The following is a 56,049-nucleotide window of genomic DNA, read 5'->3' as shown; positions in this document are numbered from 1 at the left end:
GCCGGGCTGATGGCGAAGGACGGCGCGGCAGAACGACGGAACGTCCTGGCGGAGCTGGTCGAGGATGCGCCTTGCGGCATCGTCGTCACCGACCCCGACGGGCGGCTGCAATACGTCAACGAGACGCTTTCGGGCTGGCTGGGCTGGCGCGCGATGCCGGGCGACCGGCCGCAGCGGCTGCCCGATCTCATGACGATGCCGGGCCGGCTCTATTACGAGACGCATCTGGCGCCGATGATGCGGCTTCAGGGCTTCGCGCGCGAGATCTCCTGCGCGCTGGTGGTCGAAGGCGGCGCGAAGCTGCCGGTGCTGCTGAGCGGCGTCGCGCGCCGCGACGAGGACGGCATCCCCTATCGCTTCGACTACACGATCTTCGATGCCCGCGAGCGGCACCTCTACGAGGAGGAGCTGCGCGTCGCCCGACGCCAGGCGGACGAGCTGGCCGCCATCGTGCGCAGCTCGCCCAACGCGATACTCCGCGTCGAGCGGGACGGGCGCATCACCGGCTGGAACGGCGGCGCGGAGCGGATGTTCGGCCGCAGGGCCGAGGCGGCGCTGGGCGAGCTGGTGCAGGATCTCGTCCGGTTCGAGGGGCGACCGGACTGGTTCGGGCGCGCCGTCGCCGCCTGCGAAGAGGCCGAGGAGCACGTGTTCGAGGCCAGCTGGCAGGACGGCCGCGACGCCGAGGTAACGGTGGCCCCGATCCGCGAACGCGGCCCGGCCGGCCCGTCGCGGTGCCACTCGGTCATCCTGCGCGACATCTCGCTGCGCAAGCAGGCGGAGCGTCACCTGCAGATCGCGATGGGCGAGATGAAGCACCGCGTGAAGAACACCCTGGCCGTGGTGGCCGGCATCGCCCGGCAGACCCTGCCGCCAGAGGCGCGCGATCACTTCAGCGCCCGGCTGCGCGCGCTTGCGATGGCGCAGGACGCGCTGGCCCGCCCCGAGCATGAGGGCGCCGACCTGCGCGACCTGCTCGAGTTCACCGCGCAGGAAGCCGGTGGCGCGGATCGGCTCCGCGTCCAGGGCCCGCCCCTGATGCTGAGCCCGCGGCAGGCGACCTGCTTCTCGATGGCGCTGCACGAACTGGTGACCAACGCGCTGAAATACGGGGCGCTCTCCGACCCGAACGGGCATGTGCTGGTGACGTACGGGCTCGCCGGCGACGCCGATGACGGGTCTGTGCGCTTCGTCTGGCAGGAACGCGACGGCCCGGTGGTGACGCCGCCGGCGCATCGCGGCTTCGGCAGCAAGATGATCGGCGCGGTGGTCGAGGCCGAGCTGCGCGCCGAGGTGAGGCTCGAATACCCGCCCGAGGGGGGCCTGTGCGAGATCGTGTTCCGCCCGGACGCGGCTGGCCCGCCCTGAGCCGATCCCTTTGCCGGGCGGCCGAGTCGCGCTATGAATGGAATATGCGAGATGCCGCGCTGTCGGGTCGTGGGCGCCCGTGATCCGGGCCGGCGCAGCGGGAGGGTCGAACACCATGCACCCCGACACAGCGACGGCGAGACGTGCCCTGCTCAGGGCCTATCTCGCCTACATCAAGGCCGACGAGGACTGGCGCCGCGGCGTCGAGGAGGCGGCGCGGCTCTGGCCCGACGTCCGGCGCCGCAGCGTGCGAGAGATCGGCGCCCCCGGATCGCGGCTCCGCCGGCTGGTGGAGATACGGCAGCACAGCGTCGAGGTGCTCACGGTCATGCAGGCCAAGCACCACAGGGCCGTGCTGCGGCTGGGCGGCGGCCGGCTGCGCCCGGCCGAACTGCCGCCGCCGACCGCCTGACCCGGCCCCATCGGCAGATATCCGCCCCCCTGCGCGGCGGTTGCATTGATGCCGCATCGCCCGACGCATAACTCCTGCCCCGACCGGACGGAGACTGTTTCTTGGCATTCGCTGGTGCAGGATGCCGTGGGACCGACGGGGATGTGAGAGGACGGGCGCAGTTGGGATATCATGATCGCGACATGCCGGGCCGGCCCGGTGAGGCGGCCTGTGCCTACTCGGATTGCCCCGAGGAGGTGGAGATGGTCTGCCACGCCGTGCAGGACATGCTCTATGCCGACACGCCGGCCCGGCCCGTGCGGCCGTCAGCTCCGTCGCGCCGCCCGGACGCCCGGCTCAAGGTGCGGGACGAGCGCGAGGCGGCCCCTAGAACGCCGGTCGACGTCTTCGTCTTCGCCTGAGGCGTTCACTCCGCCCCGAGATAGACGGTCCGCGTGAACAGCGTGTAGTCCGACTCCGCCATCATGATCGCCATGAAGACCAGCGCGGCCAGCGGCGGCAGCAGGATCGCGTAGGTCAGCGCCAGCCGCTCCCAGGCCATGTGCATGAACACCGCGACGATCAGCCCGGCCTTGAGAAACATGAAGATCAGGATCAGGCTCCAGCGCAGCAGCCCCTGCAGCTGCGCGTAATCGACCCAGTAGGAGCCGGCGCTCAGCACGAAGAGAAAGCCCCAGCAGGTCAGGTAGAGCTTGATCGGATGCGCCTGGTGGCTCTGCTCGGGAACGCCGTCGGACGGGTCGGTGATCTGCGCCATGACTTGCCTCACCAAAGGTAGAAGAACGCGAAGATGAAGACCCAGACGAGGTCCACGAAGTGCCAGTAGAGCCCCATGATCTCGACCGCCTCGTAATCGCCCTTGCCGCGGCTGAGCCATGAGCGCTCGTCGCGGTCGAAGGCGCCGGATCGGACCTTGCGCGCCACGATCAGCAGGAAGATCACGCCGAAGGTGACATGGGTGCCGTGAAAGCCGGTGATCATGAAGAAGGTCGCGCCGAACTGCTCGGCCCCCCAGGGGTTGCCCCAGGGCCGGACGCCTTCCTCGATCAGCTTCGACCATTCGAAGGCCTGCATGCCCACGAAGGTCGCGCCCAGCGCGGCGGTGAGGAACATCAGCGCGGCGGTGCGGCGGCGGTCGCGGGCATAGGCGCAGTTCACCGCCATCGCCATGGTGCCCGAGGACGAGATCAGCACGAAGGTCATGATCGCAATCAGCAGAAGCGGCAGGTCCGCGCCGCCGACATGCAGGGCAAAGACCTCGCTGGCATTGGGCCACTCGGTCGCGGTGGAGCTGCGCGCCGACATGTAGGCGATCAGGAAGATCGAGAAGACGAAGGTGTCCGAGAGCAGGAAGATCCACATCATCGCCTTGCCCCATGACACGCCCTTGAAGGCGGTCTGGTCGGCGCTCCAGTCGGCGGCAAGGCCCTCGACCCCGTCGGGGCGGTCGGGCACGTAGCCGTGGGTCGTGCTCATGGCGTCCTCCTCATGTCAGCACCGCGCGGCAGAAGGCGGCGATCCCGGCGGCGGCCCCGCCCAGAAGCGCCAGCATGACCAGCCACAGCGCGCCCAGCGCGTGCCAGTAGAGCGCGCAGAGCCGGGCGCCGGCGGGGCGGAGCGCCGCGCGCGCCAGCGCCACGAGACCGCCCGCGAGATGCAGCGCGTGCAGCCCGCCGATCAGCAGGAAGAAGCTCGCGCCCAGCCGCTCGGCCAGCGGGCCGGTGGCGGCGAGATCGCGCCAGACGGACAGCTGCGCCGCGAGGAACGCCGCCGTCGCCAGCGCGCCGAGGCCGAGTGCTGCGCCGCGCAGCCGCGCCTCGCCGCGCCGCTCGGCCCGCGCGGCGATCTCCAGCGCCGCCGAGGCCAGCGCCAGCGGCGCCAGCGCCCCCCATGCGAGGCCGGGCAGGCGCAGCGCCATCCAGTCGCCCGGACCCATCCGCATCACCAGCGCGCTGCCCATCAGCGCAAAGAGCCCGCCCACGACCACGAGGAAGGTGCCGAGCCCGACGCCCGAGGGCGCGGCTGCGGGGCCGGGGGCGCGCGGGCTCTCGCCGGTCTCGAGCCAGGGCTTCTCGAAGATGCCCTGCCGCGACAGCCACCACAGCCCCGCGGCGATCATCGCCGCGATGAAGCCCAGAACGACGGTCACGCGATGTCCTCCCCGTGCCGCCGGCTCGGGTCGGTCTGGGCGAGGTAGTCGGCGCCGGCGCCGGGCACGCCGTAGTCGTAGGCCCAGCGATGCACCACGGGCAGCGCAGCGCCCCAGTTGCCGTGATGCGGCGGCATGTCGGGCGTCTGCCATTCGAGCGAAGCCGCGCGCCACGGGTTGGGCTGCGCCCTCTCGCCGCGCAGCGCGCTCCAGAACAGGTTGAACAGGAACAGCACCTGCGCCGCGCCGACGATCAGCGCCATGGCCGAGATGAAGGCGTTCAGCGTCATCACGCTGTCGGGCACGAAGCTCGCGCTGATGTCGGGGTAGCGGCGCGGCACGCCGGTCAGGCCGACGTAATGCATCGGGAAGAAGATCAGGTAGGCGCCGAGGAAGGTGACCCAGAAATGGATCCTGCCCATCGTCTCGTTCAGCATCCGGCCCGAGGCCAGCGGGAACCAGTGATAGATCGCGCCGTAGATCACCAGGATCGGCGCCACCCCCATCACCATGTGGAAATGCGCCACCACGAACATCGTGTCCGAAAGCGGTACGTCGACCACCACGTTGCCGAGGAACAGCCCCGTCAGCCCGCCATTGACGAAGGTTACCACGAAGCCCAGCGCGAAGAGCATCGGCAGGCTCAGATGGATGTCGCCGCGCCACAGCGTCAGCACCCAGTTGTAGACCTTGATCGCGGTCGGCACGGCGATGATCAGCGTGGTGGTGGCGAAGAAGAAGCCGAACCAGGGATGCATGCCCGAGACGTACATGTGATGCGCCCAGACGATGAAGGACAGCGCGCCGATGATGACGATCGCCCAGACCATCATCCGGTAGCCGAAGATCGCCTTCCTCGCATGCACCGCGATCAGGTCCGACACGATGCCGAAGGCGGGCAGGGCGACGATGTAGACCTCCGGATGGCCGAAGAACCAGAACAGGTGCTGGAACACGATCGGGCTGCCGCCGCCATAGGAGAGCTGCTCGCCCATCTCGACCAGCGTCGGCATGAAGAAGGAGGTGCCGAGCAGCCGGTCGAACAGCATCATCACGCAGGCCACGAACAGCGCCGGAAAGGCCAGGAGCGCCATGACCGTGGCGGTGAAGATGCCCCAGACCGTGAGCGGCATCCGCATCAGCGTCATGCCGCGCGTGCGCGCCTGCAGCACGGTGACGGCGTAGTTCAGCCCGCCCATGGTGAAGCCGATGATGAACAGGATCAGCGACACGAGCATCAGCAGGATGCCCCAGCTGGTGCCGCCCGGCGTACCCGACAGGATCGCCTGCGGCGGGTAGAGCGTCCAGCCCGCGCCCGTGGGCCCGCCCGGCACGAAGAAGCTCGCCGCGAGCACCAGGACGGCGAGCAGGTAGACCCAGAAGCTCAGCATGTTGACGAAGGGAAACACCATGTCCCGCGCGCCGACCATCAGCGGGATCAGGTAGTTGCCGAAGCCGCCGAGGAACACGGCCGTCAGCAGGTACACCACCATGATCATGCCGTGCATGGTGATGAACTGGTAATAGGCCTCGGCCGAGATGAAGTCGAACACGCCCGGAAAGCCGAGCTGCATCCGGATCAGCCAGGACAGCACCAGCGCCACGAAGCCGATGGCCAGCGCCGTGCCGGCATACTGGATCGCGATGTACTTGGCATCCTGGCTGAACACCCAGCGGGACCACCATCCGGTGGCGTGGGGCGGCGGCAGGTCCTCGACCTCGGCCGGGGGCGGGGCGTGGGCGCCCTCGTCGATATTGACCATGCGCGTCCTCCCGGTGGTGCCTCTCTAGGGTGTGCCTCCCGTCGGTCCGGCGAAGCGGACCGGTGCGTCCTGCTGCGTCTGCGCGAAGGTGAGCTGTTCGCCGAGCCAGGCGTTGAACTGCGTCTCGGTCTCGACCAGCACGTAGCCGCGCATGAAGCCGTGCCCGGTGCCGCAGAGCTCGGCGCAGAGCACCTCGAACTCGCCCTCGCGGGTGGGGGTGAGCCAGAAATAGGTGACCGAGCCGGGCACCATGTCCATCTTGGCGCGGAACTCCGGCACGTAGAAGTTATGCAGCACGTCGATCGAGCGCAGCAGCACCTTCACGGGGCGGTCGAGCGGCAGGTGCATGTCGCCGCCATCGACGATCACGTCGTCGGCGCCGAAGCGGTCATGCGGGCTGACGCCGAGCGGGTTGTCGGCCGAGATCCACGTCGCGTCGGCCCGGCCGAGACGGCCGTCCTCACCCGGATAGCGGTAGCTCCAGAACCATTGCTGCGCCACCACCTCGACCTCGTCGGCCTCCTCGGGCACGGTCACGAAGCTGGCCCAGACCCACAGCCCCGGCGCCAGCATCGCGGCGACGCCGAGCGCGGTCGCGCCGGTCAGCCACAGCTCGAGCCTGCGGTTCTCGGGGGTCCAGTCGGCGCGGCGGCCGGGGCGGTGGCGGTAGCGCCAGACGCACCACGCCATGAACAGCACCACCGCTGCGAAGACGAAACCGGTAATCCAGAAGGTTATGACCAAAGTGGTGTCGATGTAGCCCCAGTTCGAGGCGATGGGCGTCCACCACCACGGGCTGAACAGGTGGAAGCCAATCGAACCCAGAACCACGAGCACCAACACGGCCGCGACGACCATGACCTGTACCTCCCCGCGCGGCTTGCGCGCCTCTCCAGAAGGACGGTCGGACGGATTGCCGACGAGCGCAGCCTAGCCGATCCCGGCCGAATTTCATAGATGCCACCGGCGCTTTCGCCGGCAGGCGTGGCGAGGGGGCGGCAAGTGAGGGCCGGGCGGGGGTCCCTTGGCCGGGGTATGGCGGGGGCGCGCGACCGGCCCGGAGGCCCGTGCTCACAGGGGTTTGCCGCAGGGCGAGTTGCAACCGCAGGCGGGTCGCGCGGCGTTCACGCTGCGTTCATCGAAACATGAAGTTTCTTGCGTCGGTGCGACAGTGGTTTGTCAGATCGAACACACCACATAGTATGTAAGAAAAGAAAAGAGATTCGCCTATGGAGGGACGGTGCCAGCGCGACGGGGGGTCGCGCCAACCGGAGAGGTAGGCCGATGGACGTCTTTACCCACTTCGCCGAGGGCTATGCCAGCTCCCGAACCGAGGAGATGAGCCTTCAGGAGTATCTGTTGCTCTGCCGGGAGGATCCCTCGGCCAGGGCCACGGCGGCGGAGCGGATGATCCGGGCGATCGGGGAGCCCGAGCTTGTCGACACCAGCCACGACCAACGGCTAGGTCGGATCTTTCTCAACCGCACCGTGAAGATCTACACCGCCTTCGCGAGCCTTTACGGCAACGAGGAGGTGGTCGAGCGGATCGTCAACTTCTTCCGCCATGCGAGCCAGGGTCTCGAGGAGCGCAAGCAGATCCTCTACCTTCTGGGGCCGGTCGGCGGCGGCAAGTCGACCATCGCCGAGATCCTCAAGGCGCTGATGGAGAAGGAGCCGATCTACGTGCTCAAGGCCGGCGACCAGATCAGCCCGGTCTTCGAAAGCCCGCTCGGCCTGTTCGACCGCGAACGCTTCGGCGACCTTCTGGAGGACAAGTACAACATCCCGCGGCGGCTGCTGACCGGCCTCATCTCGCCCTGGGCGGTGAAGCGGCTCGAGGAGTTCGAGGGCGACATCTCGAAGTTCACCGTCGCCAGGATGCACCCGTCTCGGCTGCGCCAGGTCGGCGTCACCAAGACCGAGCCGGGCGACGAGAACAACCAGGACGTCTCGACGCTGGTGGGCAAGCTCGACATCCGCAAGCTCGAGCATCTGGGCCAGAACGACCCGGACGCCTACAGCTATTCGGGCGGGCTGAACCGCACCACGCAGGGCCTTCTCGAATTCGTCGAGATGTTCAAGGCGCCGATCAAGGTTCTGCACCCGCTGCTCACCGCGACGCAGGAGGGCAGTTACACCGGCACCGAGAACATCGGCGCGATGCCCTATCAGGGCCTGATCATCGCCCATTCGAACGAGGCCGAGTGGCGGCAGTTCAAGGGCAACCGCAACAACGAGGCCTTCCTCGACCGGATCTCGGTGGTGAAGATCCCCTATTGCCTGCGCTCGACCGAGGAGGCGATGATCTACCAAAAGCTCCTGCGCGAGAGCTCGCTCGCCGAGGCGCCCTGCGCGCCGGAGACGCTGCCGATCCTCGCCCGCTTCTCGGTGCTGTCGCGGCTGCACGAGCACGAGAATTCGACGCTCTACTCCAAGATGCGCACCTATGACGGCGAGACATTGAAGCACACCGACCCCAAGGCGCGCTCGATGCAGGAATACCGGGACGCCGCCGGCGTCGACGAGGGCATGACCGGCGTCTCGACCCGCTTCGCCTTCAAGGTGCTGGCCGAGACCATCAACCACGACGTCGAGGAGGTCGCGGCCGACCCGGTGCACCTGATGTACGTGCTCGAGCAGACGGTGCGGCGCGAGCAGTTCGCCGAGGAGGTCGAGACCAAGTATCTCGACTTCATCAAGACCGAGCTGGCGCCGCGCTATGCCGAGTTCATCGGCGAGGAGATCCAGAAGGCCTATCTCGAAAGCTACGGCGATTACGGCCAGAACCTGTTCGACCGCTACATCGCCTATGCCGACGCCTGGATCGAGGACCAGGACTTCAAGGATCCCGACACCGGGCAGATGTTCGACCGCGACGTGCTCGAACAGGAGCTGGCCAAGATCGAGAAGCCCGCGGGCGTGGCCAATCCCAAGGACTTCCGCAACGAGGTGGTGAAGTTCGTGCTGCGCGCGCGCGCCGAGAACGAGGGCCGCAATCCCGACTGGCGCGGCTACGAGAAGCTGCGCCGGGTGATCGAGAAGCGGATGTTCTCGAAGGTCGAGGACCTGCTGCCGGTGGTGAGCTTCGGCGCCAAGCGCGACAAGGAGACCGACGCAAAACATGCCGAGTTCGTCGATCGGATGGGCCGGCGCGGCTATACGCCGCGGCAGGTCCGGCGGCTGGTCGAATGGTATATGAGGGTGAACAAGGCGAGCTGAGAAGGGGGCGGGCCGGATGAGCCATTTCATCGACAGGCGGCTGAACCCCAAGGGGCGCAACCTCGGCAACCGGCGGCGCTTCATCGGGCGGGTCAAGCAGCATGTGAAGGAGGCGGTGGATGCCAGCGTGCGCCGCCGCGCCATCGCCGACATCGAGGGCGGCGACAAGGTCGCGGTGCCGCGCGACAGCCTGCTCGAGCCCTCGTTCCGCCATGCCTCCGAAGGCGGGAAGCGCGAGGGCGTGCTGCCGGGCAACCGCGCCTACCGCGCCGGCGACGAGATCCCCAAGCCCCCCGCCGGGGCGGGCGGCGCCGGGCGGCAGGGGGCGCCGGACGGCGAGGGCGAGGACGATTTCGTCTTCGCGATCTCGCGCGACGAGTTCCTCGACATCTTCTTCGAGGATCTCGAGCTGCCGGACCTCGTGAAGCGCACGCTCGAAGGGGCGGCGGTGCAGAAGAACCGCCGCGCCGGGATCTCGGTCACCGGCTCGCCCTCCAATCTCGACCTGTCGCGCACCATGCGCAACGCGCTGGGCCGGCGGATCGCGCTGAAGCGGCCGCGCGACGCCGATGTCGAGGCGCTGCGCGCGCGGCTGTTCGAGCTGGAGATGCGCCACGCCCCCGACGAGGCCGACCGCGCCGAGCGGCGCCGCATCGAGGCCGAGTTGGCCGAGGCGCTGCGCCGGCAGAAGCGGGTGCCCTATCTCGACCCGCTCGACGTGCGCTACCGCCATTTCGAGCCGCATCCCGAGCCGCGGGCGCGCGCCGTGATGTTCTGCCTGATGGATGTCTCGGCCTCGATGGGCGCGCGCGAGAAGGATCTCGCCAAGCGCTTCTTCGTGCTGCTGCACCTGTTCCTTACCCGGCGCTACGACACGGTCGATCTCGTGTTCATCCGCCACACGCACCAGGCCTCCGAGGTGGACGAGGACACCTTCTTCCATGCTCGCGAGACCGGCGGCACCGTGGTCTCGACCGCGCTGGTCGAGATGCTGAAGGTGGTCGAGGACCGCTACCCGCCCTCGGAGTGGAACATCTACGCCGCCCAGGCCTCCGACGGCGACAACTACCAGGGCGACAGCCTGCGCTGCGCCGAGCTTCTGGACGGCGCGATCATGAAGCTCTGCCAGTATTTCGCCTATGTCGAGATCATCGGCGAGGCCGAGGCGCAGATCCTGCGCGACCAGACCCGCGGCACCGAGCTGTGGATGGGCTATCGAGGCGTGGCGAACCGCTGGCCCAACTTCGCGATGCGCCGCATCGCCGCCCCGGGCGAGATCTACCCGGTGTTCCGCGACCTGTTCTCGCGGCGGGAGAAGGAGGCGCAGGATGGCTAGGGTCGCCGACCGGGGCCTGCTGTTCAGCGGGCCGGACTGGAGCTTCGACACGCTGCGGCGCACCACCGACGCGATCGAGGCGATCGCGCGCACCGATCTCGGCCTCGACTGCTACCCCAACCAGATCGAGATCATCTCCACCGAGCAGATGCTCGACGCCTATTCCTCGACCGGCATGCCGCTGATGTACAAGCACTGGTCCTTCGGAAAGGCCTTCATCCACCACGAGCGGCTCTACCGGAAGGGCGCGCGCGGGCTGGCCTACGAGATCGTCATCAACTCCAACCCCTGCATCAGCTACTGCCTCGAAGAGAACACCATGCCGATGCAGGCGCTGGTGATCGCCCACGCCGCCTTCGGCCACAACCACTTCTTCAAGAACAACCACCTGTTCCGGCAGTGGACCGACCCCGACGGCATCCTCGACTACCTCGAATACGCGCGCGGCTTTCTCAAGGACTGCGAGGACCGGCACGGCGCCCGCGCCGTCGAGCGCACGCTCGACGCGGCGCATTCGCTGATGTCGGCCAGCGTGTTCCGCCACCGCCGCCCGCCGCAGCCGTCGCTGCGCGAGGAGCGGCTGCGCGAGGAGCGCCGCCTGCGCGAGGAGGAGGCGGCGCAGCATTATCTCTGGAGCCGGATCGAGCCGGCCCGCGCGCCCGGCCTGCCCGAGACCGACGCCGCCGAGCGGCGCCGCGCGCTGGGTCTGCCCGAGGAGAACATCCTCTATTTCCTCGAGCGTCACAGCCCGTCGCTGGCGCCATGGCAGCGGCAGGCGCTGCGCATCGTGCGCAACATCTCGCAGTATTTCTACCCGCAGCGCCAGACGCAGGTGATGAACGAGGGATGCGCCTGCTTCACGCATTTCCACATCCTCAACCGGCTGCACGCCGAGGGGCGGATCGAGGACGGGGCGATGCTGGAGATCCTGCACAGCCACACCAGCGTGCTCACCCAGCCCGATTTTGACAGCCCGTTCTACGGCGGCATCAACCCCTACACGCTGGGCTTCGCGATGATGCAGGACATCCGCCGCATCTGCGAGCAGCCCACCGCCGAGGACCGCGACTGGTTCCCGGCCTTCGCGGGCTCGGGCGACTGGCGCGCGCTGCTCGGCGAGGCCTGGGCGAATTTTAGGGACGAGAGCTTCATCCAGCAGTTCCTCAGCCCCAAGGTGATGCGCGACCTGCGGCTCTTCGCGGTGACCGACACCGAGGGCGAGGACGTGGTGCGGGTCTCGGCGATCCATGACGAGGGCGGCTACCACGCGGTTCGCGACGCGCTGGCGCGCAGCTACGACCTGTCGACCCGCTCGCCAGACATCGAGGTGATCGACGCCGACCTCGCCGGCGACCGGCTGCTGCGGCTGCGCCACCGGATGCGCAACGGCATCCCGCTCGACGCGCGCGACCGCGAGGCGACGCTGGGCTGCCTGCGGCATCTGTGGGGCTACGACGTCGCGCTCGAGGAGGTCACGGGCTGACCGGATGATCGGCTGCCGTGCCGGGTGCGGGAATGCGATACTCTCCCATCTTCGATGATGGGAGGACGGAGCGATGCGCAAGGAGATCAGAACCGCGATCGCGGCGGCGGCCCTGCTGGCCGGCGCGCCGGCGCAGGCCGAGACGATGGATGCGGGCGGGGTGATGACCGGCACCACCGCGGTCGAGCAGATGGAGGTGACCGAGGGCATGGTGATTTCCCGGCTCTCCACGACCTATGACGGCGTCGAGGCCGACGACCCGGCCAACCCGCTGGTCGGCATGACCGGCGACTGTTCCGGCTCGACCCTGATGGGCGCCGAAAGCGCCGAGGGCAGCGGGCACTGCCTGTTCACCGGTGACGGCGGCAAGGTCGCCTTCGCCTGGACCGCGACGGGGCGCGACGCCGAGGGCCGGATGACCGGAACATGGGAGATCGCGGGCGGCAGCGGCGACTGGGACGGCGCCAGCGGCAGCGGCGAGTTTGCCTCTCTGGTCAATCCCGACGGCGGCGCGACCGAGAACCGGGTCTCCGGCGAGATCACCTTGCCCTAACCGGCGGAAATGGATGCTTCAAGCAAAGATATTTTATGCTTGAAATAAATCCGGGCCGTGCCTAGCCTGCTTCTCGACGTTCGGGGAGGGGCTCATGAAGATCGCATGCATCGGTGGCGGGCCGGCGGGGCTCTACTTCGCCATCTCCATGAAGCTCAGGGACGCCGCGCACGAGGTGACGGTGATCGAGCGCAACCGCCCCGACGACACCTTCGGCTGGGGCGTGGTGCTCTCGGACGAGACGCTCGACAACCTCGCGGCCAACGACGCCGCCTCCGCCGCCGCGATCCGCGAGCATTTCGCCTACTGGGACGACGTCGCGGTGGTGAAGGAGGGGACGCGCATCACCTCGACCGGGCACGGCTTCTGCGGCATCGGCCGCAAGCGCCTGCTGATCCTGCTGCAGGAGCGGGCGCGCGAGCTGGGCGTCGAGATGCGCTTCGAGACCGAGGTGGAGAGCGCCTCGGCCTATGCCGGCGACTACGACCTCGTGGTCGCCGCAGATGGCCTGAACTCCAAGACCCGCACCGAGTTCGAGGAGGTGTTCCGCCCCGAGATCGACCGGCGGCGCTGCAAGTTCGTCTGGCTCGGCACGACCCAGACCTTCGCCGACGCCTTCACCTTCATCTTCGAGAAGACCGAGCATGGCTGGGTCTGGGCCCATGCCTACCAGTTCGAGCCGGGCACCGCGACCTTCATCGTCGAATGCACCCCCGAGACATGGGAGAAGTTCGGCTTCGGCGAGATGAGCCAGGAGGATTCCATCGCCGTCTGCGAGGAGATCTTCCGCGACCATCTCGGCGGTCATCCCCTGATGACCAACGCCAAGCACATCCGCGGCTCGGCCTGGATCAACTTCCCCCGCGTGCTCTGCGAGCGCTGGTACACCGACAACATCGTGCTTCTGGGCGACGCCGCCGCCACCGCGCATTTCTCGATCGGCTCGGGCACCAAGCTGGCGCTGGAATCCGCGATCGCGCTGGCCGACGAGGTGACGCGCGAGCCCGATCTCGCCACCGCCTTCGCCAATTACGAGGAGGCGCGCCGGGTCGAGGTGCTGCGGCTGCAATCGGCGGCGCGCAACTCGATGGAATGGTTCGAGGAGGTCGAGCGCTACCTGCATCTCGACCCCGTTCAGTTCAACTACTCGCTGCTGACCCGCAGCCAGCGCATCAGCCACGAGAACCTGCGGCTGCGCGACGCCGAATGGCTGAAGGACGCGGAGGGCTGGTTCCAGACCCGCGCCGGGGTGCCCGAGGATGCGCCGGTGCGCGCCCCGATGTTCGCGCCCTACCGGCTGCGGAACATGGAGCTGAAGAACCGCATCGTCGTTTCGCCCATGGCGCAGTACAAGGCCGTGGACGGCGCCCCGACCGACTGGCACCTCGTGCATCTGGGCGAGCGCGCCAAGGGCGGGGCCGGGCTGGTCTACACCGAGATGACCTGCGTCAGCGCGCCGGGCCGGATCACGCCGGGCTGCCCCGGCCTCTACGCGCCAGAGCATGAAACGGCATGGACCCGCATCGTCGACTTCGTCCATGCCGAGACCGACGCCAGGATCTGCTGCCAGATCGGCCATTCGGGGCGCAAGGGCTCGACCCAGCTGGGCTGGGAGGAGATGGACGCGCCGCTGAAATCGGACAACTGGGAGACCATTTCCGCCAGCCCGATCCCGTGGTCGGACAACAACCCGGCGCCGCGCGAGATGACGCGCGCCGACATGGAGGAGGTGACGGCGCAGTTCGTGGCCTCGACCGAGATGGCGGCGCGGGCGGGCTTCGACATGATCGAGCTGCACGCCGCGCATGGCTATCTCGTCTCCTCCTTCATCTCGCCCACCTCGAACCGCCGCTCGGACGAATATGGCGGGTCGCTGGAGAACCGGCTGCGCTGGCCGCTAGAGGTCTTCCGCGCGATGCGCGCGGCCTGGCCCGAGGACAAGCCGATGTCGGTGCGCATCTCGGCCAATGACTGGGTCGGCGAGGCCGGCGTGACGCCGGACGAGGCGGTCGAGATCGCGCGCGCCTTCTCCGAGGCCGGGGCCGACCTGATCGACGTCTCGGCCGGCCAGACCAGCGTCGAGGCCAAGCCCGTCTACGGCCGGATGTTCCAGACGCCGTTCTCGGACCGCATCCGCAACGAGGCGGGGCTCGCGACCATGGCGGTCGGCAACATCTACGAGGCCGACCACGTGAACTCGATCCTGATGGCGGGACGCGCCGATCTCGTGGCGTTGGCGCGTCCGCATCTCGCCGACCCCTACTGGACGCTGCACGCCGCGACCGGGATCGGCGACCGCGCCGAGCGCTGGCCCGACCCCTATCTCGCCGGCCGCGACCAGGCCTGGCGGCTGGCCGACCGGGCCGAGCAGATGGTGGAGAAGGTCTGATGCGGCTCGACGGCCATCACGCGCTGGTCACCGGCGGCGGCACCGGGGTGGGGCGCGCCATCGCGCTGGCGCTCGCGGCCCAGGGCGCGCAGGTCACGATTTCCGGGCGGCGGGAGGAGCCGCTTCGGGAAACCGCCCGGGAGGGGCAGGGGGCGGTCGGCTGGGTCACGGGCGATGTCACGCAGGCCGCCGACATGGCGCGCGTCGTGGCGCAGGCGGCGCAAGATCGCGGCCCCGTGACCCTCGCCATCGCCAATGCCGGCGCTGCCGAGAGCAAGCCCTTCGGCAAGACCACGCCCGAGGATCTCGACGCGATGCTGGCGGTGAACCTGCATGGCGTCTTCAACCTCTGGCAGGCCGTCCTGCCGGGGATGCGCGACATGGGGCGCGGCCGCCTCATCGCCATCGCCTCGACCGCCGGTCTCAAGGGTTATGGCTACGTCTCGGCCTATGTCGCGGCCAAGCACGCGGTGGTCGGTCTGACCCGCTCGCTGGCGCTGGAGCTGGCCAAGACGCCGATCACCGTGAACGCGATCTGCCCCGGCTTCGCCGAGACGCCGATGCTGGAGGAGAGCATCGACAACATCGTCGCCAAGACCGGGCGGAGCCGCGAGGAGGCCGCGAAGGCCTTGGCCTCCGGCAACCCGCAGGGCCGTTTCGTGCAGCCCGCCGAGGTGGCCGACGCGGTGCTCTGGCTTTCGGGCGACGGCGCGAGCGCGGTGACCGGGCAGGCCATTTCCGTCTCGGGGGGCGAGACATGAGCGTCGAGGCGCAGCTTAGGGCGGGCAAGACGCGGCTCAGGCTCTGGCTGAAGCTGCTCAAGACCTCGAACGCGATCGAGGCGGCGCTGCGCGACCGGCTCAGGACCGAGTTCGGCACCACGCTGCCGCGCTTCGACGTGATGGCGGCGCTGGCGCGCACGCCCGAAGGGCTGAAGATGTCCGAGCTGTCGCGCCGGCTGCGCGTCTCGAACGGCAACGTCACCGGCATCGTCGACCGGCTCGAGGCCGAGGGCCATGCCGAGCGTCGCGCCGTGGCCGGCGACCGCCGCGCCATGGAGGTGCGGCTGACCGCGGCGGGCCGCGCGCATTTCGCGACGCTGGCCGAGGCGCATGAGGATTGGGTGAACGCGCTGATGGGCGCGATCACCGAGGAAGAGGCACAGCGGATCATGAGCGATCTCGACGCGGTCGCCCGCGATCTGGAGGAGAAGAGATGACCGAGCATTTCCGGCTGGAGCGCGAAGGCGCGGTGGCGGTGGTCCGGCTCGACCGGCCCGAGCGCAAGAACCCGTTCACCTTCCAGAGCTACGCCGCGCTGCGCGACTGGTTCCGGGGCCTCGCTGCGGACGAGGAGACGCACGCCGTCGTCATCGCGCCGAACGGCGGCAACTTCAGCTCCGGCGGCGATGTCGAGGACATCATCGGCCCGCTCACCGACATGGACATGAAGGGGCTATTGAACTTCACCCACATGACCGGCGATCTGGTCAAGGCGATGCTGACCTGCGGCAAGCCGGTGGTGGCGGCGGTGGACGGCGTGGCGGTGGGCGCGGGCGCGATCCTCGCCATGGCCTCCGACATCCGGCTCGCCACGCCCGAGGCCAAGACCGCCTTCCTGTTCAACCGTGTCGGGCTGGCGGGCTGCGACATGGGCGCCTGCGCCATGCTGCCCCGGATCATCGGCCAGGGCCGCGCGGCCGAGCTGCTCTACACCGGCCGGGTGATGAGCGCCGAGGAAGGCGAGCGCTGGGGCTTCTACAACCGCCTCGTCGGCGCGGGCGATCTGGAGGCCGAGGCCATGAAGCTCGCGCAGAAGATCGCCGCCGGGCCGCGCTTCGCCAACATGATGACCAAGACCATGCTGCTGCAGGAATGGGACATGGGGCTCGAGCGCGCGATCGAGGCCGAGGCGCAGGCGCAGGCGATCTGCATGCAAACCGAGGATTTCCGCCGCGCCTACCGGGCCTTCATGGCCAAGGACAAACCCGTCTTCGAGGGGAATTGACATGGCCGACCGCACCTATCTCGACTGGCCGTTCTTCGAGGACCGGCACCGCGAACTGGCCGCCGCGCTCGATGGCTGGGCCGCGCGCGAGCTGGGCTCGGTCGACCACTCAGACACCGACGCCGCCTGCCGCGACCTCGTCGCGCGGCTGGGGCGCGACGGCTGGCTGCGCCACGCCGCGATCGACCCTGAAGGCGGCACGCTCGACGTGCGCAGCCTCTGCCTGATCCGCGAGACGCTGGCCCGCCATGACGGGCTCGCCGACTTCGCCTTCGCGATGCAGGGTCTGGGCTCGGGCGCGATCTCGCTCTTCGGCTCTGACGCGCAGAAACGCGAATGGCTGCCCAAGGTCCGCGAGGGCCGCGCCATATCGGCCTTCGCGCTGACCGAGCCGCAATCGGGCTCCGACGTCGCCAACATCGCCCTCGCGGCAAGGCGCGACGGCAACGAATGGGTGCTCGACGGCGAGAAGACCTGGATCTCGAACGGCGGCATCGCCGATCTCTACGTGGTCTTCGCCCGCACGGGTGAGGCGCCCGGCGCCAAGGGGCTCTCGGCCTTCCTCGTGCCCGCCGACACGCCCGGCCTGAAGATCGCCGAGCGGCTCGACACCATCGCGCCGCACCCGCTGGCGCGGCTGTCCTTCGAAGGCGCGCGGCTGCCGGCCGACGCGGTGATCGGCCAGCCGGGCGAGGGCTTCCGCATCGCCATGTCGGTGCTCGACGTGTTCCGCTCGACCGTGGCGGCCGCGGCGCTGGGCTTCGCCCGCCGCGCGCTCGACGCGAGCCTCGACCGGGCCGCCTCGCGCGAGCTGTTCGGCGCGCCGCTCTTCGAGATGCAGATGGTGCAGGGCCACATCGCCGACATGGCGCTCGACGTCGATGCCTCGGCGCTGCTGGTCTACCGCGCCGCATGGCTCAAGGACACGGGCGCGCCGCGTGTCAGCCGCGAGGCGGCGATGGCCAAGCTCTACTCGACCGACCAGGCGCAGAAGGTGATCGACGCGACGGTGCAGCTCTTCGGCGGCGAGGGCGTGCGCTCGGGCTCGGTGCCCGAGACGCTCTACCGCGAGATCCGCGCGCTAAGGATCTACGAGGGCGCGAGCGACGTGCAGAAGATCATCATCGCCCGCGCCGCGATGGCCGCGCACGGGGCATAGTGGGAACAGGCCGCGCGCCCGGGGAAGGAGGAGCCCCGGGCGGCGCGGAACAGGGGAGGAGACGGGACAATGCTGGGACCGACGGCGCATGAGGACAGCTTCGCGCGGGACAACCTGCCGCCGAGGGACCAGTGGCCCGAGCTGCTGCTCGAGGGCTTCGACTACCCCGAGCGGCTGAACGCCGGGGTCGAGCTCTGCGACCGGCTGGTCGAGCGGGGCCTCGGCGACCACACCGCGCTGATCGGCAATGGCCGCCGCCGCAGCTACAAGGAGCTGATGGACTGGACCAACCGGCTGGCGCGCACGCTGGTCGAGGATTACGGCGTCCGCCCCGGCCATCGCGTGCTGATCCGCTCGGCCAACAACCCGGCCATGGTCGCCTGCTGGCTCGCCGCCACCAAGGCCGGCGCGGTGGTGGTCAACACCATGCCGATGCTGCGCGCGGGCGAACTCACGAAGATCGTCGACAAGGCCGAGGTCGCGATCGCGCTGTGCGACACGCGGCTGATGGACGAGATGGTCGCCTGCGCCAAGGGCAGTCGCTTCCTGAAGAAGGTCGTGGGCTTCGACGGCACCGCCAACCACGACGCCGAGCTGGACCGCGCCGCGCTGAACAAGGACGTCACCTTCGAGGCGGTGGCCACGGGGCGCGACGACGTGGCGCTTCTGGGCTTCACCTCCGGCTCGACCGGCGTGCCCAAGGCCACGATGCATTTCCATCGCGACCTGCTGATCATCGCCGACGGCTACGCCAAGGAGGTGCTCGGCGTCACCCCCGACGACGTCTTCGTCGGCTCGCCGCCGCTGGCCTTCACCTTCGGCCTTGGCGGGCTCGCGGTGTTCCCGCTGCGCTTCGGGGCGGCGGCGACGCTGCTGGAGTCGGCCTCGCCGCCGAACATGATCGAGATCATCGAGACCTATAAGGCGACGGTCTGCTTCACCGCGCCCACCGCCTACCGCGCCATGCTGCGCGCGATGGAGGAGGGGGCGGACCTGTCGAGCCTGCGCTGCGCCGTCTCGGCCGGCGAGACGCTGCCCGCGCCGGTCTACGAGGAATGGATGCAGAAGACCGGCAAGCCGATGCTCGACGGCATCGGCGCGACCGAGCTTCTGCACATCTTCATCACCAACCGGCTCGACGACAGCCATCCGGGCTGCACCGGGCGGCCGGTCACGGGCTACGTCGCCCGGGTCGTCGACGAGGACATGAACGAGGTGCCGCGCGGCGAGGTGGGCCAGCTCGCCGTGAAGGGCCCCACGGGCTGCCGCTACCTCGCCGACGACCGGCAGGCGGACTATGTCCGCGACGGCTGGAACCTGACCGGCGACGCCTTCGTGCAGGACGAGGAGGGCCGCTTCCACTTCGCCGCGCGCTCGGACGACATCATCCTTTCGGCCGGCTACAACATCGCCGCGCCGGAGGTCGAGGCGGCGCTCCTGTCGCATGACGCGGTGCTCGAATGCGCGGTGATCGGCTGCCCGGACCCCGATCGCGGGCAGGTGGTGCAGGCGCATGTGGTGCTGGCCGAGGGCGTTGCACGCTCCGAAGAGACGGTCAAGCAGCTGCAGGACCACGTGAAGGCGCAGATCGCGCCCTACAAGTACCCCCGCTCGGTCGTCTTCACCGACGCGCTGCCCAAGACCGAGAGCGGCAAGATCCAGCGCTTCCGTCTGCGGGGGGCGGCGAAGTGAGCGACGATCCGGTCATGCGCTTCGAAGGCAAGATGTCCTACACGGACTATCTCGGCCTCGACGCCGTGCTCACGGCGCAGCATCCGCGCACGGCCGAGCATGACGAGATGCTGTTCATCGTGCAGCACCAGGTCACCGAGCTGTGGATGCGTCTGGCGCTGCATGAGCTCGACGCCGCGCGCGAGGCGATCGCCGCCGACCGGCTGCGCCCGGCCTTCAAGATGCTGACCCGCGTGGCGCGGATCTTCGAGCAGATGAACGCCGCCTGGGACGTGCTCAGGACCATGACGCCCAGCGAGTACACCCGCTACCGCGACGCGCTGGGGCAGTCCTCGGGCTTCCAGTCTTGGCAGTACCGGCTGATCGAGTTCACCGTCGGCAACCGCAACGAGAAGATGATCGGCCCGCACGAGCATCGCCCCGACATCGTCGAGAAGCTGCGCGCCGAGCTTGCGCGCCCGAGCCTCTACGACACCGCCATCGGCTGCCTCGCGCGGGCGGGCTTCGACGTGCCCGAGACGGCCGCGCATCCCGACGACCGCGTCATGGCCGCCTGGACCGAGGTCTACCGCGACCCCGAGACGCATTGGCCGCTCTACGAGCTGGCCGAGAAGCTCGTCGATTTCGAGGATTACTTCCGCCGCTGGCGCTTCAACCACGTGACCACGGTGGAGCGGGTGATCGGCTTCAAGCGCGGCACCGGCGGCACCGGAGGCGTCAGCTATCTCAAGCGGATGCTCGAAACCGAGCTCTTTCCAGAGCTCTGGCACTTGCGTACCAATCTATGACCGGCACCAAGACCGGCATCCACAGGGAGACGAGAATGACCAAATATCTGACGACGACCGCGCTGGCGCTGTCGATGCTCGGCGGGGCCGCCATGGCCGAGCCGGTGAAGGTGGGCATGATCACCACGCTCTCGGGCGGTGGCGCCAGCCTCGGCATCGACACGCGCGACGGCTTCATGCTGGCGGTCGAGGAGGCGGGCAACCCCGATCTCGAGGTCCATATCGAGGACGACCAGCGCAAGCCCGAGGTGGCGGTGCAGCTCTCCGACGAGATGATCCAGTCCGAGGACGTGGACGTGCTGACCGGTATCGTCTGGTCGAACCTCGCCATGGCGGTGGTGCCGGGCGCGGTGCGTCAGGGCAAGTTCTACCTCTCGACCAATGCCGCGCCCTCGCAGCTGGCCGGCAAGGGCTGCCACGAGAACTACTTCTCGGTCTCCTACCAGAACGACAACCTGCACGAGGCGGCGGGGCAGTACGCCACCGACGAGGGCTTCGGCCGCATGTTCATCATGGCGCCGAACTACCCGGCCGGTCAGGACAGCCTCTCGGGCTTCAAGCGCTTCTACGAGGGCGAGGTCGCGAACGAGGTCTACACCCAGCTGGGCCAGACCGACTACGCCGCCGAGATCGCGCAGATCCGCGACAGCGGCGCCGACGCGCTGTTCTTCTTCCTGCCGGGCGGCATGGGGATCTCCTTCATGAAGCAGTGGGCCGAGGCCGGCATCGACATGCCCGTGGTCGGCCCCGCCTTCTCCTTCAGCCAGGACATCCTGCCCGCGATCGGCGAGGCGGCGGTCGGCGTGAAGAACACCGCGCAGTGGTCGAAGGACATCGACAACGAGGCCAACGCCCAGTTCGTCGAGGCCTTCCAGGCCAAGTACGACCGTCTGCCCTCGCTCTACGCGGCGCAGGGCTACGACACGGCGCGGCTGCTGCTCTCGGCGATGGACAAGGCCGACATCTCGGACGCCGACGCCTTCCGCGAGGCGCTGCGCGCGGCCGAGTTCGACAGCGTGCGCGGCGACTTCGCCTTCGGTCCGAACCAGCACCCGGTGCAGGACATCTACGTGCGCGAGGTGATCTCCGAGGAAGGCCAGCTCACCAACAAGATCGTCGCCACCGCGATGGAGGATCGCGGCGACGCCTACGCCGAAGAGTGCAGCATGTAAGCCCCTGCGCGGCGGGCCGGTTCGGCCCGCCGCACCCCTGACGAAAGCGAGCCGATGTCGACGATCCTCTTGATAGAGCAGCTTCTGAACGGGCTTCAGTCCGGGCTGATGCTGTTTCTCATGGCCGCGGGCCTGACGCTGGTCTTCGGCGTCATGGGCCTGATCAACCTCGCGCATGGCTCGCTCTACATGGTCGGCGCCTTCGCCTGCGCCGGCGTCGCCGCCGCGACCGGCTCGTTCTGGCTCGGCCTCGCCGCCTCGATCGCCGCCGCCGCCGCGGCGGGCGCGATCGTCGAGGTGGCGGTGATCCGCAGGCTCTACGCGCGCGACCATCTCGATCAGGTGCTCGCGACCTTCGCGCTGATCCTGATCTTCTCGGAAGGCACGCGCTGGCTCTACGGCTCCTTCCCGCTCTATCTCAACGTGCCGCCCAGCCTGTCGGGCAGCGTCACCCTGCCGGGCGGTATCCAGTATTCGCTGTTCCGCCTCGCCATCATCGGCGCGGGGCTCGCCGTGGCCGTGGGGCTGTTCCTGCTGATCGGCAAGACCCGGATCGGCGTGCAGGTCCGCGCCGGCGAGGCCGACCGCGAGATGATCGCGGCGCTCGGCGTCGACATCCGCCGCCTCTACACGCTGGTCTTCGCGCTGGGCGCGGCGCTCGCCGGCATGGCCGGCGCGCTGGTGGGCACGATCCAGTCGGTGCAGGTCGGCATGGGCGAGCCGGTGCTGATCCTCGCCTTCGTGGTGATCGTCATCGGCGGCATCGGCTCGATCAAGGGCGCGCTGGTGGGCGCGCTGCTGGTGGGCCTCACCGACACGATGGGCCGGGTGCTGCTGCCCTCGCTGTTCGATCTGTTCATGGAAACCTCGGCCGCCACCTCTGTCGGCGCGGCGCTGGCCTCGATGGCGATCTACATCCTGATGGCGCTGGTGCTGGTGGTGCGGCCCGGCGGCCTGTTCGGAGCGCGCGCATGAGCCCGGTCGAGCAGATACCCGCCGCCGGCTCCGAGCCGATGGCCGCCGCCCCCGCGCGCCCGAGCCGCGCCACGCTGGTCAACGCCGCGCTCGGCCTCGGCCTTCTGGCCTTCGGCCTCGGCGCCTGGGCGATGGGCGAGGTGTTCATGGTGACGCTGGCCACCAAGGTCGCGATCCTCGCCATCGCCGGCGCCGGCCTCAATCTCGTGCTGGGCTATGGCGGCCTCGTGTCGTTCGGCCACGCCGCCTATTTCGGTCTCGGCGGTTACACCGCCGGGATCCTCGCGCATCACGCGCTGAACTACACGCCGCTGTTCGAATGGCCCTTCCTGTTCGAGGGCACGACGTCGATGCCGGTGATCTGGCTCACCGCCATGGTGATCGGCGCGCTGGCCGCCGCCGCGATCGGGGCGCTGTCTCTCAGGACCACCGGCGTCTACTTCATCATGATCACTTTGGCCTTCGGCCAGATGATCTTCTACTTCGCCATCTCCTGGCCCGCCTATGGCGGCGAGGACGGGCTGCCGATCTACGTGCGCAACGGTTTTCCGGGGCTCGACACGCTCGACCCGCTGCACTTCTTCGGCCTCGTCTGGGCGGTGCTGATGGCGGTGCTGGGCGGCATCGCGATGCTGGCGCGCTCGCGCTTCGGCCTCGCGCTGCAGGCGGCGCGGCAGAACCGGCAGCGGCTGATGGCGGTGGGGATCCGGCCCGGCGGCGTGCTGCTGACCGCCTTCGTCATCTCCGGTGCGATCACCGCGCTGGCCGGTGCGCTCTATGCCGACCTCAACCGCTTCGTCAGCCCCTCGATGCTGAGCTGGCACCTGTCGGGCGAGCTTCTGGTCTTCCTGATCCTCGGCGGCACGGGCCGGCTCTTCGCGCCGCTCGCGGGCGCCGGGCTCTACATTGCGCTCGAACACCTGCTCGGCGGGGTGAGCGATCACTGGCAGTTCTTCTTCGGGCTGCTCTTGCTGGCCGTGGTGCTGTTCGCGCGCGGCGGCGTCATCGGCTTCCTCGCGGGGGGCAAGCGACATGGCTGATCCGATCCTCGAAATCCGTGGCCTGTCGAAGAGCTTTGGCGCGCTGAAGGCGACCGACGACGTGACGCTCGACCTGCGGCCGGGCGAGATCCACGCGCTGATCGGCCCGAACGGCGCGGGCAAGTCGACGCTGATCAAGCAGGTGACGGGCGAGATCGCGCCCGATGCGGGCGAGGTGCGCCTGTCGGGCCGCTCGCTCGCGGGCATCGACGCGGCGGGCCGGGCCCGGCTCGGCATGGCGCGCAGCTTCCAGGTCTCCTCGGTCGCGGCCGAGTTCACGGTGATGCAGAACGTGGTGCTCGCCGCGCAGGGCGCCTCGGGCGTCACCTTCCGTTTCTTCCGCCCGGTGATGCGCGACGAAGGTCTGGCGGGCCGCGCTCGCGACTGCATCGCGCAGGCCGGTCTTTCGGGCCGCGAGGCGGTGCCGGCGGCGGAGCTGGCGCATGGCGAGCGGCGCAAGCTCGAGATCGCGATGGCGCTGGCGCTCGAGCCGCGCGTCTTCCTGCTCGACGAGCCGATGGCCGGGATGGGCAGCGAGGGCGCGACCGCGCTCGGCGACCTGCTCGACCGGCTGCGCCACCGCGCTCCGATCCTGCTGGTCGAGCACGACATGGACGCGGTGTTCCGCCTCTCCGACCGGATCTCGGTGCTGGTCTATGGCCGCGTCGTCGCCACCGGTACGCCGGACGAGATCCGCGGCAACGCCGAGGTGCAGCGGGTCTATCTGGGGGAGGAGGCATGAGCGCGCTTCTGGAGGTCGAGGAACTGACCGCCGCCTACGGGCAGGTGCAGGCGCTGTTCGGCGTGTCGCTGAAACTCGAAGAGGGCGAGGCGCTGGCGCTGATGGGCCGCAACGGCATGGGCAAGACCACCACCATCGCCTGCATCACCCGGATGCTCGGCGCGCGTTCGGGGCGGATCGCCTTCGCGGGCCACGACCTCGGGCGGCTGCCCTCGCACAAGGCGGCGCGGCTCGGCCTCGGGCTGGTGCCCGAGGGGCGGCGCGCCTTCCGCGGCCTGACGGTCCGCGAGAACCTGATGGCGGCGGCGCGCAAGGGCGAATGGACCTTCGACAAGGTGGCCGAGCTGTTCCCGCGCCTCGCCGAGCGCGCCGACCAGAAGGCCGAGACGCTCTCGGGCGGCGAGCAGCAGATGCTGGTGATCGGCCGGGCGCTGATGACCAACCCGCGGCTCCTGATCCTCGACGAGGCGACCGAGGGGCTCGCCCCGGTGGTGCGGCAGGAGATCTGGGCCGCGATCCGGGCGCTGAAGGCACGCGGCCAGTCGATCCTGATCGTCGACAAGTCGCTCAAGGAGCTGGCCACCGTCGCCGACCGCTGCACCGTGCTCGAGCGCGGCCGCGACGTCTGGCACGGCACGCCGGCCAAGCTCACCCCCGATCTCGCGCATCGCTTCCTGGGGGTCTGATCATGGCGTTCACGGTCCGGCGCCGCGTGCGCTTCGAGCATTGCGACTTCGCGGGCATCGTCTTCTACCCGCGCTATTTCGAGATGTTGAACGCCTGCATCGAGGACTGGTTCGCAGAGCGGCTGGGCCGCAGCTTCGGCCAGATCCACGGGCCCGACGGCCATGCCGTGCCGACGGCGCGCATCGAGGTGAGGTTCACCGCGCCGAGCCGCATCGACGACCCGCTGGAACTGACGCTCGTGCCGCTGCGACTCGGCCGTTCCAGCCTCGATCTGGAGATCACCGTGACCAGCGGGGGCGAGACGCGGCTCGTCGCCGCCTCGACGCTGGTTCACGTCAACAAGGACACCGGGCGGCCGGTCGCATGGCCCGAGGGCCTGCGCGCCGCCATCGCACGCGAACTGGAAGGAGAGCCCGGACATGGGACATGAGATCATCCATCCCGAGGGCTGGGCCCCGGCCAAGGGCTATGCCAACGGCGTGCTGACGCCCGAGGGCCACCTCTTCGTCGGCGGCCAGATCGGCTGGACCGCAAGCCAAGTGTTCGAAAGCCACGATTTCGTCGGCCAGATGGAGCAGGCGCTGCGCAACATCCTCGCCGTGGTCGAGGCGGCTGGCGGTTCGGCCGAGCACATCACCCGCCTGACCTGGTTCGTCACCGACAAGCGCGAATACCTCGCGCGCCAGCGCGAGGTGGGCGAGGCCTACCGCCGGGTGCTGGGCCGGCACTTTCCGGCGATGACGATGGTGATCGTCGCCGGTCTGGTCGAAGACGAGGCGCTGGTCGAGATAGAGGCGACGGCCGCGCTCCCGGCCCGCGTGTAAACTCTGTTTCCGACCCACCGTCATGTCCCTGATGCATCGTCCTGTGCTAAAGTGAATCCGGGGAACGGCGCGTTCATTCCGCATTCAGCGCAGCCTGTTAGGTGACGAAGCACGCGCCTGGGCGCGGTGTGACGCATGCGCTGAGGGGGAAATTCGTGATCGGCTATTCGCAGGTCCGGGACGAGATCGAGAGGCTGGCACCGGCCGGGCATTACATCGCTCTGGGTATGGCCGAGGGCGCGCCCGGCTTCGAGGCGATCGCGTTGCCGCAGGACTGGACCACGCTCTACAACCGCGAAGGCTTCATGCCCGACGATCCGGCGCTGCGCTGGATCCGGAACGCGGCCGGCACCCGGCGCTGGTCCGAGCTGGCGCGGCAGGATCCGCGCGGCGTGATCCGCAGCGGCTGGGCCTACGGGCTGCGCTACGGTGTTGTGGTCTCGATCCATGGCGGCGGCCCGCAGCAGCGTCGCAGCTACGCCGCCTTCTGCCGGCGCGACCGCGAGTTCAGCGACCGCGAGGTCGCGCGGCTGCACAGCCTGATGCAGAAGCTGCACGTCGCGCTGGTGCCGCCGGTGCCGCTGACGCAGGCCGAGATCGAGGTGCTGAGCCGGATCAAGTCGGGCTGGCGGCTCAAGCAGGTGGCGTTCGAGCTGGGCGTGACCGAGGGCGCGATCAAGCAGCGCCTGCGCAACGCCCGCGCCAAGCTGGGCGTCGCCACCGGGGCGCAGGCCGCGACGCGGGCGAGCGACCTGGGGCTGATCTAGGCCTCGGGCTCGGGCCGCAGCGGCACGCGGCCATCTTCGGTCAGAAGCCAGACCGCGCGGTCCTCGATCACCGCCGGCACCAGCGGCCGGCCATAGGCCGCGCCGCCGTCGAGATCGACGCGGTTGCCGAAATGGCGCGGCCGCTCGAGCGCGGTGTGGCCGTGCACGACCAGCCGCCCGTGATCGCGCCCGTCTTCCAGCCAGCCGTTGCGGATCCAGACGAGGTCGTCCTCGGACTGCTCCTGCATCGGCACGCCCGGCCGGATGCCGGCATGGACGAAGAGCGCGGCGCCGCGCTCGTGCCAGAGCGGCAACTCGGCGAGGAACTCGCGATGCGCGCGCGGCACCCGCGCGACCGCCTCGCGATGCACCTCGTAGGGGTCGCGCCCGGCGACCGGGGCGAGGCCGTAGCTCTCCAGCGTGGTGTCGCCGCCCAGCCGCGGGTCGAGCCAGCCGAGATCGGGCCGCAGGCCGGGGTCCTGCCAGTCCGGGTCGTCGAGGAAGTTGCGGAACAGCCTGTCATGGTTGCCCAGCAGCACGGTCCATGGGGCGTCCCCGGCGATGCCGTCGATCAGCATGTCGAGCACGCGGCGGCTGTCGGGGCCGCGATCGGTGAGGTCGCCGAGATGGATCACCGGCGCGGCCGCGTCGCCGCAGCGCGCGCGGTCCTCCGCGATCAGCGCATGCGCGCGAGCGAGTTTCTCGGGGTGGCCGTGGATGTCGCCGATGGCGTAGCTGCGTGTGTCCATGGCCCGGACACTAGCGCCGGACCCGGTCGGCGCAAGCGCCTAGCCGGGCAGGGCGGCGCGGTCGATGACCACCGTGCCGCCGGCCTTTGCCGGGTGCGGCCCGGTGACGGTGCCGTCGGGCCACTCCACGGTGATCTCGGCTGCGGTCGCGTCGCCCAGCCCGACATGCAGCGGCAGCAGCTGCCCGCCCGCATGGCCGCCGCCCACCGTCTTCTGGATCACCTGGCTGCCGGTCTCCGTCTCGACGGTGACGCGCGCGCCGATGGCGTCGCGGTTGCCGCCGGGCTGGCGCAGTTCGATGGCGAGCCAGTGGCCGGTGCCGTCGGTCACGTTGCGCCACAGCTCCATCGGCGCGCGGCGGTTGACCACCACGAGGTCGAGCCGCCCGTCGCCGTCGAAATCGGCCAGCGCCGCGCCGCGCGAGCGCTCCGTGGTGGCGACGCCCGCTTCGATCGAGGCCTCGGCGAAGGTCCCGTCGGGCTGCTGCATCAGCAGGTTGTTGGGGTCGCGCATGGTATTGGTCGGCATCTGGTCGACATTGCCCTTGGCGATGAACAGATCGGCGCGGCCGTCATTGTCGATGTCGCCGAACTCGGCATGCCAGCCGGTCGAAGGGCGGCCGTCATCGCCCAGATGCGGGCGTTGCGCGTAGGAGCCGATGGCATAGGGCGCGGCGGCATAGCTGCCGTCGGCCTGCGCGATCTGCAGGAGCTGGTCGCCCATTGAGGTCAGCATCACCTCGTCGCGGCCGTCACCGGTGAGGTCGCGCGAGGCGATGCCCATGCCCCAGAGCGAGACGGTCGGCCAGCCCTCGGCTTCGGTCAGGAAGCGGCCTTCGCCGATATCCCACATCTGCTCGTAGCCGCCGCGCACGTAGTAGTGCCGGTCGTTCGAGATCCGCAGCGCCGGCCTGCCGCGCGCGTCGCGGGCGGCGAGCATGGAGAGCGCGCAGAAGCCGGGATCCAGCCTCTCTTCGCTCCAACCGCCGGGCACGGGCCGCAGGATCGCGTTGGCGTCGCAGGCCTCGAACGGCCCCTCCGGGTCGGCGCGGTCGACATAGTTGCCGATGGCCATGACCGGGCGCGCGTCGTCCTCCCACCACGCGGTGAAGCTGGTGCTCCAGGCGTCGTCGGGCGGCAGGCCCATCGCCGTGGTCGCGTCCTCGAAGCGGCAGTCGCCCAGGCCGCGCAGCAGCCGGTTCGGCCCGGCGCGCAGGACGACGAGATCCGGGTGCCCGTCGGCATCGGCGTCGAGCGGGTAGGCGCCGGTGACGCCGGTCAGCTCGGGCAGGGGGGCCGCGTCGAAGGCGTAACCGCCGCGGTTGCGCAGCAGCCGGGCGGGGGTCTCGCCACCGGCGGCGAAGATGTCGGGCCGGGCGTCGCCGTCGCAGTCGAACACCGCGACGCCGCCGCCGACGAAATGTTCCCAGCCGCCGGAATAGACGTGCCGGGGCAGGGCGCTCGAGCGGTCCTCAAAGCGGGGGCCGCCCTTCGCCGGGTTGGCCTGAGCCGGGTCGGCCTGCGCCGCCCCGGCCGCGATCAGGATGGCCGATGCAAGAATGGCTTTCATTTCACCTGTCCGGAAATTCGCATGGCACCCACCGTCCCGCCCGCGCCTCATGCGGCGCGCGCCTCGGATAGAACGGTCTCGGTCACCGCCGCCAGCGCCAGCGCAGACGCGCCGCGCGCCCAGACGAGGTCGCCCCATGCGTGGATCTCGACCCGCGCGTGGCGGCGGGCATCGACCAGCGCCAGACCCTGCATCTCGGTCAGGACCTCCTCGGCGTAGAGGTAGTCGTAGCGCATGCGCTCGCCCGACAGGATCACCAGTTCCGGGTCGAAGAGCTGCACCACGTTCGACAGCCCCAGCGCGAGGTAGCGCCCGGCGCGGCGGAAGATGGAGCGGGCGGCGCGGTTGCCGGCCTTGGCTTCGGCGAAAAGCGCGTCGAGCATGAGCTGCGGGCTCTGCGGCGCGCGGCCCAGCGCGGTCGCGGCCTCGCGCGCCAGCGCGTAGTCGGCGAGATAGGCCTCGAGGCAGCCGCGCTTGCCGCAGCGGCACAGCGCGCCGTCGAGATGCACCTTGGTGTGGCCCAGCTCCAGCCCCATGCCGCGCGTGCCGCGATAGAGCCGGTTGTCGATGACGAGGCCCATGCCGACGCCGTGCTCGATCGTCACCACGGCGAAGTCCGGGCGCTGGCGGCCGGCGCCGAACCACAGCTCGGCCAGGGTCAGCATGTTGGCGTCGTTGTCGATCAGGACGGGGCGGCCGAAGCGCTTGGTCGCGGCCTCGCCCAGCGGCATGTCGGCCCCGGCGAGATGCGGCGACCAGAGCACGCGGCCGTTCTCGTGGTCGACCATGCCGGACAGCCCGACGCCGATGGCCAGCAGTTCCGAGACATCGCGCCCGGCCTGCGCCAGCACCGCGTCGATCAGCGCGCCGATCTCGCCCAGCGTCTGCTCGAGCGTGCGCCGCGTCGGCGGGGCGGGGCGGGCGGCATCGGCGAGGATGGTGCCGGCGAAATCCGCGAGTACCGCGGTGTTGCGCTCGTCGGAGATCTTGATGCCGACGACCAGTCGCCCCTCGGCCACCAGTTCGAGCGCGACAGGCGGGCGGCCGCGCGTGGTGGCGCCGGGCGCGCCGCCCTCGACCTCGCGCAGAAGGTCGCGACCGATCAACTCCGAGGTCAGCGTCGTGACCGAGCCGGCGCTGACGCCGAGGGCGCGGCTGATGTCGGCGCGGGCGGCGCGGCCCTGGGCGCGGACATGTTCGAGGATCTGCTGGCGCAGCGGCCGCGCCTCGCGCTGCGCGCCCGGCATCAGTGGCCCGACGCCCTGTGGCGCATCGGCCACGCTGGCCGCCCTCCCCGCCGCCTCCAGGTCGGTCATAGTTCGATCCCCGAATTATTTGTGGGCCTCCTCCGGCCGATCCTTGCGCGCAGCACGGGATTTCGGCCTCCCACGGTCGGAAGTTAGCCGTGTTTCGCTACGTTTTGCAAAATATATTTTGACAAGCAAACTTAATATGCCAGTGTATCGGCATCCGGCCCGGGGAGGGCCCGGTCTCCCGGTGGGACGGGAGGACATGATTAGGGAGGACACCCATGCGCAACGCAATTTGGGCCGCCGTCGCCGCGACGGTCGGCTTCAGCACGGCCGCGATCGCCCAGGACGAGGGCATGACCGTCGGGGTCAGCTGGTCGAACTTTCAGGAGGAGCGCTGGAAGACCGACGAGGCCGCGATCAAGGCGGCGCTCGAGGCGGCCGGCGCGGAATACGTCTCGGCGGACGCGCAGTCGTCCTCCTCGAAGCAGCTCTCCGACGTCGAGAGCCTGATCGCGCAGGGCGTCGACGCGCTCATCATCCTCGCGCAGGACACCCAGGCCATCGGCCCGGCGGTGGACGCGGCCTTCAACGAGGGCATCCCGGTCATCGCCTATGACCGCCTGATCGAGGACGACCGCGCCTTCTACCTGACCTTCGACAACATCGAGGTCGGCCGGATGCAGGCCCGCGCCGTGCTCGAGGCGGCGCCCGAGGGCAACTACGTGATGATCAAGGGCTCGCCCACCGATCCCAACGCCGACTTCCTGCGCGGCGGCCAGCAGGAGGTGCTGCAGGAGGCGATCGACGCCGGCAAGATCACCATCGTCGGCGAGGCCTACACCGACGGCTGGCTGCCCGCCAACGCGCAGCGCAACATGGAGCAGATCCTGACCGCGCAGGACAACCAGGTCGACGCCGTGGTCGCCTCGAACGACGGCACCGCCGGCGGCGCCGTGGCGGCGCTGACCGCGCAGGGCATGGACGGCATCCCGGTCTCGGGCCAGGACGCCGACCACGCCGCGCTGAACCGCGTGGCCCAGGGCACCCAGACCGTCAGCGTCTGGAAGGACAGCCGCGAGCTCGGCCGCGAAGCCGGCGAGATCGCGATCGAGCTGGCCTCGGGCACCGAGATGAGCGCGATCGAGGGCGCCGAGGAGTGGACCTCGCCCGCGGGCACCACGCTCACCGCGAAGTTCCTCGACCCGGTGCCGGTGACCAAGGACAACCTCGCCGTGGTCGTCGATGCCGGCTGGATCGACCAGGAGACGCTCTGCCAGGGCGTGTCGGGCGGCCCCGCCCCCTGCGACCAGTAAGACCGAACCCGGCGGGCCCCGAGCGGCCCGCCGGACCGGCCCCGCGCCAGCGCGCCGGGGCCCTTGCCCCTCCCGCCCGCGCGCCGCGCGGCCCCTTCCAGCGAGGATGGCTTCATGTCCGACGCACATGCCAACCCCATTCCGAGCACCGCCAAGGATGACCGGCCCGCGCCCAAGGCGCCCGCCAAGAGCTTCCTGAGCCAGCTCGAGATCGACCTGCGCCTTCTGGGCATGGTCGGTGCCTTCGTTCTTGTCTGCATCGTCTTCAACGTGCTGACCGACGGGCGCTTCCTGACCCCGCGCAACATCTTCAACCTGACGATCCAGACCGTCTCGGTCGCCATCATGGCCACCGGCATGGTGTTCATCATCGTCACCCGCCACATCGACCTCTCGGTCGGCGCGCTGCTGGCCACGGCCTCGGCCGTGATGGCGATGATGCAGACCCGCTGGCTGCCCGACACGCTGGGCCTGCCGCTGGGCCATGCCGCTCTGCCCTGGCTCGCGATCCTGGCCGGCCTGCTGGCCGGCACGCTGATCGGCGCCTTCCAGGGCTGGCTGGTGGGCTACCTGACCATCCCCGCCTTCATCGTCACGCTGGGCGGCCTGCTGATCTGGCGCAACGTCGCGTGGTACCTGACCAACGGCCAGACCATCGGCCCGCTCGACGAGACCTTCCAGGCCTTCGGCGGCATCAACGGCACGCTGGGCGCGACCGGAAGCTGGATCTTCGGCCTGATCGCCGCCGCCGCCGCCGTGCTGGCGCTGCTTTCGGCCCGCCGCTCCAAGGCCGCGCATGGCTTCCCGGTGAAGCCGATCTGGGCCGAGGCGGTGCTGATCGGCATCGCCGTGGTGGCGATCCTGGGCTTCGTGGCGCTGCTCAACGCCTACGAGGTACCGACCCGGGTGCTGGAGCGCGACTTCGCCGCGCGCGGCCTCGAGATGCCCGAGGGCACGACCGCCTCCTACGGCATTCCCTACTCGGTGCTGGTTCTGATCGCGGTGGCCGTGGTGATGACGGTGATCGCCCGCAAGACCCGCCTGGGGCGCTACATCTTCGCCACCGGCGGCAACCCCGATGCCGCCGAGCTGTCGGGCATCAACACCCGCTTCCTGACCGTGAAGGTCTTCGCCATCCTCGGCGCGCTGGTCGCGATCTCGGCGGTGGTGGCCTCGGCCCGACTGACCAACCACTCGAACGATATCGGCACGCTGGACGAGCTGCGCGTCATCGCCGCGGCGGTGATCGGCGGCACGGCGCTGTCGGGCGGGATCGGCACGATCTACGGGGCGATCCTCGGCGCGCTGATCATGCAGTCGCTGCAGTCCGGCATGGCGATGGTCGGCGTCGATGCGCCCTTGCAGAACATCGTCGTCGGCACCGTCCTCGTGGCCGCCGTGCTGATCGACATCATCTACCGCCGCCGCGTGGGAGGGAAATGAGATGACCATGACCGAAACCGCGAAAGCGGACCCGCGCGCCGCCGGCGAGACGCCTCTGGTCGAGCTGAAGGACATCAGCATCGCCTTCGGCGGGGTGCAGGCGGTGGACGGCGTGTCCATCGACCTCCACCCGGGCGAGGTGGTGGGCCTTCTGGGCCACAACGGCGCCGGCAAGTCGACGCTGATCAAGATCCTCTCGGGCGCCTACCGCATGGACTCGGGCGAGATCCGGATCAACGGCCAGAAGGCCGAGATCCACTCGCCCCGCGACGCGCGGCGCTACAACATCGAGACGATCTACCAGACGCTGGCCTTGGCCGACAATCTCGACGCCGCCTCGAACCTGTTCCTCGGGCGCGAGATCACCACGGCGCTCGGTTTCGTCGACGACGCCAAGCAGGAGGCCGAGACGCGCAAGATCATGGCGCGGCTCAACCCGAACTTCCGCAAGCTCAACGAGCCCGTCTCGGCGCTGTCGGGCGGCCAGCGGCAGTCGGTGGCCATCGCCCGCGCGGTCTATTTCAATGCCAAGATCCTGATCATGGACGAGCCCACCGCCGCGCTCGGCGTGCACGAGACGGCGATGGTCGCGGACCTGATCAAGGAGCTGAAGGCGCAAGGCCTGGGCATCTTCCTGATCAGCCACGACACGCGCGAGATGATGGAGCTGTGCGACCGCGTCTCGGTGATGAAGAACGGCCAGCTCGTGGGCACCGAGCGGGTCGAGGACGTGACCGAGGACGACATCCTGTCGATGATCATTCTCGGCAAGAACCCGAAACGCGAGCCGGCATGATCTCGATCGGCCTCGATCTCGGGACGTCGGGCATCAAGGCACTGGCGGTCGGCGAGGATCAGTCGATCCTCGCCGAGGCCGGCGCGCCCCTGACCGTGTCCCGCCCGCAGGACGGCTGGTCCGAGCAGGACCCGGCCGACTGGATCGCCGCCGCCGAGGCGGCGATCGGCGCGTTGCAGGGCAAGATTGACATGGGCGCGGTGCGCGCCATCGGTCTGTCGGGCCAGATGCATGGCGCGACGCTGCTCGACGCGTCCGACCGCGTGCTGCGGCCCTGCATGCTGTGGAACGACACCCGCAGCCATGCCGAGGCGGCCGAACTCGACGCCGACCCGAAGTTTCGCGAGATCACCGGCAACATCGTCTTCCCGGGGTTCACTGCGCCGAAGGTCGAATGGGTGCGGCGACACGAGCCCGAAACATTCAAAGCGGTCCGCAAGGTACTGCTTCCTAAGGATTACCTTCGTCTCTGGCTGACCGGAGAGCACGTGGCCGAGATGTCGGACGCTGCCGGGACCGGCTGGCTCGACGTCGCCGCGCGGGCCTGGTCGGACGATCTGCTCGCCGCGACGGGGCTGTCGCGCGCGCAGATGCCCCGGCTGGTCGAGGGCTCCGAAGTCTCGGGCCGGCTGCGGCCCGAACTCGCCGCGCGCTGGGGCCTGCCCGATGGTGTCGTCGTCGCGGGCGGCGGTGGCGACAACGCGGCCTCCGCGGTGGGCGTGGGCGTGGTGACGCCGGGCACGGCCTTCGTGTCGCTCGGCACGTCGGGCGTGCTCTTCGCGGCGACCGACGGCTTCCGCCCCGATGCCGCGAGCGCGGTGCACAGCTTCTGTCACGCTTTGCCGGGCAGCTGGCACCAGATGGGCGTGATCCTCGCGGCGGCCGACGCGATGAACTGGTTCTCGGGCATGCTGGGCAGCCCCGCCGCCGCGCTGACGGCGGATCTGGGCGAACTGCGTGCGCCGTCGCGCACGCTGTTCCTGCCGTATCTCGGGGGCGAACGCACGCCGCACAACGACGCGCATGTGCGCGCCTCCTTCCTGCATCTGGGCCACGAGACCGACCGCGCGGCGATGGTGCGCGCGGTGCTAGAAGGGGTGAGCTTCGCGATCCGCGACAGCCGCGACGCGCTGGCCTCCACCGGCACGCGGTTCGACCGGCTGATCGGGGTCGGCGGCGGCACCCGCTCGGAGTACTGGCTGAAGGCGATCGCGACGGCGCTCGATATGCCGGTCGAACTGCCGGTGGCGGGGGACTTCGGTGGCGCCTTCGGCGCGGCGCGGCTCGGTCTGATGGCGGCGACGGGTCAGGGCGCGGAGATCGCGACCGTGCCGCCGATCGCGCGGGTCGTGGCGCCGGTGCCGGAGTTGACGGGGGCGTTCGACGAGGCGCATGGGCGCTATCGCGGCGCCTATGCGGCGCTGAAGGCGCTGGGCTGAACGCAAGGCCGCTGCCCGGCGGGAACCGTGGCTGCGATGTCACATCTTCGGCGGCGGCCATTCGAATAAGATAGAATAATCATGGTGCTGCGGCCCGGTCTTCAAGTCCGGTTCGCACCACACCCCACGGAACGGTCACGGCCTCTTGCCGTCGGGGCATCCGTCGCTAGGGTCTTCGGCGGTCGCGCCCCCTCGGGCGCCCAGGAGGCGCAGCGATGCAGGACGACGAGTTCCGGCAGATCGTGGCCGAGGCGCGCAGCGCGCCTTCGCCGCTCAACAGCCAGCCCGCGCGCTGGACCCGCAAGGGCGACAGCATCCTGATCGGCTGCGACCCCGACGCGGTGCTTTCGGTCAGCGACCCCGGCTGGCTCGCCGCGGGGCTGGCCTGCGGCGCGGCGAGCGAGGCGACGATCCTCGCGCTTTCGGCCCGCCGCTTCGGCGCGGGCTTCACCGACCAGTGGGCGGGTGATGACCGCGACACCCTGCCGGGGCTGCGGCTGGCCGCGCGCATCACGCTCGAGAGCGAGACGGCGCCCGATCCGCTGGCCCGGCAGCTCGCGCGCCGCTTCATGCATCGCGGCCCCTACGAGGAACGCGAGGTCGACCTCTACGGCTGGACCCGGCGCGACACGATCCTCGTCACCGATCGCGGCCGGCGCGAATGGCTGGCCGACCTGTTCGAGCAATCCGCGATCTCGCATCTGCGCCGGCCCGAGGCGCGGCGCGAACTGGTGCGCTGGCTGCGGCTCGGGCCGCGCCACCCGCGCAAGCGGTTCGACGGGCTCGACCGCGGCAAGCTCGGCCTGTCGCCGCGCGCGGCGATCGAGATGCGCGGCCTGCTGGGGCCGCTTTGGCGCCCGGCGGATCTCATGGGGCTGACGGCACGGCTGAGCGGCGAGGGGCCGCAGATCCGCAGCGCCGCGGTGATCGCGCTGTTCCACCGGCCGCGCGGCGAAAGCCCGGTGACCTCCGGGCGCGCCTATCTGAGGCTGCTGCTCGAGGCGGCCAAGCTCGGTCTCGCCGCCTGGCCGATGGGGGCGCTGACGGCCGAGCCCGAGGCGCGGCAGGAGATCGCGCGGCAGGTCGGGCTCGACCCCGAGCGGCGGCTCCTGCGGGTGGTGCGGCTGGGCCCGGCCGGCGATCCGCCCGAGCGCCGCGCGCGCCGGCCACTCGAGGAGCTGATCGTCTGACGCCTCAGGCGTGGTGCAGGTCGGCCCAGATCGGCAGGTGATCGGAGGCCGCCGGGGCCGGCGGCGCGTGCCAGACCCCGGCCTCGGCCACCACCAGGTCGGAGGAGGTCGCGATCCGGTCGAGCGCCGCGACCGGCCGTCGGGAATGGTAGCTGCGCCCTGGCGCATGGATCGCGAAGCGCCGCGCCAGTCGGCCGAGGCCGGTGCGCTCCGACCACTCGTTGAGATCGCCCGCCAGCACCGTCGGCATCGCCGGCAGCTCGGTCAGCTCGTCGAGGATATGCGTGAGCTGCAGCCGGCGCGACTGGCGCAAGAGCCCCAGATGCAGGCCGCCCACCCGCAACGGGCCGGCCGGGGTGTCGAGATCGGCGGCGATGGCGCCGCGCGGCTCGAACCCGGGCAGCGCCAGCCGGTGCATCCCGCGCAGCTCAATCCCGCGGCGCAGCAGCATGGCGTTGCCGTGCCAGCCGAGGCTACGGGCCGACTGGCCGAAGGGCGCCACCTCGAGCTCGGAAAGCTGCGCGAGATGCGCCAGCTCGGTCGCCGGGATGGCGGTGGGGCGTGCGCCCAGCCGCAGGTCGGCCTCCTGCAGCACGACGATGTCGGGCTCCAGCGCCGCGATCACGCTGCAGATGCGCGCGGGGTTGCGGCGGCGATCGGTGCCGAGCGCCTTGCGGATGTTGTAGCTGACGAGACGCAGCCGGCCGGGCCGGAGATGGGGATGGCTCATGCGTTCTTCATAGCATGGGGGCGCCGAGCCGGAACACGCCCTCGGCCAGCCTGCGGCCGAGACCGGGCCGGCGCACGCCCTCGCGGCAGGTGGCGGCCTCGGTGGCGAACCACTCGGCCAGGCCGGCGACGGAAGGCCGGTCGTAGAGGAAGATTGCCACCTCGAAGTTGAGCAGCATCGAGCGCACGTCGAAATTCGCGGTGCCGGCCCAGGCCACGTCGTCGATCACGCCGGCCTTGGCATGGGTCATCTGGCCCGGCAGCTGCAGCACCCGGCCGCCGGCCTCGTGCAGCGCCCGCAGATAGGCGCCGCGCGCGAAGTCGGCGATGCGCTGGTTCGATTTCGCCGGCACCATGACCCGCACGTCGACGCCGCGCCGCGCGGCGGTGCAGAGCGCGGCGTTGAGCGGCTCGGTCGGCAGGTAGTAGGGCGTGGCGATCCAGACCCGGCGGGTGGCGGCATGGATCATCTGCACCAGCACGTCGTGCAGCGGGTCGAGATGGGTGTCGGGCCCCGAGGGCACCACCTGCACCACCGCCTCGCCGGGGCGCGCGGCGACATGCAGCGGCGGCAGCGGCTCGACCTCGCCCTCGGCCACGCCCCAATCGGCGCGGAACACGTCCCACAGCGTCTCCACCGCCGGGCCCTCGAGCGTGAAGGACAGGTCGCGCCACAGGTCGGGCCGGCCGATCTCGGGCGCGCCCGAGGCCGGGAAGCTCATGTATTCGAGGCCGACATTGCGGCCGCCGGTCCAGGCGCGGGCGCGGTCGGCGATGATCATCTTGCGGTGGTTGCGCAGGTTCATGTGGCCCTGCATCGGCCAGTTCAGGAAGGGCTGGTGCCAGCGCAGCTCGCCGCCCGCCACCATGAAGCGCTCGAGCGCCTCGCGCGGATGGAAGAAGCCGCCCAGCCGGTCGATGATCAGCCGCACCCGCACGCCGGCGCGGACCTTCTCGGTCAGCCGCTCGATGAAGTCGCGGCCCAGCGCGTCGTTGTGGATCAGGTAGAAGGTGACGTCGATCTCGTGCTCGGCCGTCTCGATCAGCTCGCGCATCGCGTGGCGCGCGTGGTCGGCGTCGCGGTGCAGCTCGATCCGGTTGCCGCCCTTCGCCGGCGGCAGGCCGAAGGCACGAAACGCCTCGGAGGCGCCCTGCGCCGGATCGGCGGGGCAGCCGCAGCCCGGGTCGGAGAAGCGGATCGTCGGGTGGCGGTCGTTCTTCTTGCGAAAGCCCAGCGCGAAGAAGAGCGGGATCGCCACGTAGGGGATCAGCAGGATGGCCAGCAGCCATGCCGCCGCCGATTGCGGCGTGCGGCGCTGCTGCAGCAGCATCACCGTCGCGGCGAGCGCGAGGCCGACACCGATCACGGTGAACAGGATGGTGTCGGTGGAAAACAACTCGGTCCGGTCCTTCTTCCGCGGCAGCAGCAAGGGCAGAACGCCGCCGCGATGCAAGCGGGTTCCGCGCGGCGCAACGTTCGGGCCGGTGGCGTGGCGGGGCTGCACAGGCGCTGCGCGGGGCCGGCGATTGGACCGGGGCGCGCCGCTGACTAGATCGGAGGCAAGCTGCAATCGGAGATGGACATGGAACTCGGGCTCTACACCTTCGGCGATGTCGGCCGCGACCCGGTGAGCGGGGCGCTGGTCGACCCGGCGCTCAGGCTGTCGCAGCTGATCGAGGAGATCGCGCTGGCCGACGAGGTGGGGCTCGACCTGTTCGGACTGGGCGAGCATCACCGCCCCGACTATGCCGTCTCGGCCCCCGCCGTGGCGCTCGCGGCCGCCGCGCCGCGCACGAAACGCATCCGGCTGTCGAGCGCGGTGAGCGTGCTGAGCTCCGACGACCCGATCCGGGTGTTCCAGCAATTCGCCACGCTCGACGCGCTGACCCATGGCCGGGCCGAGATCATCGCCGGGCGCGGCTCCTTCATCGAGAGCTTCCCGCTCTTCGGCCACGACCTCGAGGATTACGAGGACCTGTTCGAGGAGAAGTTGCAGCTTCTGATGGAGCTGAACGAGGGCGAGGTGGTGCGCTGGCCCGGCAGCGCCCACACCCGGCCCATCCCGTCGCGCGGGGTCTATCCGCGCCCGGTGCAGGGCAAGCTGCCTATCTGGCGCGCGGTGGGCGGCTCGCCGCAGTCGGTGGCGCGGGCCGGCGCGCTCGGCCTGCCGATGGCGCTGGCGATCATCGGCGGCGAGCCCGCGCGCTTCGCGCCGCTCTTCGATCTCTACCGCAAGAGTGCCGAGCGGGCAGGGCATGACGCCGGCGCGCTCAAGACCTCGCTCAACGTGCATGGCTTCGTCGCCGAGGACAGCCAGCGCGCCGCCGACATCATCTACCCGGCGCAGGCCGAGGTGATGAACCGCATCGGCCGCGAACGCGGCTGGGGGCCGACCAGCCGGGCGCAGTTCGACGCGGCGCGCGGGCCCGAGGGCGCGCAGTTCGTCGGCAGCCCGGCGGAACTGGTGGACAAGATCCTGAGGCTCCACGAGCTGTTCGGCTTCGACCGGATGCTGATACAGATGGCGATCGGGGTCTATGACCACGCGCATCTGATGAAGGCGATCGAGCTTCTGGGCACCGAGGTCGCGCCGGCGCTGCGCAAGGCCACCGGCTGATGCGGGTCGGGGTGATCTCGGACACCCACGGGCTGCTGCGGCCCGAGGCGATCGACGCGCTCGAGGGCTGCGACCACATCCTGCACGCGGGCGACATCGGCCGCGACGGGCTGATCGGGGAGCTGGAGGCCATCGCTCCGGTCACCGCGATTCGCGGTAATGTCGACACCGAGGGCTGGGCCGCCCGATTCCTCGAGACCGTCGAGACCGAACTGGCCGGCACCCGCATCCACATGCGCCACGACCTGAAGACGCTGGGCTTCGATCCGGGCGAGCGGAACATCGCCGTGGTGGTCTCGGGCCATTCGCACAAGCCGCTGATCGAAAGCCGGGGCGGGGTGCTGTTTCTCAACCCCGGTGCGGCGGGCAAGCGGCGGTTCCGCCTGCCGGTCACGCTGGCCCGGCTCGATCTCGGGCCCGCTGGCCCACGGGCCGAACTCGTCCATCTCATCGATTGATGCTTTTGCCGCGCTGCGGCGTAAGTCGCGGGTTGCCAGCGGCATGGTCCCTCCCGTAGGTTTCGACGTGCAGAATATAATTCCACTATGCGAAACTTCAGGGAGGAGACTGAAATGACGCGATTTCTGAAGGCGGCGCTCGCCTCGACGATTCTCGCCGGTGCCACGCTCGGCTCCATCGCCCATGCCGAAACCACGCTGTTCTTCGGCGAGGCAGGCCCGAACCGCGGCGCCCGCGCCGACGCGCTGAACTGGTTCGTCGAGGACGTGGCCGAGCGCACCGGCGGCGAGCTGAACTTCGACGTGCAATGGGGCGGCGCCCTGTTCAAGGCCGATGCCGCCGCGCAGGCCGTGGCCGATGGCGTGGCCGATGCGGGCACCATCATCGCCGTCTACTTCCCGCAGGAGATGCTGGCCTACGGCATCGCCGACCTGCCGGTGCAGAACCCCGACCCCTGGGTCGGCATGAAGGCCACCGACGAGCTGATGCGCAACTCCGACGCCATCGCGCAGAACCTCGCCGACCAGAACCTCGTCTATATCGGCACCTACACCACCTCGGCCGTGCATATCGGCTGCAAGGGCACGGCGATCCGCACCGTCGAGGACATCGAGGGGCTGAAGGTCCGCGGCGTCGGCGCCTATGGCAAGACCTTCGCCGATTTCGGCGCCAACCTCGTCAACATGTCGATCTACGACGCCTATCAGGGCCTCGACACCGGCCTGCTCGACTGCTCGCAGGGCTACTCCTACGCGGTCGGCGCGCTGAACCAGCAGGAGGTGATGGACAGCTACACCCTGCTGAACTGGGGCCAGGTCGGCGCGCTCGGCATCTTCATGAACAAGGACGTCTTCGACGGCCTGCCCGAGGACCAGCAGCAGGCGCTGATGGAAGCCGGCAAGGGACTGTCGGACGAGTTCGGCCGCCTGATCAACGCCGACAACGAGGCCGCGATCGAGAAGATGAAGGAAGCCGGCGTCGAGATCATCGAGCTGCCGGCCGAGGAGCGCGGCAAGCTGGTCGAGAAGGGCAACACCTATCTCGAGGAGTGGGTCGCCCAGGCCGATGCCGCCGGTCTCGAGGGCGAGGCGCTGCTCGACGAGTACCGCGCGCTGATCGAGAAGTACCAGGCCGAGCGCGACGAGCAGGGCTACCCCTGGGAGCGCGGCTGATCCGCGCCCGACGCGGGCCCGACACCGGGCCTGACGGGGCCTGACGGGGCCGCGGCGCGTCTCACCCGCGCCGCAGCCCACCCCCACCCCTGAAATTCCGACTGCCGCCGGGCCACGGGACGCGATCGCGCGTCCCGGCCGGGGAGGAGCGAGATGCTGAGCCGTATCGAGAAACTGCTGCTGGACCTCGCCGTGATCGCCGTGATCGCGCTGGGGCTCCTGATCACCGTGAGCGTGGTGCTGCGCGCGACGCTGAATTCGGGCATTCCCGACACCATCGTCATGGTGCGCGAGCTGATGGTCGCGGCCATCGTGCTGCCGCTGGCCTCGACCGCCGCGGCGCGCGCCAACATCGTCGTCGAGGTGATCTCCGAACGGCTGCCGCGGCGCACGCAGGACTGGCTCGTCGTGCTCGGCTCGGCCGTGGGCCTCCTGGCGCTGGCGCCGCTGATCTGGGCCGGCTGGCGCGAGGCTGTGCACACGCTCGAAAGCGGCAGCTTCTTCTTCGGCCAGCTCTCGCTGCCGAAATGGCCGGGCCGGGTGCTGTTCCTGTTCGGCGTCACCTTCTGCTGGATCCGTCTCGCGGTTCAGATGACCGGCGACATCTCCACCATCCGTTCGGGCGGCCACGTGCTCGTCCCGGCCAAGCACAACCCCCACGAAGAGGTCTGATCCATGGACGGCACCCTCATCGGTCTCGTCGCCTTCGGCGCGGTCCTCGGTCTGCTGGCGCTGCGCGTGCCGATCGCCTTCGCGCTGGCCTCGATCGCGACCATCGGCACCTTCGTCATCTTCGCCTTCCGCACCGGCGCCTTCGCGCCCGAGCGCGCGATCCGGCCGACCTCGTCGCTGGTCTTCTCGAACTCCTTCGACCTGATTCACAGCTACGACCTGTCGATGATCCCGCTCTTCGTGGCGCTCGGACACATCGCCTACCGGGCCGAGATCACCACCAAGATCTACCACGCCGCCCGCGTCTGGCTGGCCGGCGTGCCCGGCGGCGTCGCCATGGCCTCGGTCGTGGGTTGCGGCGGCTTCTCGGCGATCACCGGATCGTCGATCGCCTGCGCCTCGACCATGGGCCGGATCTGCACGCCCGAGATGCTGTCGGTGGGCTACGACAAGCGCCTCGCCACCGCGAGCGTCGCGGCCGGCGGCACGCTGGGCTCGCTGATCCCGCCCTCGGTGCTGTTCATCATCTACGGCATCTTCACCGAGACCTCGATCAGCGCGCTGTTCCTCGCGGGCATCCTGCCGGGCCTCGTCTCGCTCCTGGGCTTCCTGCTCGTCATCTACATCTGGGTGAAGCGCGACCCGGCCGCGGCGCCGGCCTTCACCGGCACCATCACCATGGGCGAGCGCGGCCGCGCCGCGCTCGAGGCTTGGCCCGCGGTGCTTCTGTTCGTGATCATCGTCGGCGGCATCTATGGCGGCATCTTCACCGCCACCGAGGCGGCGGCGGTCTGCGTCTCGGCCGCGGTGCTGATCGGCTTCGTGCAGCGCAAGCTCAGCCTGCGCGACATCTGGGAAAGCCTGCGCGAGACCTGCATCCAGACCACCTCGATCTTCCTGATCGCGGCGGGCGCCAAGATCTTCGTGGCCTTCATCGCGCTCACAGGCGTCGCGCCCGACATCGTCGAGGCCGTCACCGCGGCCGAGCTGTCGCCGGTGCTGCTGCTCGCCGCGATCGCGCTGATCTACCTGGCGCTCGGCATGTTCCTCGACCCGATCGGCATCATGGTGCTGACCCTGCCGCTGATGATCCCGCTGATCGAGACCTATGGCTGGGACCTGATCTGGTTCGGCGTCGTGGTCATCAAGCTTCTGGAAATCGGCCTGATCACCCCGCCCGTCGGCCTCAACGTCTTCGTCATCGCCGGCGTGGTCGGGCGCGACGTGCCGATCGACCGGATCTTCTCGGGCATCGCGCGGTTCCTCTCCGTGGACGTGCTGGTGTTGATCCTGATCATGGCGGTGCCGGCGCTGTCGCTGCTCATCCCGACATCGATGTGAGGCGGGGATGAAGATCGAGGACGAAAGCCAGGACCGCCGCTTCGCCACCACGCTCGCCCGGGGCCTGTCGGTGCTGCGCGCCTTCCGCCCCTCCGATGACGGGTTGGGCAACGCGGAGATCTCGGAGCGCACGGGCCTGCCCAAGAGCACGGTCTCGCGGCTGACCTTCACGCTGCAGTCGCTGGGCTACCTGACCCATGCGCGCCGCCACGACCGCTACCGCCCCGGCCCGGCGCTGCTGGCCCTGGGCAACGTGGCCAGCGCCTCGATCTCCTTCGTGGAGCTGTCGGGGCCGATCATGCAGCGGCTGGCCGACGCCACCGGCACGCTGGCGCTCCTGTCGGTGCGCGACCGCGGCCGGGTGCTGATCACCAAGACCTGGCGGCCGCAGGGCGTGTCCTCGATCTGGCTCGAGGTCGGCCACAGGCTGCCCTTCAAGGGGTCGAGCTCGGGCCATGCCATGCTGGCCTCGCTCTCCGAGGAGGGCTTCGCGCAGGCGGTGGCCGAGGCGCAGGGCCATCGCGGCCTGACCGAGGAGATCGCCCGGGCCGCCCGGCGCGCGGCCTACACGCAGCTCGTCACCGAGGGCTTCGTGATCGCCGACCCCGACGCCTATTTCGCGGCCAACATCCACGCGGTGTCGGTGCCGTTCCAGTCGCGCGACCTGAGCGAGCCGGTGATCTTCACCTGCGGGGCGATGCCCAAGGATCTGAGCATGGAGCGGATGCGCGAGGAGGTCGGCCCGAAGCTGCACGAGAGCGTGCGCGAGCTGGAGCGGATCATGGGGCAGGGGCCGTTCCTGACCCGCCACGACATCTGACGTCATAATTCCGCATGTCGGAATTGAAATTTACATGTTGAAACTGAGGCGGCCGAGCCGTTAGGTTGCCCGCCAAGAGGAGGATCACATGGCTGGAACAGTGCATTTCGAAAGCCGCGGCCGGATCGCGGTGATCACCGTGGACCACGCGCCGGTGAACGCGCTCGGCCGCGACGTGCGGGCCGGGCTGGTCGAGGCGATCGAGCGCTTCGAGTCCGACGCCGCCGAGATCGCCGTGATCCACGGCGCGGGCCGGCTCTTCATCGGCGGCGCCGACATCTCCGAATTCGGCAAGCCGCCGCAGGAGCCGTCGCTGCCCGACGTGGTGAACCGCATCGAGGCCTGCACCAAGCCGGTCGTCGCCGCGATCCACGGCGCGGCGCTGGGGGGCGGGCTCGAGGTCGCGCTCGGCGCGCATTACCGCGTCGTGGTGCCCGGCGCCTCGCTCGGCCTGCCCGAGACCAAGCTCGGCGTCATCCCCGGCGCCGGCGGCACGCAGCGCGCGCCGCGCCTCGCCGGCGTCGAGGCGACGCTCGACATGGTTACCACCGGCACGCCGGTCTCGGCCGCGCGTGCGGTCGAGATGGGCCTCGCCGACAAGCTGGGGCAGGGCGAGGCGCTCGAGGCCGGGCTCGCCTACGCCGAGGAGCTCTTGGCGCAGGGCGCGGGCCCGCGCCCGGTGCGGGCCATGGACGCGCCCGCGCATGACGCCGCGCTGTTCGAGGCCGGCCGCAGCGCGCTGCAGAAGAAGCTGCGCGGCGAGGTCGCCCCGCTCGCGGCGCTCGATGCGGTCGAGGCGACGACGAAGCTTTCCTTCGACGAGGGCCTCGCCGAGGAACGCCGGCAGTTCATGAAGATGATGGAGACGCCGCAGCGCGCCGGCCTGATCCACGCCTTCTTCATCGAGCGCAAGGTCGCCAAGCTGCCCGAGATCGAGGGCGTCGCCCCGCGCGGCTTTTCGCAGATCGGCGTGATCGGCGGCGGCACCATGGGGGCGGGCATCGCCACCGCCTCGCTGCTGCGCGGCCTTTCGGTGACGCTGGCCGAGCGCGACGACGACGCGGCCGCCCGCGCCCGCGCCACCATCGAAAAGAACCTCGCGGCTGCGGTGAAGCGCGGCAAGCTTTCGGAAGACAAGCGCGACGCGATCCTGTCGGACGCGCTGTCCTGCGTCACCGGCTACGACGCGCTGAGCGGGGCCGACGTGATCATCGAGGCCGTGTTCGAGAGCATGGACGTCAAGAAGGAGGTGTTCCGCGAGCTTGACCGGGTCGCCAAGCCCGGCGCGGTGCTCGCCACCAACACCTCCTATCTCGACATCGACGAGATCGCCCAGGCGACCTCGCGCCCAGCGGACGTGATCGGGCTGCACTTCTTCTCGCCCGCCCACGTCATGAAGCTTCTGGAGGTGGTCGTCGCAAAGGAGACCGCGCCCGAGGTGACTGCCACGGCCTTCGCGCTCGGCAAGAAGCTGGGCAAGGTCTCGGTCCGCGCCGGCGTCTGCGACGGCTTCATCGGTAATCGCATCCTCGCGCATTACCGCGCCGCGGCCGACGCGATGATCCTCGACGGCGCGAGCCCCTACCAGATCGACCGGGCGCTGCGCGAGTTCGGCTTCCCGATGGGCCCCTACCAGGTGGGCGATCTCGCGGGCCTCGACATCGGCTACATGACGCGCCAGCGGAAGGCCGACCAGCGCCACGAGAAAGATCGCTACCCCGGCTGGGCCGACACGCTCTACGAGATGGGTCGTCTCGGCCAGAAGACCGGCCGCGGCTACTACATCTACGACGAGGAAAGCCCGCGCGGCCGCCCCGACCCCGAGGTCGAGGAGATCATCGCGCGTGAGCGCGAGAAGCAGGGCGTGACCCCGCGCGACTTCACCGATGCCGAGATCGTCGAGCGCTACATGGCCGCCATGGTCAACGAGAGCGCCCGCGTGGTCGAGGAGGGCATCGCGCAGCGTCCGCTCGATGTCGATGTCACGCTGCTCTACGGCTACGGCTTCCCGCGCCATCGCGGCGGCCCGATGCATCACGCCGACAGCGAGGGGCTCGCGACCATCCGTGACCGGATCAGGCGCTACGCCGAAGAGGACGACCATTTCTGGAAGGTCGCGCCGCTGCTCGACCGCCTCGCCAACGAGAATTCCACATTCGCCAGCCTGAACGGCTGAAAGGGAGAGACGACATGACCGACGCCGTCATCGTATCCACCGCCCGCACGCCGATCGGCAAGGCCGCGCGCGGCGCGTTCAACATCACCCACGGGGCCGACATGGCGGGCCACGTCGCCCGCCACGCGGTCGAGCGTGCCGGCATCGACCCGGCGCTGATCGAGGACGCGATCTTCGGCTGCGGCTACCCGGAATACGTCACCGGCGGCAACATCGCCCGCCAGGCGGTGATCCGTGCCGGGCTGCCGGTCTCGGTCGCGGGCGCCACCGTCAACCGCTTCTGCGCGTCGGGCCTGCAGGCGGTCGCCATGGGCGGCCACATGATCGCGCAGGAAGGCGCGAAGGCCGTGCTGGTGGGTGGCGTCGAGAGCATCTCGATGGTGCAGCCGACCCCGCGCCATTCGCGCAACGAATGGATCGAGGAGCACAAGCCCGCGCTCTACCACGCGATGATCGAGACCGCCGACACCGTGGCCAAGCGCTACGGCATCTCGCGCGAGGCGCAGGACGAGCTGGCGCTGTCGAGCCAGCAGCGGACCGCCGAGGCCCAGAAGGCCGGGCGCTACGACGCCGAGATCGCGCCGATGGAAGTGACCAAGGCCGTCAAGGACAAGGAGACCGGCGAGGTCTCCCACGTCACCGAGACGATCTCGATGGACGAGTGCAACCGCCCCTCGACTAACTTGGAGGGTCTGCAGAAGCTGCAGCCGGTGCGCGGCGAGGGCAACTTCATCACCGCCGGCAATGCCAGCCAGCTCTCGGACGGCGCTGCCGCTCTGGTGATGATGGACCGCAAGGAGGCCGAGCGCCTCGGCCTCGACATCCTCGGCGCCTTCCGCGGCTTTGCCGTCGCGGGCTGCGAGCCCGACGAGATGGGCATCGGCCCGGTCTTCGCGGTGCCGCGCCTGCTGGAGCGTCAGGGCCTCACCGTCGACGACATCGACCTGTGGGAGCTGAACGAGGCCTTCGCCTCCCAGGCGCTCTACTGCCGCGACACGCTCGGCATCGACAACGACAAGCTGAACGTCTCTGGCGGCTCGATCTCGATCGGCCATCCCTTCGGCATGACCGGCGCGCGGATGACCGGCCACCTCCTGATCGAGGGCCGCCGTCGCGGCGCCAAGCTGGGCGTCGTCACCATGTGCATCGGCGGCGGCCAGGGCGCGGCCGGCCTGTTCGAGATCTACTGAGAAGGGGACCGCAATGGACCTGAACTTCACGGATGAGCAGAAGGCCTTCCGCGCCGAGGTGCGGAGCTTTCTGGAGCAGAAACTGCCCAAGCGCCTGTCGGACAAGGTCCGTCTCGGCCAGCGGCTGACCAAGGACGACTACGAGGAATGGCACGCCATCCTCAACGAACGCGGCTGGCTCGCCGGCAACTGGCCGAAGGAGCATGGCGGCGCCGGCTGGAACGCGGTCGAGCGGCACATCTTCGAGGAGGAGACCACCGCCGCCCACGCCCCGCGCATCGTGCCCTTCGGGCTCGCCATGCTCGGCCCGGTGCTGCAGAAGTTCGGCTCGAAGGAGCAGCAGGAGTACTGGCTGCCGCGCATCCTCAACGGCGACGACTGGTGGTGCCAGGGCTATTCCGAGCCCGGCGCGGGCTCCGACCTCGCCTCGGTCAAGACGACGGCGGTGCGCGACGGCGACCACTACGTGGTCAACGGCCAGAAGACCTGGACCACGCTGGGCCAGCACGCCAACATGATCTTCTGCCTCGTGCGCACCTCGAAGGAGGGCAAGCCGCAGGAGGGCATCTCCTTCCTGCTGGTCGACATGAACGACCCCGGCGTGACGGTGCGGCCGATCGTGCTGATCGACGGCGAGGCCGAGGTAAACGAGGTTTTCTTCGACAACGTGCGGGTGCCGGCCGAGAACCTCGTCGGCGAGGAGAACAAGGGCTGGACCTACGCCAAGTACCTGCTGACGCATGAGCGCACCAACATCGCGGGCGTGGGCTTCGCCAATGCCGGCCTCGCCAACCTCAAGCGCATCGCCTCGCTCGAGCAGTCGAACGGCCGCCCGCTGATCGAGGACCCGCTCTTCGCGGCGCAGATCGCCGAGGTGGAGATCGCGCTGATGGCGATGGCCACGACCAACCTGCGGGTGGTCTCGGCCGCCGCCGCCGGCCAGGCGCCGGGCGCGGAAAGCTCGATGCTGAAGATCAAGGGCACCGTGCTGCGGCAGGAGATCAACGCGCTGACCAAGCAGGCGGTCGGGCCCTACGCCATGCCCTTCGTCTCCGAGGCGCTGGAGGCGGGCAGCAATGTCGGCCCGGTGGGCCCGGACTACGCGATGTCGGCCACGCCGCATTACCTGAACAACCGCAAGCTCTCGATCTATGGCGGATCGAACGAGGTGCAGAAGACGATCATCGCCAAGGCGATCCTGGAACTCTGAGGGGGCGGGACATGAACTTCCAACTGACCGAAGAGCGGCAGATGCTGCAGGACGGGCTGCGCCGCTTTCTCGCGGACGCGGTGACCCCGCAGGCGCTGAAGGCCGCGGAAGAGACCGGCTCGTCGCCCGAGATCTGGGCCGGGCTGGCCGAGATGGGCGTCGCGGGCGCGCTGTTCACCGAAGAGCAGGGCGGCTTCGGCGGCATGGGCTTCGACCTGATGACCGTGTTCGAGGAGCTGGGCCGCGCCGGCGCGACCGAGCCGCTGCTCGAGATCCTGCTGGCCGGCGGGCTGATCGCCGAGCTGGGCGACGCGGCGCAGCAGGCGCTGGTCGAGCAGGCGGCCGAGGGCGGATTGCAGCTGGCGCTCGCGCATGGCGAGCCGGCCAGCCGTTTCGACCTCGAGCGGGTCGAGACCCGCGCCGTGAAGGCCGGCGAGGCCTGGACGCTGTCGGGCCGCAAGTCGGTCGTCGTCAACGGCGCGCAGGCCGACCGGATCGTCGTCTCGGCCCGCACGGCCGGCGAGGTCGGCGACCGCGACGGCATCAGCCTGTTCCTGCTGCCCAAGGGCACGGCCGGCGTCGAGATCCGCGACTACCCGCTCAGCCAGGGCGGCCGCGCCGCCGAGCTGGTGCTGGAGAACGTCGAGCTGCCCGCCGACGCGCTGCTGGGCGAGGAGGGCCGCGCCCTCGACGCGATCGAGACCGCGCAGGCCCGCGGCACCGCCGCGCTCTGCGCCGACGCGCTCGGCGCGATGGAGACGGCGCGGGCGCTGACCGGCGACTATCTCAAGACCCGTAAGCAGTTCGGCCAGCCGATCGGCAAGTTCCAGGCGCTGCAGCACCGCGCCGCCGAGATGCTGATCGAGATCGAGCAGGCCCGCTCGGCGGTGATCAACCTCTGCGGCCATCTCGAGGCCGACCGCGCCACGCGCGAGATCCACGTCTCGGCGACCAAGCACCTGGTCGGCAAGGCCGCCCGGCTGGTGGCCGAGGAATCGATCCAGATGCATGGCGGCATCGGCGTCACCGAGGAGTACGACCTCGGCCGCTTCGCCCGCCGGCTGTCGATGCTCGACCAGCGCTTCGGCGACGCGACCTACCATCTCGGCCGCTTCGTGCGGCTGAAGGCGGCCTGAGGCGACCTGATGAGCGGGGAGGGGATCATCAGGGGCGAGACCGGCGCGCAGCGGCTGATCGGCTACGTGCTGGACGTGGGCCAGAGCGACGGGCGCGCGCGCTGCCACCTGACCGTGACGGCGGATCACACCAACCGTCACGGCATGCTGCATGGCGGGATCGTCGCCACGATCCTCGACAACGCCATGGGCGCGACCGGCAGCCTGAGCCGCGATCCGGAGGGGCGCTCGCCCTTCCTGACCATCTCGCTCAACACGCAGTATCTCTCGCCCGCACGCGCGGGCGAGGCGCTGACGGCGACGGGGCGCATCACCGGCGGTGGCCGGTCGCTGTGCTTCGTCGAGGGGGAACTGCGCGCCGACGAGGACGGGCGGCTCGTGGCCACGGCCACGGGCGTGTTCAAGCCCGTCCCGGCGCACCGGCAGGGAGGAAAGACATGACCGCCGCACGGATCGAGGACTGGGGCGACAGGCTGATCGTCTGGAACCTGAACGCGGGTCGGCGCGGTGCGCTGACCGCCGATTACTACCCGGTGCTGCACGAGGCGCTGGCCATCGCCGCGGCCGAGCCGCGCATCGTCGCGGTGATCCTCGTCAGCGAGGGCGGCTTCTTCAGCGCCGGCGGCGATCTCAACGTGCTGGCCACCCGCGCGGCGCAGACCGAGGCCGAGCGGCGCGGCAACATCGAGAAGCTGCACGACCTGATCCGCGCGGTGCATGACTGCCCCAAGCCGGTGATTGCCGCGATCGAGGGCGGCGCCGCCGGGGCCGGGCTGTCGCTGGCGCTGGCCTGCGACCTGAGCGTGGCGGCGCGCGACGCGCGCTTCACCGCCGCTTATGTCAAGGCGGGCCTCGTGCCCGACGCCGGCCTGACCCACGCGCTGGCCGCCGGCCTGCCGCGCGCGCTTGCCAACCGCATGGTGCTCTTGGGCGAACCGGTGGGGGCCGAGCGTCTGCACGCGCTCGGCGCGCTGTCGGAACTGGCCGAGCCCGGCACGGCCTTCGACGCCGCGCTCGAACTGGCCAACCGCCTCGCCAGCGGCCCCTCGGCCACGCAGGGCGCGATCAAGGCGCTGATGACCGGCGCCGCCGGCGGCGACCTGCACGCGCAGCTCGACGCCGAGCGCGACGCCATGGCGCATGCGCAGGGCACGCCCGAGGCCGCCGAGGGCATCCGCGCCTTCCTCGAGAAGCGCGCACCGGATTTCGCGAAACTCAGGGAGACGACATGACCGACCCGGCCTTCGACACCGCCGTCACCCGCGCCTACGGCACCAAGCTTCCGGTCGTGGCCGGCGGGCTGATGTGGCTCTCCGACGCGGCCTATGTCTCGGCCTGCGCCCGCGCCGGCATCATCGGCTTCATCACCGCCGCGAGCTTTCCCGACCCCGACGCGCTGCGCGCCGAGATCCGCCGCACGCGCGAAATGGCCGAGGGCGGGGCCTTCGGCGTCAACGTCTCGATGCTGCCCAAGCTGGTGCCGGGCGAGCGCACCGGCGAGATCTTCGAGCTGATCGCCGAGGAGGGCGTGCGCTTCGTCGAGACCTCGGGCCGCAACCCCGAGCCTTGGCTGCCGATGCTGAAGGCGGCGGGCATCACCGTGCTGCACAAGGTGCCGAGCGTCCGCTACGCCGAGAAGGCGCAGGCGGTCGGGGTCGACATGGTCTCGATCGTCGGGGCCGAATGCGGCGGCCATCCGGGCATGGACCTCGTTGGCAGCTTCGTGAACCTCGCGCTGGCCGAGCGCCGGCTGAAGATCCCCTTCCTGCTGGGCGGCGGCGTCGGGCACGGCGCGCAGCTTGTCGCGGCGCTGGCGGGCGGCGCGGCGGGCGTGGTGGTCGGCACGCGTTTCCTCGTGGCCGAGGAGATCACCGCGCATCCCGACTACAAGCGCGCGCTGGCGGGGGCGAAGGAGACCGACACGATGTTGACGATGGGCAGCGTGCGCAACACGATCCGCACGCTCAGGAACGAGACGTCGGAGACGGTCGCGCGGCTGGAGGCCGAGAACCCCGAGATCGGCATCGAGGAGCTGATGCCGCATGTCGCGGGCAGGATCGGCCGCAAGGCCTACGAGACCGGCGACGTGTCGCGCGGCATGCTCTCGGCCGGGCAGTCGCTCGGGCTGACCGACCGGGTGGAGCCGCTGGCCGGGATCGTCGGCCGGCTGGAGGAGGAGGCGCGGACGGCGCTGGCGCGGTTGCGCCCGGCCCCGGCGCGCAAGGCAGAGGAGGCCGTGCAGGCATGATCGCAGCCACCGAGACACGCGCCGAGAGCGGCGCCACCGCGCGGATCGACGCGCTGATCGCCCGCCACGCGGCCGAGAGACCGCAGGCGCAGGGCCTGATCGACAGCGACGGCCGGGTGTTCGACTGGGCCGGCTACGAGGCCGCCGTCGCCGCCATGGCCGACCTGCTGCGCGACCGCGGCCTTGCCACGGGCGACCGGCTGCTGATCGTGGCCGAGAACTGCGCCGCGACGGCGCTGTCGATCTTCGCCGCCGCCCGGCTTGGCGCCATCGCGGTGCCGGTCAACGCCCGCATGACCACGGCCGAGATCGCGCGCATCACCAACCATGCCGAGCCGCGGCTGGTGGCCTACACCACCAACGTCTCGCCCGAGGCGCAGGCCCATGCCGACGCCGCGGGCGCCGAGGCGGTCGAAAGCCCGGCGGGCCGCATCGCCATCGCACAAGGGCCCGGCGGCGCCGCCGATCCGGAGGCCCGCGACGTCGCGGTGATCCTCTACACCACCGGCACCACCGGCGATCCCAAGGGCGTCATGCTTACCCATGCCAATCTGCGCTTCGCCGGCAACGCCTCCTCGGTGCTGCGCGACATGGTGCCGGGCGACCGGATCTACGGCGCGCTGCCGCTCACGCATGTGTTCGGCCTCGCCTCGATGCTGATGGCGGGCGCGACCTGCGGCGCGGCGATCCGGCTCGAGACCCGTTTCGCGCCCGACAAGCTCCTGGCCGCGCTGCAGGACGGCGCGACGGTGCTGCCGGCGGTGCCGCAGATGCATGCGCTCCTGATGAAGCACGTGGCCTCTCTCGGCCTCGACAGGCTCGAGGGCGCGCAGCTGCGCTACGTCTCGTCCGGCGCCGCCCCGCTCGACCCGGCTTGGAAGCGCAAGGCCGAGGCCTTCTACGGCCTGCCGCTTCAGAACGGCTACGGCATGACCGAGAGCACCGCCGGCGTCTGCGGCACGAAGAACCCGATCGGCACGCCCGACGTTTCGGTCGGCCCGGCGCTGCCGGGCATCGAGATCCGCATCGACCCCGAGGCGCAGGACGCCGAGGGCGTGGGCGAGATCCACACCCGCGGCCCGCACGTGATGAAGGGCTATTTCCGCAACCCGGACGAGACGGCCAAGGTGCTCGGCCCCGATGGCTGGCTGAAGACCGGCGATCTGGGTAAGATCGACGCCGAGGGGCGGCTGCACGTGGTCGGGCGCTGCAAGGAGCTGATCATCCGCTCGGGCTTCAACGTCTACCCGCCCGAGGTCGAGGCGGCGCTGAACGACCACCCGGCGGTGGTGCAGGCGGCCGTGATCGGCCGCGCGCGGCACGGCAACGAAGAGGTGCTGGCCTTCGTGCAATGCGCCGATCCCGCACCCGACGCCGCGACACTCAAGGCCCATGTCACCGGGCGACTTTCGAGTTACAAGCGGCCATCGAAGATCCTGATCGTGGACCGGCTGCCCGCCGCGGCGACCGGCAAGATCCTGAAACACAAGCTGCTCGACGCCTTCGCGGACCGTCTGGCGGCGCTCGACGCGGAGGAGAAGTAAGATGCCCAAGGACATGCAGGGCCACGGCCCCGAACTCGGCCAGTTCGACTGGTCCGACCCGTTCCTGATCGAAACCCAGCTCGACGAGGACGAGCGGATGCTGCGCGACGCGGCCCGCGCCTTCGCCGACGACAAGCTCGCGCCGCGCGTCACCGAGGCCTACCGCGAGGAGACGGCCGACCCGTCGATCTTCCGCGAGATGGGCGAGGCCGGCCTGCTCGGCGTCACCGTCGAGGAGGAGCTCGGCGGCCTGGGGGCGTCCTACGTCACCTACGGCCTGATCGCCCGCGAGGTCGAGCGCATCGACAGCGGCTACCGCTCGATGATGTCGGTGCAGTCGAGCCTCGTGATCTACCCGATCGACGCCTACGGCTCGGACGAGCAGCGCAAGAAATACCTGCCGGGCCTGTGCTCGGGCGAGCTGATCGGCTGCTTCGGCCTGACCGAGCCCGACGCGGGCTCCGACCCCGCCGGCATGAAGACCGTCGCCAAGAAGATCGACGGCGGCTACCGGCTGTCCGGCTCGAAGATGTGGATCTCCAACGCGCCCTTCGCCGACGTCTTCGTCGTCTGGGCCAAGTCCGAAGCGCATGACGGCAAGATCCGCGGCTTCGTGCTGGAAAAGGGCATGAAGGGCCTTTCGGCCCCGAAGATCGGCGGCAAGCTCTCCTTGCGCGCCTCGACCACCGGCGAGATCGTCATGGACGGCGTCGAGGTCGGCGAGGACGCGCTGCTTCCGGGCGTGCAGGGGCTCAAGGGCCCGTTCGGCTGCCTCAACCGCGCGCGCTACGGCATCAGCTGGGGCGCGATGGGCGCGGCCGAGGCCTGCTGGTTCGCGGCGCGGCAATACGGCCTCGACCGCAAGCAGTTCAACCGCCCGCTGGCGCAGACCCAGCTGTTCCAGAAAAAGCTCGCCGACATGCAGACCGAGATCGCGCTCGGGCTGCAGGGCAGCCTGCGTCTGGGCCGGCTGATGGACGAGGGCCGCGCCTCGCCCGAGCTGGTCTCGCTGATGAAGCGCAACAACTGCGGCAAGGCGCTCGAGATCGCGCGCCAGGCCCGCGACATGCATGGCGGCAACGGGATCTCCGAGGAGTTCCACGTGATGCGGCACATGATCAACCTGGAAACCGTGAACACCTACGAGGGCACGCATGACGTGCATGCGCTGATCCTCGGGCGGGCCCAGACCGGCCTGCAGGCGTTCTTCTGAGACAGGAGCGAAGCATGAAGATCCTAGTCCCCGTGAAGCGGGTGATCGACTACAACGTGAAGGTGCGCGTCAAGGGCGACGGCACGGGCGTCGATCTGGCGAACGTGAAGATGTCGATGAACCCGTTCGACGAGATCGCGGTCGAGGAGGCGATCCGCCTGAAGGAGGCCGGCGTGGCCACCGAGGTGATCGCGGTCTCGATCGGCGTCAAGCAGGCGCAGGAAACGCTGCGTACGGCTCTGGCGATGGGTGCCGACCGGGCGATCCTGGTGGTCGCGGCCGACGCGCCGGAGCAGGACATCGAGCCGCTCGCCGTCGCCAAGATCCTCGCCAAGGTGGTCGAGGCGGAGCAGCCGCAGATGGTGCTCTGCGGCAAGCAGGCGATCGACAACGACATGAACGCCACCGGGCAGATGCTCTCGGCGCTCCTGGGCTGGTCGCAGGCCACCTTCGCCTCCGAGGTGAAGATCGAGGGCGAGCACGCGCAGGTGACGCGCGAGGTCGATGGGGGCCTGCAGACCATTTCGGTCAAGCTGCCGGCGATCGTCTCCGTGGACCTGCGCCTGAACGAGCCGCGCTATGCGTCGCTGCCCAACATCATGAAGGCCAAGAAGAAGCCCTTGGACGAGAAGACGGCCGGAGATTACGGCGTCGACGTCTCGCCGCGGCTCGAGGTGGTCAGGACCGCCGAGCCGCCGGCGCGGCAGGGCGGCATGATGGTCGGCTCGGTCGACGAGCTGGTCGAGAAACTCAAAGATCTGGGGGTGGTGTGATGGCTGCTGTCCTGCTTCTGGCCGAGGTCACCGATGGCGAGCTGAACCGCGACGCCACCGCGCGCGCGCTCAGCGCCGCAAGGCAGCTCGGCGAGGTGACGCTGCTCTGCGTCGGCGCCAAGGCCAAGGGCGCGGCCGAGGCCGCCGCCACGCTCGAGGGTGTCTCGAAGGTCCTTTGCGCCGAGGACGCGCTCTACAGCCACCGCCTGGCCGAGCCGGTCGCGGCGCTGGTGGCGCAGATGGCCGAGGGCTTCGAGGTGATCGCGGCGCCCGCGACCACCGACGCCAAGAACGTCATGCCGCGCGTCGCGGCGCTCTTGGACGTGATGATCGTGCCCGACGTGCTGGCGGTGCACGAGGACGGGTCGTTCGACCGCCCGGTCTATGCCGGCAACGCGATCCAGACCGTGCGCTCGCGCGACGCGGTGAAGGTCATCACCATCCGCACCACCGGCTTCGAGCCCGCGGGCG

General features: G+C 70.0%; 54 protein-coding genes and 1 pseudogene (1 of these 55 only partly in view). 45 read left to right on the top strand and 10 right to left on the bottom strand.

Going from position 1 to position 56,049, the window contains the following annotated elements:
- The 4 genes from BLT43_RS16000 to BLT43_RS15985 all read left to right on the top strand — a co-directional run.
- On the top strand, positions 1–10 hold the 3' end of the coding sequence (locus BLT43_RS16000; protein ID WP_090114470.1) for an alpha/beta fold hydrolase. It extends 794 nt beyond the left edge of the window; only the last 10 of its 804 coding nucleotides appear in the window; the start codon falls outside the window, past its left edge; it ends in the stop codon at positions 8–10.
- Positions 10–1,368 carry a PAS domain-containing sensor histidine kinase gene (locus BLT43_RS15995; RefSeq protein WP_090114468.1) on the top strand — a complete coding sequence of 453 codons (1,359 nt, stop codon included), beginning with the start codon at positions 10–12 and terminating at the stop codon, positions 1,366–1,368. The genes BLT43_RS16000 and BLT43_RS15995 overlap by 1 nt, the downstream gene beginning before the upstream one ends.
- Before the next feature lie 115 nt (positions 1,369–1,483).
- On the top strand, positions 1,484–1,780 hold the full coding sequence (locus BLT43_RS15990) for a hypothetical protein (RefSeq protein WP_090114466.1): 297 nt from the start codon (positions 1,484–1,486) through the stop codon (positions 1,778–1,780).
- Between the two features lie 182 nt (positions 1,781–1,962).
- Entirely contained in the window at positions 1,963–2,181 is a 219-nt protein-coding gene (locus tag BLT43_RS15985; protein WP_090114464.1) for a hypothetical protein, read from the top strand.
- 5 nt (positions 2,182–2,186) lie between these two features.
- Here the strand turns inward: BLT43_RS15985 and BLT43_RS15980 are convergent, their stop codons facing one another.
- The 5 genes from BLT43_RS15980 to BLT43_RS15960 are packed head-to-tail and all read right to left on the bottom strand — an operon-like array spanning position 2,187 to position 6,550.
- Positions 2,187–2,537, bottom strand: coding sequence for a cytochrome C oxidase subunit IV family protein (locus tag BLT43_RS15980; protein WP_090114462.1), 351 nt, complete (start codon positions 2,535–2,537; stop codon positions 2,187–2,189).
- 8 nt (positions 2,538–2,545) lie between these two features.
- The gene (locus BLT43_RS15975; RefSeq protein ID WP_090114460.1) at positions 2,546–3,256 is read right to left on the bottom strand and encodes a heme-copper oxidase subunit III family protein; all 711 of its coding nucleotides are present in this window, start codon (positions 3,254–3,256) and stop codon (positions 2,546–2,548) included.
- Between the two features lie 10 nt (positions 3,257–3,266).
- Positions 3,267–3,929, bottom strand: a complete 663-nt coding sequence (locus BLT43_RS15970; protein WP_090114459.1) for a cytochrome c oxidase subunit 3 family protein — start codon at positions 3,927–3,929, stop codon at positions 3,267–3,269.
- A complete protein-coding gene (locus BLT43_RS15965) occupies positions 3,926–5,692 on the bottom strand; it encodes a cytochrome c oxidase subunit I (protein WP_090114457.1) in 1,767 nt (588 codons plus the stop codon). The genes BLT43_RS15970 and BLT43_RS15965 overlap by 4 nt, the downstream gene beginning before the upstream one ends.
- 24 nt (positions 5,693–5,716) lie before the next feature.
- The gene (locus BLT43_RS15960) at positions 5,717–6,550 is read right to left on the bottom strand and encodes a cytochrome c oxidase subunit II (RefSeq protein WP_090114455.1); all 834 of its coding nucleotides are present in this window, start codon (positions 6,548–6,550) and stop codon (positions 5,717–5,719) included.
- 426 nt (positions 6,551–6,976) lie between these two features.
- On the opposite strand from BLT43_RS15960, the gene BLT43_RS15955 reads away from it, so the two are divergent.
- From BLT43_RS15955 to BLT43_RS15865, 19 genes are all read left to right on the top strand, one after another.
- Entirely contained in the window at positions 6,977–8,911 is a 1,935-nt protein-coding gene (locus BLT43_RS15955) for a PrkA family serine protein kinase (RefSeq protein ID WP_090114454.1), read from the top strand.
- A 16-nt stretch (positions 8,912–8,927) separates the two neighbouring features.
- Complete coding sequence (locus tag BLT43_RS15950) at positions 8,928–10,247, top strand: YeaH/YhbH family protein (RefSeq protein WP_090114452.1); 1,320 nt, start codon at positions 8,928–8,930, stop codon at positions 10,245–10,247.
- Positions 10,240–11,730 (top strand): SpoVR family protein, encoded by a 1,491-nt coding sequence (locus BLT43_RS15945; RefSeq protein WP_090114450.1) that lies wholly within the window; start codon positions 10,240–10,242, stop codon positions 11,728–11,730. Before BLT43_RS15950 ends, BLT43_RS15945 begins: the two co-directional genes overlap by 8 nt.
- 73 nt (positions 11,731–11,803) lie before the next feature.
- Positions 11,804–12,283: a hypothetical protein gene (locus tag BLT43_RS15940; protein ID WP_090114448.1), complete on the top strand. Its 480-nt coding sequence runs from the start codon at positions 11,804–11,806 to the stop codon at positions 12,281–12,283.
- Between the two features lie 94 nt (positions 12,284–12,377).
- A complete protein-coding gene (locus tag BLT43_RS15935; RefSeq protein ID WP_090114446.1) occupies positions 12,378–14,672 on the top strand; it encodes a bifunctional salicylyl-CoA 5-hydroxylase/oxidoreductase in 2,295 nt (764 codons plus the stop codon).
- A complete protein-coding gene (locus BLT43_RS15930; RefSeq protein ID WP_090114444.1) occupies positions 14,672–15,433 on the top strand; it encodes an SDR family NAD(P)-dependent oxidoreductase in 762 nt (253 codons plus the stop codon). The genes BLT43_RS15935 and BLT43_RS15930 overlap by 1 nt, the downstream gene beginning before the upstream one ends.
- Positions 15,430–15,891 carry a MarR family winged helix-turn-helix transcriptional regulator gene (locus BLT43_RS15925; protein WP_090114442.1) on the top strand — a complete coding sequence of 154 codons (462 nt, stop codon included), beginning with the start codon at positions 15,430–15,432 and terminating at the stop codon, positions 15,889–15,891. The genes BLT43_RS15930 and BLT43_RS15925 overlap by 4 nt, the downstream gene beginning before the upstream one ends.
- Positions 15,888–16,679 carry an enoyl-CoA hydratase family protein gene (locus BLT43_RS15920; RefSeq protein WP_090114440.1) on the top strand — a complete coding sequence of 264 codons (792 nt, stop codon included), beginning with the start codon at positions 15,888–15,890 and terminating at the stop codon, positions 16,677–16,679. The genes BLT43_RS15925 and BLT43_RS15920 overlap by 4 nt, the downstream gene beginning before the upstream one ends.
- Position 16,680: 1 nt before the next feature.
- Positions 16,681–17,838 (top strand): acyl-CoA dehydrogenase family protein, encoded by a 1,158-nt coding sequence (locus BLT43_RS15915; protein ID WP_090114438.1) that lies wholly within the window; start codon positions 16,681–16,683, stop codon positions 17,836–17,838.
- Positions 17,839–17,907: 69 nt separating this feature from the next.
- The gene (locus tag BLT43_RS15910; protein WP_090114436.1) at positions 17,908–19,530 is read left to right on the top strand and encodes an AMP-binding protein; all 1,623 of its coding nucleotides are present in this window, start codon (positions 17,908–17,910) and stop codon (positions 19,528–19,530) included.
- Between the two features lie 14 nt (positions 19,531–19,544).
- Positions 19,545–20,318 carry a tryptophan 2,3-dioxygenase gene (gene kynA / locus BLT43_RS15905; protein ID WP_090114619.1) on the top strand — a complete coding sequence of 258 codons (774 nt, stop codon included), beginning with the start codon at positions 19,545–19,547 and terminating at the stop codon, positions 20,316–20,318.
- Between the two features lie 35 nt (positions 20,319–20,353).
- Entirely contained in the window at positions 20,354–21,490 is a 1,137-nt protein-coding gene (locus BLT43_RS15900; RefSeq protein ID WP_090114435.1) for an ABC transporter substrate-binding protein, read from the top strand.
- A 54-nt stretch (positions 21,491–21,544) separates the two neighbouring features.
- Complete coding sequence (locus BLT43_RS15895; RefSeq protein ID WP_090114434.1) at positions 21,545–22,465, top strand: branched-chain amino acid ABC transporter permease; 921 nt, start codon at positions 21,545–21,547, stop codon at positions 22,463–22,465.
- A gap of 38 nt (positions 22,466–22,503) precedes the next feature.
- Positions 22,504–23,505: a branched-chain amino acid ABC transporter permease gene (locus BLT43_RS15890; protein ID WP_090114617.1), complete on the top strand. Its 1,002-nt coding sequence runs from the start codon at positions 22,504–22,506 to the stop codon at positions 23,503–23,505.
- The gene (locus BLT43_RS15885) at positions 23,498–24,247 is read left to right on the top strand and encodes an ABC transporter ATP-binding protein (RefSeq protein ID WP_090114433.1); all 750 of its coding nucleotides are present in this window, start codon (positions 23,498–23,500) and stop codon (positions 24,245–24,247) included. Before BLT43_RS15890 ends, BLT43_RS15885 begins: the two co-directional genes overlap by 8 nt.
- Positions 24,244–24,933 (top strand): ABC transporter ATP-binding protein, encoded by a 690-nt coding sequence (locus BLT43_RS15880; protein WP_090114432.1) that lies wholly within the window; start codon positions 24,244–24,246, stop codon positions 24,931–24,933. Before BLT43_RS15885 ends, BLT43_RS15880 begins: the two co-directional genes overlap by 4 nt.
- Before the next feature lie 2 nt (positions 24,934–24,935).
- Positions 24,936–25,364 (top strand): acyl-CoA thioesterase, encoded by a 429-nt coding sequence (locus tag BLT43_RS15875; RefSeq protein ID WP_090114431.1) that lies wholly within the window; start codon positions 24,936–24,938, stop codon positions 25,362–25,364.
- The gene (locus BLT43_RS15870; protein WP_090114430.1) at positions 25,354–25,758 is read left to right on the top strand and encodes a RidA family protein; all 405 of its coding nucleotides are present in this window, start codon (positions 25,354–25,356) and stop codon (positions 25,756–25,758) included. Before BLT43_RS15875 ends, BLT43_RS15870 begins: the two co-directional genes overlap by 11 nt.
- Positions 25,759–25,913: 155 nt before the next feature.
- Positions 25,914–26,525, top strand: coding sequence for a helix-turn-helix transcriptional regulator (locus BLT43_RS15865; protein WP_242652321.1), 612 nt, complete (start codon positions 25,914–25,916; stop codon positions 26,523–26,525).
- Here BLT43_RS15865 and BLT43_RS15860 read toward each other — a convergent pair.
- From BLT43_RS15860 to BLT43_RS15850, 3 genes are read right to left on the bottom strand one after another with little or no spacing between them, the layout of a single operon-like run.
- Complete coding sequence (locus BLT43_RS15860; protein WP_090114429.1) at positions 26,522–27,274, bottom strand: metallophosphoesterase; 753 nt, start codon at positions 27,272–27,274, stop codon at positions 26,522–26,524. The genes BLT43_RS15865 and BLT43_RS15860 overlap by 4 nt on opposite strands.
- A gap of 39 nt (positions 27,275–27,313) precedes the next feature.
- The gene (locus BLT43_RS15855; RefSeq protein WP_090114428.1) at positions 27,314–28,843 is read right to left on the bottom strand and encodes a CRTAC1 family protein; all 1,530 of its coding nucleotides are present in this window, start codon (positions 28,841–28,843) and stop codon (positions 27,314–27,316) included.
- 47 nt (positions 28,844–28,890) lie between these two features.
- Complete coding sequence (locus BLT43_RS15850; protein WP_090114427.1) at positions 28,891–30,159, bottom strand: ROK family transcriptional regulator; 1,269 nt, start codon at positions 30,157–30,159, stop codon at positions 28,891–28,893.
- Positions 30,160–30,374: 215 nt separating this feature from the next.
- Between BLT43_RS15850 and xylF the strand changes: the two genes are divergently transcribed.
- The 5 genes from xylF (at position 30,375) to BLT43_RS15825 (ending at position 36,277) form a co-directional block, all read left to right on the top strand.
- On the top strand, positions 30,375–31,409 hold the full coding sequence (gene xylF / locus BLT43_RS15845; protein WP_090114426.1) for a D-xylose ABC transporter substrate-binding protein: 1,035 nt from the start codon (positions 30,375–30,377) through the stop codon (positions 31,407–31,409).
- Positions 31,410–31,523: 114 nt separating this feature from the next.
- The gene (locus BLT43_RS15840) at positions 31,524–32,852 is read left to right on the top strand and encodes a sugar ABC transporter permease (RefSeq protein WP_090114425.1); all 1,329 of its coding nucleotides are present in this window, start codon (positions 31,524–31,526) and stop codon (positions 32,850–32,852) included.
- 1 nt (position 32,853) lies between these two features.
- Positions 32,854–33,648: an ATP-binding cassette domain-containing protein gene (locus tag BLT43_RS15835; RefSeq protein WP_207497612.1), complete on the top strand. Its 795-nt coding sequence runs from the start codon at positions 32,854–32,856 to the stop codon at positions 33,646–33,648.
- Positions 33,648–35,087 carry a xylulokinase gene (gene xylB / locus BLT43_RS15830; RefSeq protein ID WP_090114611.1) on the top strand — a complete coding sequence of 480 codons (1,440 nt, stop codon included), beginning with the start codon at positions 33,648–33,650 and terminating at the stop codon, positions 35,085–35,087. Before BLT43_RS15835 ends, xylB begins: the two co-directional genes overlap by 1 nt.
- 215 nt (positions 35,088–35,302) lie before the next feature.
- Positions 35,303–36,277, top strand: coding sequence for a nitroreductase family protein (locus tag BLT43_RS15825; protein WP_090114423.1), 975 nt, complete (start codon positions 35,303–35,305; stop codon positions 36,275–36,277).
- 4 nt (positions 36,278–36,281) lie between these two features.
- On the opposite strand, the gene BLT43_RS15820 is transcribed toward BLT43_RS15825, so the two are convergent.
- Positions 36,282–37,007 (bottom strand): endonuclease/exonuclease/phosphatase family protein, encoded by a 726-nt coding sequence (locus BLT43_RS15820; protein ID WP_090114422.1) that lies wholly within the window; start codon positions 37,005–37,007, stop codon positions 36,282–36,284.
- A gap of 7 nt (positions 37,008–37,014) precedes the next feature.
- Positions 37,015–38,436, bottom strand: a complete 1,422-nt coding sequence (locus BLT43_RS15815) for a phospholipase D-like domain-containing protein (RefSeq protein ID WP_242652320.1) — start codon at positions 38,434–38,436, stop codon at positions 37,015–37,017.
- A 153-nt stretch (positions 38,437–38,589) separates the two neighbouring features.
- Between BLT43_RS15815 and BLT43_RS15810 the strand changes: the two genes are divergently transcribed.
- The 17 genes and pseudogenes from BLT43_RS15810 to BLT43_RS15730 form a co-directional block, all read left to right on the top strand.
- Entirely contained in the window at positions 38,590–39,624 is a 1,035-nt protein-coding gene (locus BLT43_RS15810) for an Atu2307/SP_0267 family LLM class monooxygenase (RefSeq protein ID WP_090114420.1), read from the top strand.
- On the top strand, positions 39,624–40,082 hold the full coding sequence (locus BLT43_RS15805) for a metallophosphoesterase family protein (protein WP_207497610.1): 459 nt from the start codon (positions 39,624–39,626) through the stop codon (positions 40,080–40,082). The genes BLT43_RS15810 and BLT43_RS15805 overlap by 1 nt, the downstream gene beginning before the upstream one ends.
- A gap of 114 nt (positions 40,083–40,196) precedes the next feature.
- Positions 40,197–41,255 (top strand): C4-dicarboxylate TRAP transporter substrate-binding protein, encoded by a 1,059-nt coding sequence (locus tag BLT43_RS15800; protein WP_090114418.1) that lies wholly within the window; start codon positions 40,197–40,199, stop codon positions 41,253–41,255.
- Positions 41,256–41,408: 153 nt separating this feature from the next.
- Complete coding sequence (locus tag BLT43_RS15795; RefSeq protein ID WP_090114416.1) at positions 41,409–41,927, top strand: TRAP transporter small permease; 519 nt, start codon at positions 41,409–41,411, stop codon at positions 41,925–41,927.
- 3 nt (positions 41,928–41,930) lie between these two features.
- On the top strand, positions 41,931–43,268 hold the full coding sequence (locus BLT43_RS15790; RefSeq protein WP_090114414.1) for a TRAP transporter large permease: 1,338 nt from the start codon (positions 41,931–41,933) through the stop codon (positions 43,266–43,268).
- A gap of 7 nt (positions 43,269–43,275) precedes the next feature.
- Positions 43,276–44,088 (top strand): IclR family transcriptional regulator, encoded by an 813-nt coding sequence (locus BLT43_RS15785; protein ID WP_090114412.1) that lies wholly within the window; start codon positions 43,276–43,278, stop codon positions 44,086–44,088.
- Positions 44,089–44,176: 88 nt separating this feature from the next.
- Positions 44,177–46,264 (top strand): 3-hydroxyacyl-CoA dehydrogenase NAD-binding domain-containing protein, encoded by a 2,088-nt coding sequence (locus BLT43_RS15780; protein WP_090114410.1) that lies wholly within the window; start codon positions 44,177–44,179, stop codon positions 46,262–46,264.
- 14 nt (positions 46,265–46,278) lie between these two features.
- Positions 46,279–47,454: an acetyl-CoA C-acyltransferase gene (locus BLT43_RS15775; protein ID WP_090114409.1), complete on the top strand. Its 1,176-nt coding sequence runs from the start codon at positions 46,279–46,281 to the stop codon at positions 47,452–47,454.
- Between the two features lie 13 nt (positions 47,455–47,467).
- Positions 47,468–48,664, top strand: coding sequence for an acyl-CoA dehydrogenase family protein (locus tag BLT43_RS15770; protein WP_090114407.1), 1,197 nt, complete (start codon positions 47,468–47,470; stop codon positions 48,662–48,664).
- A gap of 11 nt (positions 48,665–48,675) precedes the next feature.
- Positions 48,676–49,800, top strand: coding sequence for an acyl-CoA dehydrogenase family protein (locus BLT43_RS15765; protein WP_090114405.1), 1,125 nt, complete (start codon positions 48,676–48,678; stop codon positions 49,798–49,800).
- A 9-nt stretch (positions 49,801–49,809) separates the two neighbouring features.
- A complete protein-coding gene (locus tag BLT43_RS15760; protein WP_090114403.1) occupies positions 49,810–50,241 on the top strand; it encodes a PaaI family thioesterase in 432 nt (143 codons plus the stop codon).
- Positions 50,238–51,032, top strand: a complete 795-nt coding sequence (locus tag BLT43_RS15755) for an oxepin-CoA hydrolase, alternative type (RefSeq protein WP_090114401.1) — start codon at positions 50,238–50,240, stop codon at positions 51,030–51,032. The genes BLT43_RS15760 and BLT43_RS15755 overlap by 4 nt, the downstream gene beginning before the upstream one ends.
- Positions 51,029–52,048 (top strand): NAD(P)H-dependent flavin oxidoreductase, encoded by a 1,020-nt coding sequence (locus BLT43_RS15750; protein ID WP_090114399.1) that lies wholly within the window; start codon positions 51,029–51,031, stop codon positions 52,046–52,048. Before BLT43_RS15755 ends, BLT43_RS15750 begins: the two co-directional genes overlap by 4 nt.
- Positions 52,045–53,592, top strand: coding sequence for a class I adenylate-forming enzyme family protein (locus tag BLT43_RS15745; RefSeq protein WP_090114397.1), 1,548 nt, complete (start codon positions 52,045–52,047; stop codon positions 53,590–53,592). Before BLT43_RS15750 ends, BLT43_RS15745 begins: the two co-directional genes overlap by 4 nt.
- A gap of 1 nt (position 53,593) precedes the next feature.
- Entirely contained in the window at positions 53,594–54,805 is a 1,212-nt protein-coding gene (locus BLT43_RS15740; protein WP_090114396.1) for an acyl-CoA dehydrogenase, read from the top strand.
- A 14-nt stretch (positions 54,806–54,819) separates the two neighbouring features.
- Positions 54,820–55,578 carry an electron transfer flavoprotein subunit beta/FixA family protein gene (locus BLT43_RS15735; protein WP_090114394.1) on the top strand — a complete coding sequence of 253 codons (759 nt, stop codon included), beginning with the start codon at positions 54,820–54,822 and terminating at the stop codon, positions 55,576–55,578.
- Positions 55,578–56,049: pseudogene (locus BLT43_RS15730) on the top strand (electron transfer flavoprotein subunit alpha/FixB family protein); the annotation flags it as partial. The gene BLT43_RS15735 and the pseudogene BLT43_RS15730, both read left to right, overlap by 1 nt.

The sequence above is a fragment of the Limimaricola pyoseonensis genome (genome assembly GCF_900102015.1).
Taxonomy (GTDB): Bacteria; Pseudomonadota; Alphaproteobacteria; order Rhodobacterales; family Rhodobacteraceae; genus Limimaricola; species Limimaricola pyoseonensis.
The sequence above is the reverse complement of the archived record's forward strand: the minus strand, read 5'-3'. Positions and strand labels throughout refer to the sequence as shown.

Bases quoted from the DNA above. Each gene is read 5' to 3' on its own strand.
- BLT43_RS15880 (WP_090114432.1), top strand. From the start codon at position 24,244: ATGAGCGCGCTTCTGGAGGTCGAGGAACTGACCGCCGCCTACGGGCAG.
- BLT43_RS15770 (WP_090114407.1), top strand. From the start codon at position 47,468: ATGGACCTGAACTTCACGGATGAGCAGAAGGCCTTCCGCGCCGAGGTG.
- BLT43_RS15945 (WP_090114450.1), top strand. From the start codon at position 10,240: ATGGCTAGGGTCGCCGACCGGGGCCTGCTGTTCAGCGGGCCGGACTGG.
- BLT43_RS15745 (WP_090114397.1), top strand. From the start codon at position 52,045: ATGATCGCAGCCACCGAGACACGCGCCGAGAGCGGCGCCACCGCGCGG.
- BLT43_RS15835 (WP_207497612.1), top strand. From the start codon at position 32,854: ATGACCATGACCGAAACCGCGAAAGCGGACCCGCGCGCCGCCGGCGAG.
- BLT43_RS15850 (WP_090114427.1), bottom strand. From the start codon at position 30,159: ATGACCGACCTGGAGGCGGCGGGGAGGGCGGCCAGCGTGGCCGATGCG.
- BLT43_RS15775 (WP_090114409.1), top strand. From the start codon at position 46,279: ATGACCGACGCCGTCATCGTATCCACCGCCCGCACGCCGATCGGCAAG.
- BLT43_RS15805 (WP_207497610.1), top strand. From the start codon at position 39,624: ATGCGGGTCGGGGTGATCTCGGACACCCACGGGCTGCTGCGGCCCGAG.
- BLT43_RS15790 (WP_090114414.1), top strand. From the start codon at position 41,931: ATGGACGGCACCCTCATCGGTCTCGTCGCCTTCGGCGCGGTCCTCGGT.
- BLT43_RS15740 (WP_090114396.1), top strand. From the start codon at position 53,594: ATGCCCAAGGACATGCAGGGCCACGGCCCCGAACTCGGCCAGTTCGAC.
- BLT43_RS15950 (WP_090114452.1), top strand. From the start codon at position 8,928: ATGAGCCATTTCATCGACAGGCGGCTGAACCCCAAGGGGCGCAACCTC.
- BLT43_RS15760 (WP_090114403.1), top strand. From the start codon at position 49,810: ATGAGCGGGGAGGGGATCATCAGGGGCGAGACCGGCGCGCAGCGGCTG.
- BLT43_RS15965 (WP_090114457.1), bottom strand. From the start codon at position 5,692: ATGGTCAATATCGACGAGGGCGCCCACGCCCCGCCCCCGGCCGAGGTC.
- BLT43_RS15795 (WP_090114416.1), top strand. From the start codon at position 41,409: ATGCTGAGCCGTATCGAGAAACTGCTGCTGGACCTCGCCGTGATCGCC.
- BLT43_RS15870 (WP_090114430.1), top strand. From the start codon at position 25,354: ATGGGACATGAGATCATCCATCCCGAGGGCTGGGCCCCGGCCAAGGGC.
- BLT43_RS15810 (WP_090114420.1), top strand. From the start codon at position 38,590: ATGGAACTCGGGCTCTACACCTTCGGCGATGTCGGCCGCGACCCGGTG.
- BLT43_RS15980 (WP_090114462.1), bottom strand. From the start codon at position 2,537: ATGGCGCAGATCACCGACCCGTCCGACGGCGTTCCCGAGCAGAGCCAC.
- BLT43_RS15755 (WP_090114401.1), top strand. From the start codon at position 50,238: ATGACCGCCGCACGGATCGAGGACTGGGGCGACAGGCTGATCGTCTGG.
- BLT43_RS15900 (WP_090114435.1), top strand. From the start codon at position 20,354: ATGACCAAATATCTGACGACGACCGCGCTGGCGCTGTCGATGCTCGGC.
- BLT43_RS15785 (WP_090114412.1), top strand. From the start codon at position 43,276: ATGAAGATCGAGGACGAAAGCCAGGACCGCCGCTTCGCCACCACGCTC.
- BLT43_RS15995 (WP_090114468.1), top strand. From the start codon at position 10: ATGGCGAAGGACGGCGCGGCAGAACGACGGAACGTCCTGGCGGAGCTG.
- BLT43_RS15955 (WP_090114454.1), top strand. From the start codon at position 6,977: ATGGACGTCTTTACCCACTTCGCCGAGGGCTATGCCAGCTCCCGAACC.
- BLT43_RS15860 (WP_090114429.1), bottom strand. From the start codon at position 27,274: ATGGACACACGCAGCTACGCCATCGGCGACATCCACGGCCACCCCGAG.
- BLT43_RS15985 (WP_090114464.1), top strand. From the start codon at position 1,963: ATGCCGGGCCGGCCCGGTGAGGCGGCCTGTGCCTACTCGGATTGCCCC.
- BLT43_RS15750 (WP_090114399.1), top strand. From the start codon at position 51,029: ATGACCGACCCGGCCTTCGACACCGCCGTCACCCGCGCCTACGGCACC.
- BLT43_RS15930 (WP_090114444.1), top strand. From the start codon at position 14,672: ATGCGGCTCGACGGCCATCACGCGCTGGTCACCGGCGGCGGCACCGGG.
- BLT43_RS15735 (WP_090114394.1), top strand. From the start codon at position 54,820: ATGAAGATCCTAGTCCCCGTGAAGCGGGTGATCGACTACAACGTGAAG.
- BLT43_RS15780 (WP_090114410.1), top strand. From the start codon at position 44,177: ATGGCTGGAACAGTGCATTTCGAAAGCCGCGGCCGGATCGCGGTGATC.
- BLT43_RS15920 (WP_090114440.1), top strand. From the start codon at position 15,888: ATGACCGAGCATTTCCGGCTGGAGCGCGAAGGCGCGGTGGCGGTGGTC.
- BLT43_RS15960 (WP_090114455.1), bottom strand. From the start codon at position 6,550: ATGGTCGTCGCGGCCGTGTTGGTGCTCGTGGTTCTGGGTTCGATTGGC.
- BLT43_RS15990 (WP_090114466.1), top strand. From the start codon at position 1,484: ATGCACCCCGACACAGCGACGGCGAGACGTGCCCTGCTCAGGGCCTAT.
- BLT43_RS15800 (WP_090114418.1), top strand. From the start codon at position 40,197: ATGACGCGATTTCTGAAGGCGGCGCTCGCCTCGACGATTCTCGCCGGT.
- BLT43_RS15915 (WP_090114438.1), top strand. From the start codon at position 16,681: ATGGCCGACCGCACCTATCTCGACTGGCCGTTCTTCGAGGACCGGCAC.
- xylF (WP_090114426.1), top strand. From the start codon at position 30,375: ATGCGCAACGCAATTTGGGCCGCCGTCGCCGCGACGGTCGGCTTCAGC.
- BLT43_RS15910 (WP_090114436.1), top strand. From the start codon at position 17,908: ATGCTGGGACCGACGGCGCATGAGGACAGCTTCGCGCGGGACAACCTG.
- BLT43_RS15875 (WP_090114431.1), top strand. From the start codon at position 24,936: ATGGCGTTCACGGTCCGGCGCCGCGTGCGCTTCGAGCATTGCGACTTC.
- BLT43_RS15765 (WP_090114405.1), top strand. From the start codon at position 48,676: ATGAACTTCCAACTGACCGAAGAGCGGCAGATGCTGCAGGACGGGCTG.
- BLT43_RS15825 (WP_090114423.1), top strand. From the start codon at position 35,303: ATGCAGGACGACGAGTTCCGGCAGATCGTGGCCGAGGCGCGCAGCGCG.
- BLT43_RS15895 (WP_090114434.1), top strand. From the start codon at position 21,545: ATGTCGACGATCCTCTTGATAGAGCAGCTTCTGAACGGGCTTCAGTCC.
- BLT43_RS15840 (WP_090114425.1), top strand. From the start codon at position 31,524: ATGTCCGACGCACATGCCAACCCCATTCCGAGCACCGCCAAGGATGAC.
- kynA (WP_090114619.1), top strand. From the start codon at position 19,545: ATGCGCTTCGAAGGCAAGATGTCCTACACGGACTATCTCGGCCTCGAC.
- BLT43_RS15940 (WP_090114448.1), top strand. From the start codon at position 11,804: ATGCGCAAGGAGATCAGAACCGCGATCGCGGCGGCGGCCCTGCTGGCC.
- BLT43_RS15975 (WP_090114460.1), bottom strand. From the start codon at position 3,256: ATGAGCACGACCCACGGCTACGTGCCCGACCGCCCCGACGGGGTCGAG.
- BLT43_RS15925 (WP_090114442.1), top strand. From the start codon at position 15,430: ATGAGCGTCGAGGCGCAGCTTAGGGCGGGCAAGACGCGGCTCAGGCTC.
- BLT43_RS15935 (WP_090114446.1), top strand. From the start codon at position 12,378: ATGAAGATCGCATGCATCGGTGGCGGGCCGGCGGGGCTCTACTTCGCC.
- BLT43_RS15885 (WP_090114433.1), top strand. From the start codon at position 23,498: ATGGCTGATCCGATCCTCGAAATCCGTGGCCTGTCGAAGAGCTTTGGC.
- BLT43_RS15820 (WP_090114422.1), bottom strand. From the start codon at position 37,007: ATGAGCCATCCCCATCTCCGGCCCGGCCGGCTGCGTCTCGTCAGCTAC.
- BLT43_RS15890 (WP_090114617.1), top strand. From the start codon at position 22,504: ATGGCCGCCGCCCCCGCGCGCCCGAGCCGCGCCACGCTGGTCAACGCC.
- BLT43_RS15855 (WP_090114428.1), bottom strand. From the start codon at position 28,843: ATGAAAGCCATTCTTGCATCGGCCATCCTGATCGCGGCCGGGGCGGCG.